This is a genomic window from Lunatibacter salilacus (assembly GCF_009797935.1).
In the GTDB taxonomy this organism is placed as follows: Bacteria; Bacteroidota; Bacteroidia; order Cytophagales; family Cyclobacteriaceae; genus Lunatibacter; species Lunatibacter salilacus.
On record NZ_VOLC01000011.1, the window covers coordinates 1,678 to 59,348 of the forward strand.

Annotated in this window: 50 protein-coding genes (1 of these 50 running past the window's edge); 34 read left to right on the top strand and 16 right to left on the bottom strand. The window is 41.5% G+C overall.

Features of this window, described 5'->3' with window-relative positions:
- Positions 1–264 precede the first annotated feature (264 nt).
- From FQ608_RS15250 to FQ608_RS15280, 7 genes are all read left to right on the top strand, one after another.
- Positions 265–480 carry a hypothetical protein gene (locus FQ608_RS15250; RefSeq protein WP_158859105.1) on the top strand — a complete coding sequence of 72 codons (216 nt, stop codon included), beginning with the start codon at positions 265–267 and terminating at the stop codon, positions 478–480.
- 521 nt (positions 481–1,001) lie between these two features.
- Positions 1,002–2,870 carry a hypothetical protein gene (locus FQ608_RS15255; RefSeq protein WP_158859106.1) on the top strand — a complete coding sequence of 623 codons (1,869 nt, stop codon included), beginning with the start codon at positions 1,002–1,004 and terminating at the stop codon, positions 2,868–2,870.
- Between the two features lie 173 nt (positions 2,871–3,043).
- Positions 3,044–3,736 carry a hypothetical protein gene (locus FQ608_RS15260; protein WP_158859107.1) on the top strand — a complete coding sequence of 231 codons (693 nt, stop codon included), beginning with the start codon at positions 3,044–3,046 and terminating at the stop codon, positions 3,734–3,736.
- Between the two features lie 1,201 nt (positions 3,737–4,937).
- Entirely contained in the window at positions 4,938–5,549 is a 612-nt protein-coding gene (locus FQ608_RS15265) for a Uma2 family endonuclease (RefSeq protein WP_158859108.1), read from the top strand.
- 613 nt (positions 5,550–6,162) lie between these two features.
- Positions 6,163–7,656: a PAS domain-containing sensor histidine kinase gene (locus FQ608_RS15270; protein WP_158859109.1), complete on the top strand. Its 1,494-nt coding sequence runs from the start codon at positions 6,163–6,165 to the stop codon at positions 7,654–7,656.
- A complete protein-coding gene (locus FQ608_RS15275; protein WP_158859110.1) occupies positions 7,644–8,042 on the top strand; it encodes a response regulator in 399 nt (132 codons plus the stop codon). The genes FQ608_RS15270 and FQ608_RS15275 overlap by 13 nt, the downstream gene beginning before the upstream one ends.
- A 32-nt stretch (positions 8,043–8,074) precedes the next feature.
- Positions 8,075–9,151 carry a nucleoside hydrolase gene (locus FQ608_RS15280; RefSeq protein WP_199856392.1) on the top strand — a complete coding sequence of 359 codons (1,077 nt, stop codon included), beginning with the start codon at positions 8,075–8,077 and terminating at the stop codon, positions 9,149–9,151.
- 35 nt (positions 9,152–9,186) lie between these two features.
- Here FQ608_RS15280 and FQ608_RS15285 read toward each other — a convergent pair whose 3' ends face one another.
- On the bottom strand, positions 9,187–9,453 hold the full coding sequence (locus FQ608_RS15285; RefSeq protein WP_158859111.1) for a DUF4235 domain-containing protein: 267 nt from the start codon (positions 9,451–9,453) through the stop codon (positions 9,187–9,189).
- Between the two features lie 342 nt (positions 9,454–9,795).
- Positions 9,796–10,695 (bottom strand): KPN_02809 family neutral zinc metallopeptidase, encoded by a 900-nt coding sequence (gene ypfJ, locus FQ608_RS15290; protein WP_158859112.1) that lies wholly within the window; start codon positions 10,693–10,695, stop codon positions 9,796–9,798.
- A gap of 749 nt (positions 10,696–11,444) precedes the next feature.
- Here ypfJ and FQ608_RS15295 point away from each other — a divergent pair.
- Positions 11,445–11,588: a hypothetical protein gene (locus FQ608_RS15295; protein ID WP_158859113.1), complete on the top strand. Its 144-nt coding sequence runs from the start codon at positions 11,445–11,447 to the stop codon at positions 11,586–11,588.
- Positions 11,589–11,592: 4 nt separating this feature from the next.
- Positions 11,593–12,492: a hypothetical protein gene (locus FQ608_RS15300; protein ID WP_158859114.1), complete on the top strand. Its 900-nt coding sequence runs from the start codon at positions 11,593–11,595 to the stop codon at positions 12,490–12,492.
- An 11-nt stretch (positions 12,493–12,503) separates the two neighbouring features.
- Here the strand turns inward: FQ608_RS15300 and FQ608_RS15305 are convergent, their stop codons facing one another.
- On the bottom strand, positions 12,504–12,953 hold the full coding sequence (locus FQ608_RS15305; RefSeq protein ID WP_158859115.1) for a VOC family protein: 450 nt from the start codon (positions 12,951–12,953) through the stop codon (positions 12,504–12,506).
- 117 nt (positions 12,954–13,070) lie between these two features.
- On the bottom strand, positions 13,071–14,699 hold the full coding sequence (locus FQ608_RS15310) for a S41 family peptidase (RefSeq protein WP_158859116.1): 1,629 nt from the start codon (positions 14,697–14,699) through the stop codon (positions 13,071–13,073).
- Between the two features lie 179 nt (positions 14,700–14,878).
- On the opposite strand from FQ608_RS15310, the gene FQ608_RS15315 reads away from it, so the two are divergent.
- The 4 genes from FQ608_RS15315 (at position 14,879) to FQ608_RS15330 (ending at position 17,595) form a co-directional block, all read left to right on the top strand.
- A complete protein-coding gene (locus tag FQ608_RS15315) occupies positions 14,879–15,637 on the top strand; it encodes a hemerythrin domain-containing protein (RefSeq protein WP_158859117.1) in 759 nt (252 codons plus the stop codon).
- Positions 15,637–16,050, top strand: coding sequence for a Holliday junction resolvase RuvX (gene ruvX / locus FQ608_RS15320; RefSeq protein WP_158859118.1), 414 nt, complete (start codon positions 15,637–15,639; stop codon positions 16,048–16,050). Before FQ608_RS15315 ends, ruvX begins: the two co-directional genes overlap by 1 nt.
- Entirely contained in the window at positions 16,047–16,595 is a 549-nt protein-coding gene (def, locus tag FQ608_RS15325) for a peptide deformylase (protein WP_158859119.1), read from the top strand. Before ruvX ends, def begins: the two co-directional genes overlap by 4 nt.
- 208 nt (positions 16,596–16,803) lie before the next feature.
- The gene (locus tag FQ608_RS15330) at positions 16,804–17,595 is read left to right on the top strand and encodes an amidohydrolase (RefSeq protein ID WP_158859120.1); all 792 of its coding nucleotides are present in this window, start codon (positions 16,804–16,806) and stop codon (positions 17,593–17,595) included.
- A 3-nt stretch (positions 17,596–17,598) separates the two neighbouring features.
- Here the strand turns inward: FQ608_RS15330 and FQ608_RS15335 are convergent, their stop codons facing one another.
- On the bottom strand, positions 17,599–19,725 hold the full coding sequence (locus FQ608_RS15335) for a T9SS type A sorting domain-containing protein (RefSeq protein WP_158859121.1): 2,127 nt from the start codon (positions 19,723–19,725) through the stop codon (positions 17,599–17,601).
- 126 nt (positions 19,726–19,851) lie between these two features.
- On the opposite strand from FQ608_RS15335, the gene FQ608_RS15340 reads away from it, so the two are divergent.
- From FQ608_RS15340 to FQ608_RS15355, 4 genes are all read left to right on the top strand, one after another.
- Complete coding sequence (locus FQ608_RS15340) at positions 19,852–21,147, top strand: UDP-N-acetylmuramoyl-tripeptide--D-alanyl-D-alanine ligase (protein WP_158859122.1); 1,296 nt, start codon at positions 19,852–19,854, stop codon at positions 21,145–21,147.
- 61 nt (positions 21,148–21,208) lie between these two features.
- Positions 21,209–21,358, top strand: coding sequence for a hypothetical protein (locus tag FQ608_RS15345; protein WP_199856393.1), 150 nt, complete (start codon positions 21,209–21,211; stop codon positions 21,356–21,358).
- A 227-nt stretch (positions 21,359–21,585) separates the two neighbouring features.
- Positions 21,586–21,840: a DUF6364 family protein gene (locus FQ608_RS15350; protein WP_158859123.1), complete on the top strand. Its 255-nt coding sequence runs from the start codon at positions 21,586–21,588 to the stop codon at positions 21,838–21,840.
- On the top strand, positions 21,830–22,261 hold the full coding sequence (locus FQ608_RS15355; protein WP_158859124.1) for a type II toxin-antitoxin system VapC family toxin: 432 nt from the start codon (positions 21,830–21,832) through the stop codon (positions 22,259–22,261). The genes FQ608_RS15350 and FQ608_RS15355 overlap by 11 nt, the downstream gene beginning before the upstream one ends.
- A 256-nt stretch (positions 22,262–22,517) precedes the next feature.
- Here FQ608_RS15355 and FQ608_RS15360 read toward each other — a convergent pair whose 3' ends face one another.
- The 3 genes from FQ608_RS15360 to FQ608_RS15370 form a co-directional block, all read right to left on the bottom strand.
- Positions 22,518–22,856, bottom strand: coding sequence for a hypothetical protein (locus tag FQ608_RS15360; RefSeq protein WP_158859125.1), 339 nt, complete (start codon positions 22,854–22,856; stop codon positions 22,518–22,520).
- A gap of 9 nt (positions 22,857–22,865) precedes the next feature.
- Positions 22,866–23,438 carry a hypothetical protein gene (locus FQ608_RS15365; RefSeq protein ID WP_158859126.1) on the bottom strand — a complete coding sequence of 191 codons (573 nt, stop codon included), beginning with the start codon at positions 23,436–23,438 and terminating at the stop codon, positions 22,866–22,868.
- Between the two features lie 440 nt (positions 23,439–23,878).
- A complete protein-coding gene (locus FQ608_RS15370) occupies positions 23,879–24,052 on the bottom strand; it encodes a hypothetical protein (RefSeq protein WP_158859127.1) in 174 nt (57 codons plus the stop codon).
- A gap of 49 nt (positions 24,053–24,101) precedes the next feature.
- Here FQ608_RS15370 and FQ608_RS15375 point away from each other — a divergent pair, with 49 nt between their 5' ends.
- The 4 genes from FQ608_RS15375 (at position 24,102) to FQ608_RS15390 (ending at position 33,788) form a co-directional block, all read left to right on the top strand.
- Positions 24,102–24,392 (top strand): hypothetical protein, encoded by a 291-nt coding sequence (locus FQ608_RS15375; protein WP_158859128.1) that lies wholly within the window; start codon positions 24,102–24,104, stop codon positions 24,390–24,392.
- A 180-nt stretch (positions 24,393–24,572) separates the two neighbouring features.
- The gene (locus tag FQ608_RS15380) at positions 24,573–30,953 is read left to right on the top strand and encodes an NACHT domain-containing protein (RefSeq protein ID WP_158859129.1); all 6,381 of its coding nucleotides are present in this window, start codon (positions 24,573–24,575) and stop codon (positions 30,951–30,953) included.
- A gap of 3 nt (positions 30,954–30,956) precedes the next feature.
- Positions 30,957–31,580, top strand: coding sequence for a DUF2610 domain-containing protein (locus FQ608_RS15385; protein ID WP_158859130.1), 624 nt, complete (start codon positions 30,957–30,959; stop codon positions 31,578–31,580).
- Positions 31,581–31,607: 27 nt separating this feature from the next.
- A complete protein-coding gene (locus FQ608_RS15390) occupies positions 31,608–33,788 on the top strand; it encodes a hypothetical protein (RefSeq protein ID WP_158859131.1) in 2,181 nt (726 codons plus the stop codon).
- Positions 33,789–33,901: 113 nt separating this feature from the next.
- On the opposite strand, the gene FQ608_RS15395 is transcribed toward FQ608_RS15390, so the two are convergent.
- Entirely contained in the window at positions 33,902–34,858 is a 957-nt protein-coding gene (locus tag FQ608_RS15395; protein ID WP_158859132.1) for a sugar phosphate isomerase/epimerase family protein, read from the bottom strand.
- Positions 34,859–34,900: 42 nt separating this feature from the next.
- Here FQ608_RS15395 and FQ608_RS15400 point away from each other — a divergent pair, with 42 nt between their 5' ends.
- Positions 34,901–35,143 (top strand): DUF2147 domain-containing protein, encoded by a 243-nt coding sequence (locus tag FQ608_RS15400; RefSeq protein WP_262885511.1) that lies wholly within the window; start codon positions 34,901–34,903, stop codon positions 35,141–35,143.
- Between the two features lies 1 nt (position 35,144).
- Here FQ608_RS15400 and FQ608_RS15405 read toward each other — a convergent pair whose 3' ends face one another.
- Positions 35,145–35,426 (bottom strand): hypothetical protein, encoded by a 282-nt coding sequence (locus FQ608_RS15405; protein ID WP_199856394.1) that lies wholly within the window; start codon positions 35,424–35,426, stop codon positions 35,145–35,147.
- Between the two features lie 193 nt (positions 35,427–35,619).
- Positions 35,620–37,323, bottom strand: a complete 1,704-nt coding sequence (locus FQ608_RS15410) for a helix-hairpin-helix domain-containing protein (RefSeq protein ID WP_158859133.1) — start codon at positions 37,321–37,323, stop codon at positions 35,620–35,622.
- 183 nt (positions 37,324–37,506) lie between these two features.
- On the opposite strand from FQ608_RS15410, the gene FQ608_RS15415 reads away from it, so the two are divergent.
- The 5 genes from FQ608_RS15415 to FQ608_RS15435 all read left to right on the top strand — a co-directional run bounded on the left by FQ608_RS15415 (position 37,507) and on the right by FQ608_RS15435 (position 42,537).
- Positions 37,507–37,914, top strand: a complete 408-nt coding sequence (locus FQ608_RS15415) for an EVE domain-containing protein (protein WP_158859134.1) — start codon at positions 37,507–37,509, stop codon at positions 37,912–37,914.
- Positions 37,911–39,509, top strand: a complete 1,599-nt coding sequence (locus FQ608_RS15420; protein WP_234364225.1) for a transcriptional regulator — start codon at positions 37,911–37,913, stop codon at positions 39,507–39,509. The genes FQ608_RS15415 and FQ608_RS15420 overlap by 4 nt, the downstream gene beginning before the upstream one ends.
- Positions 39,510–39,559: 50 nt before the next feature.
- Complete coding sequence (pyrR, locus tag FQ608_RS15425; protein ID WP_158859135.1) at positions 39,560–40,111, top strand: bifunctional pyr operon transcriptional regulator/uracil phosphoribosyltransferase PyrR; 552 nt, start codon at positions 39,560–39,562, stop codon at positions 40,109–40,111.
- A 2-nt stretch (positions 40,112–40,113) separates the two neighbouring features.
- Positions 40,114–41,037, top strand: a complete 924-nt coding sequence (locus FQ608_RS15430; RefSeq protein ID WP_158859136.1) for an aspartate carbamoyltransferase catalytic subunit — start codon at positions 40,114–40,116, stop codon at positions 41,035–41,037.
- A 132-nt stretch (positions 41,038–41,169) separates the two neighbouring features.
- Positions 41,170–42,537, top strand: a complete 1,368-nt coding sequence (locus tag FQ608_RS15435; protein WP_158859137.1) for a cystathionine beta-synthase — start codon at positions 41,170–41,172, stop codon at positions 42,535–42,537.
- Between the two features lie 283 nt (positions 42,538–42,820).
- Here the strand turns inward: FQ608_RS15435 and FQ608_RS15440 are convergent, their stop codons facing one another.
- Both FQ608_RS15440 and sppA read right to left on the bottom strand, forming a co-directional pair.
- A complete protein-coding gene (locus tag FQ608_RS15440; protein WP_234364226.1) occupies positions 42,821–43,492 on the bottom strand; it encodes an exonuclease/endonuclease/phosphatase family protein in 672 nt (223 codons plus the stop codon).
- Between the two features lie 115 nt (positions 43,493–43,607).
- Positions 43,608–45,365, bottom strand: a complete 1,758-nt coding sequence (gene sppA, locus FQ608_RS15445) for a signal peptide peptidase SppA (protein WP_158859139.1) — start codon at positions 45,363–45,365, stop codon at positions 43,608–43,610.
- A 70-nt stretch (positions 45,366–45,435) separates the two neighbouring features.
- Between sppA and folK the strand changes: the two genes are divergently transcribed.
- Positions 45,436–45,936, top strand: coding sequence for a 2-amino-4-hydroxy-6-hydroxymethyldihydropteridine diphosphokinase (gene folK / locus FQ608_RS15450; protein ID WP_158859140.1), 501 nt, complete (start codon positions 45,436–45,438; stop codon positions 45,934–45,936).
- 10 nt (positions 45,937–45,946) lie between these two features.
- Here the strand turns inward: folK and fabD are convergent, their stop codons facing one another.
- From fabD to FQ608_RS15465, 3 genes are all read right to left on the bottom strand, one after another.
- Entirely contained in the window at positions 45,947–46,822 is an 876-nt protein-coding gene (fabD, locus tag FQ608_RS15455) for an ACP S-malonyltransferase (RefSeq protein ID WP_158859141.1), read from the bottom strand.
- A 99-nt stretch (positions 46,823–46,921) separates the two neighbouring features.
- A complete protein-coding gene (locus tag FQ608_RS15460) occupies positions 46,922–47,548 on the bottom strand; it encodes a carbonic anhydrase family protein (protein WP_158859142.1) in 627 nt (208 codons plus the stop codon).
- Positions 47,549–47,827: 279 nt separating this feature from the next.
- Positions 47,828–50,605 carry a T9SS type B sorting domain-containing protein gene (locus tag FQ608_RS15465; protein WP_158859143.1) on the bottom strand — a complete coding sequence of 926 codons (2,778 nt, stop codon included), beginning with the start codon at positions 50,603–50,605 and terminating at the stop codon, positions 47,828–47,830.
- Between the two features lie 529 nt (positions 50,606–51,134).
- Between FQ608_RS15465 and FQ608_RS15470 the strand changes: the two genes are divergently transcribed.
- The 6 genes from FQ608_RS15470 to FQ608_RS15495 form a co-directional block, all read left to right on the top strand.
- Positions 51,135–51,818, top strand: coding sequence for a succinate dehydrogenase cytochrome b subunit (locus FQ608_RS15470; protein ID WP_158859144.1), 684 nt, complete (start codon positions 51,135–51,137; stop codon positions 51,816–51,818).
- Positions 51,819–51,863: 45 nt separating this feature from the next.
- Positions 51,864–53,798, top strand: a complete 1,935-nt coding sequence (locus FQ608_RS15475) for a fumarate reductase/succinate dehydrogenase flavoprotein subunit (protein ID WP_158859145.1) — start codon at positions 51,864–51,866, stop codon at positions 53,796–53,798.
- Positions 53,799–53,823: 25 nt separating this feature from the next.
- Entirely contained in the window at positions 53,824–54,573 is a 750-nt protein-coding gene (locus FQ608_RS15480) for a succinate dehydrogenase/fumarate reductase iron-sulfur subunit (RefSeq protein ID WP_158859146.1), read from the top strand.
- A gap of 204 nt (positions 54,574–54,777) precedes the next feature.
- A complete protein-coding gene (locus tag FQ608_RS15485) occupies positions 54,778–56,205 on the top strand; it encodes a sodium:solute symporter family protein (protein ID WP_158859147.1) in 1,428 nt (475 codons plus the stop codon).
- A gap of 16 nt (positions 56,206–56,221) precedes the next feature.
- Positions 56,222–56,662, top strand: coding sequence for a GNAT family N-acetyltransferase (locus tag FQ608_RS15490; protein ID WP_158859148.1), 441 nt, complete (start codon positions 56,222–56,224; stop codon positions 56,660–56,662).
- Between the two features lies 1 nt (position 56,663).
- A protein-coding gene (locus FQ608_RS15495; protein ID WP_158859149.1) for an alanine racemase crosses the window boundary here: on the top strand, positions 56,664–57,671 show its 5' portion. The gene runs 63 nt beyond the window's last position; 1,008 of the gene's 1,071 nt are visible here — the first part of the coding sequence; its start codon is at positions 56,664–56,666; its stop codon lies off the right edge, out of view.

Genomic DNA, 57,671 nt, shown 5'->3' on the forward strand with positions numbered 1-57,671 from the left:
AAGGAAAACTCGAAGGAAAAGCAGAAGTTGTTCTCAACCTTTTTGACGAGGGATTTGATACCGAAAGTATTGCCAGATTGGTGAAACTGCCGGAGGAAGAGGTAATCAAGATTCTGAAAGATAACGGCAGGCTGGAGTGAGGTTTGGTTGATTAAGTCAAAGTTTTTTGATTACCCCCAAAGAGACCGTTACCGCGAAAATCCGGGGGCGTAGCCCTGTAATCTTAGTAGTATTTGGGTAATCAAGGATCAAAATCCCGTAGGGATGGCCGAAATAGTAGCCCCGGGTTTCAACCCGGGGGTTAAGAAACAACGTCCCATCGCCCCGTTTTGGCCGCAATCAGGCCAATTTCTGATCACACTCTCCCGCCAAAACCCCGTGGACGGTTGGTCTGCCATCATGTTGTCGGAACCAACCCTTTTTTCCTCCAGACAATATGCACACAAATCCGGTATCGATCAGATATCTATCAATCGATAGGTAGGAAGAACCAACCATATCTGGGTTTTGGCGTGAGAGGCTGGCTTCTTCAACCATATCCGCTGCCAAAACACAATCGAGATGTATATTCTTAACCTGGGGCTTCGCTACGCTACACCCCAGACTATGATATTTTGCCCCTTCAGGGCTGGAAATAGTTGTCCACCAAAATCCGAAAATCGGGACATATACTCAAAACCTGCTAGCAATTTTTTAGGCCCGGTCACAGCAGTATGATGGGCTAAAGGTACCAATAAACGGTCAACGTTTTTTAGGCATGGTCAACCCAAAACCCATAACCCATAACCCATAACTAATCAACCGTAATTCGTAATTCTCAACCTATCAACTCCGCCTTTGGATCTGTAAAAATAAAATCCCAACCATAAGTAAATTAATCCCAATTTAAACCTATTTTCGTACCGTTGACACAGGGTGAATTTGATGGCTTTTTTTTGCTGCATCTACCTGAGAAAAAACAGTTACGGACATAGGTTTTTTTTAAATTGTCTTGAGTTATTATGAATGCTAAGCAGCTATTTTTCCTGGCCGTTATAATAGGGTTGTACGGGTGTGCCTTTCAGCCACATGAAGAGTTTGTCGCAACTATAACTCCTCCAGAGGCAATTACAGTCACCTTTGAATTAAACGATCCGGCCTTTAATTACCCCTATTATTTAGTAGAACCAACCAACTTCCATATAAAACTTCAAGATGCCACATACCCACTTGTTGCTTCTGAAGTAAAGGTGGCTGGTTCGGAAATTTACTCATGGGTACAACATAACCGGGATTTGTTTTTTACGTTAGACCCCAGCCAAATCAGGGTAGGCAACCATACGGTCTCGGTAAGGTGTTTTCTAAACACTAAGTCCGGCAGTCTGGCGAATATTGTGGGGGCGGAGAATTATGTGGTGGACCAGGCGTTTGAAGTCCGCATAGATCCAACCCCACCTGTGTTTGATTCATTTACGGCTGAAATTGAAAACGGCTTTCTTACTTTTAAATGGAAGAATCAGACAAACCAGCAAAACTTCAGCTATAAAATTCAGAGAAACAGCGGCCCCTTTTTACCCAGTTCTGACACGGTTGTGACCAATCCCCTGGTAAATCAATTTATAGACTATGACTATATTGGAGGGGATATAAACTATAAGATAACGGCCAAAGGTTTTGGTTTTGAAACGGTGCTGGGTGAAGGCTCCTTTTATCATAAAGCCGCTGATTTTGTCATCACCAGAAGCCCCAGTGGGCAAGCGACACTTTCATGGACGGATAGAAAATTCCCCGGGGAAAACCATGAGATCTACATTAGGCCTCAGTCTTACTTTAGTGAGGAAAGAAGGACACCCTTTACCCCATCCGGAGAAATTGACCTGGGGTTACTGCATATTGCACAGTCCTTATACATCACGTTGGAATTTTACGACCGCAACAAAAGAAGCCGGATATGTAGTGAAGTCGTCGAGTATATTCCCAAACCAAATCTTAAACCATTCTCTTTTTTTAGAATGCTTGGCAAATCCAAAAAACTGTTGATAGGAAACTCGGAAATGCTATATAGGTATACGTTAGAGGGTTCCATACAGGTGGAAGATAGTCTTCGGTATACGGATCTGGGATTAACATGGGCCCATGATGTAGTGGTAGTAAGTCCGGACGAATCTAGGATTTATATTTCTGGACATGTGAATGATATCGACGAGAGCAAAATAATTAGTGTGGACCCGCATAATTTTGACAACCTCCAACACCACGTAATGAATAGCGTTTTACGTGAAATTAATTTTTCCGTTGGATATTACAATAGGATTTTGCTGGGAAGTGTATCCAACAAAGGGTTGATTACCATGGGAGTGGCAGGAAAATCTTTATTATATGATATTACCAGTGAAAAGGTAATTTGGCATACCTCACAACCCTTCTATCAACTTCCGGCTATTTCTGAGGATGGGAGGTTTTTGATAGTAAATACATTTGAAGCCTGGGTATATGAACTGAAAGAAGGCAATGCAGAGCAGTATGGAAGGATAGACCCCGGATTTCCGATTTTTCTTAATAATGGAAGTGAAGTCATGACAGCTATAAATCCAGCATATAGATGGGGATCTGACCCCACCCACATAACGGTATTTGATCTTTCCAACCCGCCTGAAAATCCGGATTCCTACCTGACCCGTCTCAGAAGTGACGAAATGCCCTCCCTTTTTGACTTGTTTGCGGCATTTTACGACCCTGTAAGTGGTTACCTTGTATTTTCCTATAATGATCGACTCCAACTATACAATGTAACTTCCATGGGTTTTGAAAAGACGTATCAAGGAGGATATAAACATTACGCAGACTCCTACCTGCTGTATGAACAAGGTTATATTGAATCTGCTCCATGAAATCGAGCATGACGCAAGCGACGCACGGAGGGATGATTATAATTGCGAGATTCCATGTGGCAACTGGAAAACAATTATAAACACATGAAATCGAGCATGACGTACCCGTCACACAGTGGGATGATTATTATTGCGAGATTCCATCTGACCGTTAAAAATCAAAATATAAACAGATGAAAGTACTTATATTGATTATCCTCCAATTTGGTCTTTTTCTCAGCGCATACGCGCAGGAGAAGTCGACCTTGGTTTTTCGTGTCGGATTGGGCAACTATTCCATGAAATCGCAGAAGCTTTTTCAGCAGGATTTTCTGCGGGAATCAGGGATACCATACCGTAAGGTGCATCAATTCCCAAATTTTCCGACATTTGGTGCTGCCGCTGGTTTCAAAATAGCGCCAAAAGCGTCAATGGGACTATGGTTTGAATTTGCCTCCACGGGGGGCAGATTGCATTACAAAGATTACTCCGGACATGCAATGATGGATCAGGTATTGACATCGTTTCAGGGAGGACCCTTTGCGCAGTACCGTGTAAATAAATCGGAAGAGTGGCCTTTATATGTTACGGCCCACGGGTCTGTCGCAACGGTTACTGAGAGAATTAAATCTGAATTTCAAATAGGGGGACAGCCCGAGATCGAGCAGTTTAAATTAAACGCGACAAATGTTGGAATTCGTCCCGGCCTCATGCTTGGCCATGCTGTTGGCGTGTTTAACTTTCAATTTGGACTTGGTGTCGAATTCCGGTCCGATGGAAAGTTGAAAGACAATGAGGAGCAGTTCTTCAGGACCTCCGATGGAAAGGATCTTACTGCGGAATGGAATGGATGGAGAGTGACCCTGGGAGTGGGGATTGTACTTTAGTCATCTGAAGCTTAGCTGGAAAAAAGTTTCCCGCAGATTATTTATATCGATGTCGATCTAATCCAACACAAAAAAATCCGTTTTATCCGGGTCATCCGAGTCATCGGTGTTCTATTCTACTTTGGAGCGAATGGAACACGGATTTGGCGGATTGTACGGATTTGTACGGATTGTTTTTTTTGACATCGAGGGTTTAATTCAACCCGAAAAAATCCGTTTTATCCGTTTCATCCGCATGATCCGTGTTCTATTTTACTTCAATAGTTCACATAGCCCACATAGTATTTTACCTCAAACTTTGCGGACTCTGCGCCTCCTTAGCGTACTTTGCGGTTACTTTTTTACTCCAGTAGTTCCCCTTTAAAACATATTTCCTAGCAGATGTTTTTCTGCGTTCATCTGCGCAATCCCGAAAAGCCGGGACAAGTTCCGCGGGAAAAAAATCTCCCGGAGATCTTCGCTAATGTTTCCCGCAGATCCCGAAGATCCCGCTGATTTTCGCAGAGGATCCCGCAGATCTTTGCTTCTAGGATTTTCCGATATCGCTTAGGCCTTTAGATAAAAATTTTTCTTATACTAATCTGCGTTCATCTGCGCAACCCCGAAAAGCCGGGACAAGTTCCGCGGGAAAAAAATCCCCCGCAGATCTTCGCTAATGTTTCCCGCAGATCCCGCTGATCTTCGCAGAGGATCCCGCAGATCTTTGCTTCTAGGATATCCGATATCGCTTAGTCCTTTAGATAAAAATTTTTCTTATACTAATCTGCGCAACCCCGAAAAGCCGGGACAAGTTCTGCGGGAAAAAAATCTCCCGGAGATCTTCGCTGATGTTTCCCGCAGATCCCGCTGATCTTCGCAGAGGATCCCGCAGATCTTTGCTTCTAGGATATCCGATATCGCTTAGTCCTTTAGATAAAAATTTTTCTTATACTAATCTGCGCAACCCCGAAAAGCCGGGACAAGTTCTGCGGGAAAAAAATCTCCCGGAGATCTTCGCTGATGTTTCCCGCAGATCCCGCTGATCTTCGCAGAGGATCCCGCAGATCTTTGCTTCTAGGATTTTCCGATATCGCTTAGGCCTTTAGATAAAAATTTTTCTTATACTAATCTGCGTTCATTTGCGCAATCCCCGGAAAAAACACCACGGGCTTCTTTCATTGATGTCTTTTCTTTTATCACTGATTTTTTTTACATTCAAGCTATGGAAGAGCAAGATACTCCGAACAAAGTCGAAGAGCCATTTTCCGAATATGGAACCTATACCTATGCCGATTATCTGACTTGGCAGATAGACGAAATGGTAGAGCTGATACGGGGAAAGGTATTTAGGCAAGCCGCTGCACCGAGAGTAATCCACCAACAGGTTGCCGGTAATGTGTTTGTGGCTCTTTCTATTTATCTAAAAAGGAAAAAGTGTAGTGTTTTTATTGCTCCCTTTGATGTTCGGCTTCCGGTAAAATCAAAGAGAAATGAAGATATCGACACGGTTGTTCAACCGGACATCTGCGTTATTTGTGATCCGGACAAGCTGGATGAGGCAGGATGCATAGGCGCCCCAGACCTAGTAGTAGAAGTCCTTTCTCCGGGCAACAACAAAAAGGAACTGCAAAACAAATATGAAGTATATGAAGAATCCGGTGTCCGGGAATACTGGGTGATCCATCCGAATGAATGCACCTTGCTTGTCTATACATTGATAGATGGTCGGTATGAAGCTTCGAAGATTTTCACCTATGGGGACCGGGTTGTCTCGCAGGCTGTTGAGGGATTTGTATTGGATTTGGACGAGGTGTTTGAGGATATGATTTTGTAAATGGGTTTGAAGCAAAACTGCCCCACCCCTCCCTCGCCCTTTAGGGGAGGGCGATCGATGCCGTCCATTTAGATGATTTTTCTTCCGAAAATACAATCCCGTCCTGAACACATCAAAAAATCCCATAGGGATGGCCGAAATAGTAGCCCCGGGTTTCAACCCGGTGGTTAAGAAATAAGGTATTTAGTGTATTTTGGCCGCATAAACCGACAATTACAGACATCCCGGTACCGCCAAAACCAGTGAATGCTTGGTTTGGCGTCTTGCCGCGGAGCGAATCATTTTTTCCCTGCCGAAATCTGAAATCATAAATCTGAAATCATAAATCTGAAATCATAAATCCCAAATCTACAATCTACAATCTAAAATCTACAATCTGAAATCTGAAATCCAAAATCCAAAATCTAAAATCTCAAATCAATCCCGTTCATACACACAATCCGGCATAATGGCTAGCTTATTCCCCTCCTCATATATATTGTGATTTAGTTCTAATGCTTTTTTTGCCTATCTTTACTAGTAGATTATAATTGAACTATTCCGATCAAATTCGGGAATTGTTTTTCCTTTAGCCGCATTCCAATAAAGACAGTGAGGTTTTTTTAGATAAAATATGGAAGAATTATCAGATTTTAAATATGCACTTGACGAATCAGCCATTGTAGCTATTACGGATCAAAAGGGCATTATCAAACATGTAAATGAGAATTTCCGCAAGATTTCCAAGTATTCCGCAGGGGAGCTCATTGGCCAAGATCACCGGATTATCAATTCCGGCTACCACTCAAAAGAATTTATCAAAGATTTATGGACAACCATAGCCCGAGGAAAGATTTGGAAGGGGGAGATGAGGAACCGGGCTAAAGACGGCACTATTTACTGGGTAGATACCACGATAGTTCCTTTTTTGAATGGTGAAGGAAAGCCCTATCAGTATGTTGCAATTCGTTCCGATATTACAGAGCGGAAGAAGGGTGAGGAAATGCTTACCAGTACATTGAAGGAAATTTCGGACTACAAGTACGCCTTGGATGAATCGGCCATTGTAGCAATCACGGATCAAAATGGAATCATCACGCATGTGAACGATAACTTCTGCAAAATCTCCAAGTTTTCTATGGAGGAACTTCTCGGACAGGATCATCGAATAATCAATTCTGGGTACCATTCCGCCGAATTTATCAAAGAACTTTGGACTACCATTGCGGAAGGAAGGGTTTGGAAAGGAGAAATGAGAAACCGGGCAAAAGACGGCACCATCTATTGGGTGGATACTACCATAGTGCCCTTCTTGAGTCCCGACGGAAAACCCTATCAGTATGTAGCCATCCGCTCGGACGTAACCGAAAGGAAGCTGGCCGAAGAAGAACTTAAAAATAGCAATGAGCGGGCTGTAGGCTATATCAAAGCGATGGAAAACAAAAACAAACAGCTTATTGATTTTTGCAATATTGTATCCCACAACCTCCGTGCACCCCTGGTGAATATTTCCATGTTGGTCGATTATCTGGACTATGCTGAAGATGAAGAGGAGCGACTTGAAATGCAGCGAAAAATAAAGCCCGTCATCAACCATTTGATGGATGTCTTCAACGAATTGGTAGAATCCATTCAAGTACAGCAGGATACGGAAATTGCCTCCGATGACATAGCTCTTAAAGAAGCGGTAGATAAGATTCTAGTGGGTTTTTCCCCTCAGATTGAGGAATCAGGAGCAAGAATTCACCTGGACTTTGACGAAGTTCCTTATGTCAATTTCCCCCAAAAATATCTGGAAAGTGCACTGACAAACCTGATCAGCAATTCCCTGAAGTACAAATCCCCGGACCGAAAACCGATGATTCGGATTGCATCTAAGGATATCAACGGAAAAGTGCGCTTGTCAGTAGCGGATAACGGATTGGGGATAGATGTGGATATGCATAAAAATAATTTATTTAAGATCCGTAAAACTTTTCACAAGCACAAAGATGCCAATGGTTTTGGACTGTTTATGACGAAAACTCAAGTAGAAGCTATGGGTGGAAAAATTTGGGTTGAAAGCCAACCTGAAAAAGGAAGTACTTTTTTTATAGAAATAGAGGGTCAAACAGCATGGAAAGAATAAAACAGCTTACTCTGGTAGACGATGATGACGTTTTTGTTTACCTGACGAAGAAAACCATCAAAAAAACCAACCGTGTAGATTTGATAAATGATTTTGGCAATGGACTGGATGCCATCAATTTTCTTAAAGAAAATTGGGATGACGTGGATGAATTGCCTGATATCCTCTTTCTTGACTTGAGCATGCCGATTATGGACGGGTGGCAATTTCTAAATGAATTTGTAAAAATCAATCCGTTTATGGCAAAAAAAATACATATTTACATATGTTCTTCCTCTATTTCTCCTGAAGATATGGCCATGGCGAAGACCATAAAGGAGGTGTCGGACTTTATTATCAAACCGATTCATAAAGAAAAACTATTAGATTTAATCACCTCTGTGTAATTTTCTTGTTTCACGCCCAAAAAAACAGTCAAATGATAGAACCTTTCAGTAATCATCAAAACAAAACTTCTCATAGGGGAAATCATCAATTTATCAGGAGGGGTGAGAAAGTAAATTTAGGTTTTCGCTTCCTCACAATGCTGTCGGTGACCATGCTCCTTGCAGGTACAGCATTTTCCCAACAATACGCCAAGTTAACCGATGATTTCCGCCTTCAGCGGTTAAAGCCTGTTGAGGGGAAAATCAGAGCGGTGATAGATACTGACACTTACAATGAGATCGATGATCAGTTTGCCGTGGTATATGCCTTGCTTTCCCCAGAGAATATGGACGTGGAGGCTATTTATGCAGCTCCCTACCTGAACAACCGCTCCACCAGTCCCAGCGATGGTATGGAAAAAAGCTATGAGGAAATTATCCGGCTGTTGGAAAAAATGGGAAGAGAAATACCTGAAAATTTTGTATTTCGGGGATCGGACCGGTTCATGGCTGATAAAGGAAACCCTGTAGACAGTCCAGCCGCCCGTGACTTAATCCGGAGGGCTAAAAGTTCTGACGAACCCCTTTATGTATTGACCCTGGGAGCTCCTACAAATGTGGCTTCCGCCATCTTATTGGCACCGGAAATTGCCGAAAAGATCATCGTCGTTTGGCTCGGAGGCAAGGGACTCAACTGGCGCACTGCTTCCGAATTTAATCTAATGCAGGACCCCCATTCGTCCCAAGTATTGTTTGATTCTGGTGTGCCACTAATACAGATTCCCACCGAACCGGTGACCTCTCATTTGCTGACTACACGGTCTGAGGTAGAGTTCTACTTAAAAGGTCAAGGAGAAATCGGGGATTATTTGGTGGAAATTTTCAACGACTACAATAAAGGGAATACGTTTGCATGGTCAAAAATCATATGGGATATTTCCGCCGTGGCTTATGTGATTAATCCCGGCTGGTTTTCTACGGAAATCAGATCCAGTCCCATACTTACCGATCAGCTCACCTACAGTGTAGACCACAGCCGACACCTGTACAGAACAACCACCTATTTGAGACGTGACGGGATTTTTGGAGATATGTTTAAAAAGATTCAACAACACGCCCAAGGGAAGTAAAAAAAGCAGGGGATAAATTCCCCTGCTTTTCTTTTTTATACCTCATCTTCCAATTTCTCAATTCCTTCGGTGACCCCCCAGGTAAGCATCACCCTTGCGGCATTAGCCGCAATTCCGGTGACTGCTGCCCAAGCAAAGATTTCCAACCATGAGTTCGAATCGTCGGTTGGATCTACAGGTGGATCTTTTTTGGTCGTTTTTTTCCATGATTTTTCAAGTATCTTTCTGGTTGCATAAGCTCCCAGTACGGCAAGGCCTGCTACTAACGCGGTTTGAAACTGTTCTTTTATTTCACTGTTCATGGTATTTCAAGTTTTATCTTAAAGTTAGTTGATTATATGCCCTTGTAAAAGTATAAGAATGGTGCCAAATTTCTCTTCCGTTAACATATAAATAACTTATGGGTTGATAACAGAATATTAACCCATGCTTCTTTTACTCTTGAATCTTTGCAACCCCCGGTTGCGACTAATCTGCGGTCAATTATCCGTTATTAGCCTTTTAATAGGTAATAGGGTAAATGTTAGTAATCCCAATATATTATTCTGTTTGTTGCTATCCCTTTGTGCAATTTTGGCAAAATTCGAAATCGGTTGGGGTCAACTTTGTTCAACGTGGGAATTATTTTTCCTGACCGTAAGGGCTTATAAAGTTTCCACATCAAAGGTATTCCCCTGATTGATATCTCCGGTGTCAAAGCCTTTCTTGAGCCATCGGGCCCGTTGGGCAGAAGTGCCGTGTGTGAACGAATCCGGAACGACCCGCCCCCCCGCCTGTTTTTGGAGACGGTCATCGCCTATTGCGCTTGCAGCGTTTAGGGCTTCATCTATGTCCCCATCCTCCATATATCCCAATGCCTTATTTGAATGGTGAAGGTAGACTCCTGCATAGAAGTCTGCCTGCAATTCCAGTCGGACATTAAGTTTGTTGTATTCCACCTCGGAGAGCTGGCCCCGCATTGCATGGACTTTGTCTAGAATACCGGTCAGGTGCTGTATGTGATGCCCTACCTCGTGGCCGATAACATAAGCCTGAGCAAAATCTCCCGGAGCCCCGAGTTTCGTGGCCATATCTTCAAAAAAACTCAGGTCCAGGTAGAGTTTTTCGTCTCCGGGACAATAAAAGGGTCCAGTGGCCGCAGAGGCAAATCCGCAAGCAGATCCGGACTGAAGATTACCGGTAAATAGAACGAGGGTAGGTTCCCGATACCCATCCAGGAGTTTGTTCCAAACATCCTCTGTATCCGCCAGCATGACTTTAGACATGTCCGCCAATTCCTCTTCAGCGTCTGTTGCTTGGTAGGGGCTAAGTTGGGAGCTGGGAGAGCCTCCGGTAAACTGCTGCAAAAGCATAAGCGGGTTAGTACCGGATAGCCACATCACCCCGACGACGACGGCTACAAGGATAAGCCCTGTCTTGGAAAAAAGCATCCGCAACAGCGGGATTAGCATCATGGGGTTAATCCCTCTTCCTCCGCCGAATCCGCCCGAGGAACCCCGTCGGTCATCTACATTGCTGCTTTTTCTTCTACCTTGCCATTTCATGGATGAATGTTGATTTTAGGTGTGGTTGCATTTGAAAGGTAATTTATTTGTGACTGTAAATCTCGGTGATTGGTTAGGTAATTCAATTTTTCGGTATAATAATTATGCCAATCTTTTTGGAGACCGTTTGGGGCGCATCACCTCAATTATCCCGGGAGCCAAAACTGCCCCAGCTCTTCCCTCGCTATGTAGGGGAAGGAGGAGATTGAAAGATTGGGGTTTTGGCGGGATCCGACCACTAACGTGGCCAACTTCGAATAGAATTACCTCATTTGGTAAAAAAAATTCCGTTCAAATCCGTTCAAATCCGCTTAATCCGCCTGATCCGCGTTCCGTTCGATATCATCAAATCAGAGTTTTATAGATTCGGGTTTTGGCGGGAGAGTAATGACACCACAACCATCGTCTCGGCCAAAACTGGATAAAAATAAATCGATTTATTCTACTAAGATCCGACCACTAACGTGGCCGACTTCGAATAGAATTACCTCATTTGGTAAAAAAATTCCGTTCAAATCCGCCCGATCCGATATTATCAAGGCACAGATCAACAGATTCGGGTTTTAGTGGGAGAGGTAGCGTGATCAACCATCTTGGCTGCCAGTACTGTATAACAATGTCGCAATCCATTATTATTAATGTTAGCTTGGAATTTTTTTTCCCATTTATTTTGTTTATTTTTCACTATGGATGCAGTAAAATCAAAAAATTCGAATTTATTTTCCTCAAGTCAAGAGAGGGAAAAATTAATGGATAAATTGATGGAGAATATTGAGAAAGGTGAATCCATTAATGGAATACAGGTGACCATTTCAGGAAAAAAATACGAAGTATCCGACGGAAGTATTGAAAGCCTAATGAATCAATTTGGAAGGGATAAAGCGATAGGATAATTCGATGAGTATTGCCCTAGGTAGTATAATTATTATTTTGTTGATTCTACCTGGGATGTTTTTTAGATCATTTGTTATCAAATCTGAGTCTTTTGAGAATCCCTTAGATACTTCATTTAAAGCGGAAGTATCCATCGTCTTTATTTATTCTATTCTAGCTCATTTTGTAGCATTAGGGGTAATATCTCAAAGTGATTATTATACATTTAATTTTAAAGATTTTTATCTGTTTTTTCTTGGAAAAGGAGAGGAATTAGATGCTTTCATTTTCGATAAATCTATTTTTATTTTTTTAACCTATTTGATAGGTCAGTCTTTTCTTGGTGGAATCGTTGGAGTTCTTTTTAGAAGCTTTATAGTATGCTTAAATTGGGATATACGATTTATAAAATTTCCGATCACTAATGAATGGGACAATATTCTATCGGGGAGGTTTCATAAACTAAACCGAATTGAAGAAATAAATCAGAAAATTACCAATCTTAAAAAAAATGGTGGGGAAGGTTCTATAGAGAAAATTAGAGATTTTAAAAAAGCAAGGAAGATAGATCCTAACCAAATAATAGTAACTGTTCTGGTCGATATAGGAGGAAAATCAATTATTTATAGAGGATTTCTTCATAAATATTACCTTGCTTCAAATAATTCTTTAAGTAAAATTATCTTGACTTCTACAAGAAAAATAACCGAAAGTGCAGCAATTCCGCTTGAAAACACAAGCGGAAACATGTTTATTATTCCTTATAAAAATATTATCAATTTGGATGTTCGTGAAGTTTTTCTTAATGAAATAAAGGAAAGCGGAAACGATTCATTGCAACGGGAAGAATCGATTCCTTTTCTTTTTAAGTTCTTCGGATTGATTAAAACTGGTATATGGATATTTCGAAAATATTTCAAATAAGAAATTTTCTTCTATAAATACTCATCATTAATCTCCAACCAATATCCGCTAGGGTCACGTATGTAGATTTGCCGTATACCGTCAGGACGGACATTGATTTTCCCGGCATTTCCCGGAGCATCTTCAAATGCTATATTGTTCTTCTTGATATTTTCGATAAAACCATCCAAATCCTCCACACTAAAACACAGGTGATTGTCCTTGTTGATGGTCGGATTAGCCCAGGGTGTTTCTCGGGCGATGACATGAAGGGAGGTCCCCATACCCATGTCATACCAGATATGGAGGCCATCTTTAAAAGGCTCCTCAATTTCCTGAAGTCCGACAATGTTTTCATAAAACTCGCCACTGGCTTTGATGTCTTTGGCATAGATAGCCACGTGGTTGATCTTAGTTTGGCTGTGTGCGTTCATGCTGATGGAGGCAATTACTAGGGTGATACAAAAGGTTAGGTATTGCATGGGTTATAAATTTAGATGGAAGTGAGACTACGAAGTAACAAAAATTTGACCGAATATGGCAGAAAAAAAGGCCAAGAAGTTTTTTCTTGGCCTTTTTTAAGTTTTAAAAACAAACGGTTATTCTATTGATGCCAACCTCGCAGCCTCATCGAAGAGCAAAAGGGCCTGCTGATAGACTTCGTTGATATCATTAATTACCTGGTAGAAAGCACTGTCATCATACAGATTTCTCGCCATATGGGCTTTGATTAGGGTTTTAAGGTACCCTTTGGACTTGCTAAAATCCTTTTCATTAAATTTCACATCGTTCTTTTCTCCAACTTTGATCAATTCATTGAGCATGGCGTCAGAAACGTCATAGTTTGCGTGGTAATCAGCAAAGGAGAGGCCATCATAGGTTTTCTTGTTCTTATCCAAGTAGTCAAGGATAAATTCTCTCCAAGCCTCTGAACCAAATAAACGGTTGACATAGGGACTGCTCATTGTCGTGTCCAAGGGTACAAAATAGTCTGGCATGATACCACCACCACCGTATACAGTTCGTCCACTTACCGTTTCATATTTCAGACTGTCGTCAAAGACGATGGAGTCAGCACTGAATAATTCCCCATGTTCCAAGCGATTGTAATAATCCATTCCGTAATCATCCTCACCTGAACCGTAGGGTTTCTGGATAGACCTGCCGGAAGGCGTGTAATATCTGGCGATTGTAAGCCTAAGCTCTGCACCGTCAGACAAATCTATTGGCATTTGTACCAGTCCTTTTCCAAAAGACCTTCTTCCCACGATTAAACCTCTGTCGTTGTCCTGAAGCGCTCCGGCTACAATTTCGGAAGCTGATGCACTCCCTTCATTAATTAACACAATGACGGAACCATCCTCAAATGCTCCCGGCCTCATTGCTGTGGCTGTTTGGTTAAAACGGCTCAGTTTACCCTCTTGGGAAACGATAACCGCATTATCTGCCAGAATCTCGTCTGCTATATTAATAGCCGCACCCATATATCCACCTGGATTTCCCTGAAGATCAAGCATTAGTTTTCTCATGCCTTTCCCTTTCAAGTCCTGTAGCGATTTTCTAAACTCTTCATGCGTATTGGCGGCAAATCGGGTTATTTTGATATATCCGATTTCATCGTTTATCATGTAGGAAGCATTGACGCTATACTGGGGGATTTTATCTCTCGTTATGGCATAATCGATAAGATCTTTCTGGTTTTTGCGCTTAATGCCAATGTCAACTACACTGCCTTTGGGACCTCTGAGCAAATCAAATACGTCTCTGTTGGTTATGCCGGTTCCTGCTACTGTCTTTCCGTCCACGGTAACAATTTGATCACCGGGTAGTAAGCCAAGTTTTTCAGAAGGGCCTCCGGTAAGGGGGGACACCACATAAATAGTATCCCGCAGGATGCCAAATTCAATTCCAATACCGTCAAATTCGCCTTCCAGTTGGGATTTGGCTAGTGTAGCATCCTTTGCAGTAATGTAACTGGAATGTGGATCCAACTTTCCCAGCATTTTTTCAATGCCAAATTCCACCAATTCATTGGTGTTTACGCTATCCACATAATCCCTGTTGATATAGGTTATTATTTCCTGAAGTTTGTAAATGGCTGATTTTAGATCGTTTCGGTCGCTTTTGGGTTCAGCAAAAGTAGCACCTATCCATATACCCGCAGAAATACCGAGGGCTAATATGATTGGAAGCCGAATCTGTGTCTTTGTGTTTTTTTCTTGGCTCACGTTTATTGCTTAGTTAAATACGAAATCTTATGAACTTGCATCCTTAAATTAAATGGAAAAAATCCATTTAAACAATTAAACAGTTTTTAAAGGCGTTTCGTTTAGATAAACGTAACAAATAAAAATTCGATGTTTCTTTTTGCTCTTTTTTCAGTAAAAAAATTTCTACTTTTGTAGTTATGGGCTTTTCTGGAGACATGTATAAAAGATCCATCGCTGATCTGGTGAATGAAAACCAGGGGTTAGCGGCTGTGCTTCATTATTTTGGAATCAGTTTTTTCCAATGTGAGCAGCAGTCGCTGGAAGAAGTTTGCCGGAAATTTAAAGTAAGCCCCAAACAGGTGGTGGCAGAATTGGAACGTTGGGCCAAAAGTAAAGACCCCAGCACGGAAGAATTGTACCTACACTCCATAGAAGTTCTCGTCGGATATCTTAAGAAAAAGCACCGTTTTTTTATCAGGCAGGAACTTCCATTTCTTTCCAGCATGGTGGAAGGTATACACCATTTAAGACCGTACGAATCCCTGTTGGCTGATTTGCGGCTGATGTTTCCTTTGTTTGTGGATGATTTTATCCACCATATCCATGAAGAAGAAGACACCCTCTTCAATAGGATTTTTTCATTACAGGAGATAGAAAAAAACATTACACCGATGGAAACGGCGGTGAAAATTTTTGAAAAATCATCCATCCTTGATCTGGCAGAGGAACACGAAGCCCATGATGATGAAATGGAAGGTATTCGCAAACTCACTACCGATTATCAATTGCCAGCAGATGCCCCCATTGCTATCAAAATTCTTTATATGGAACTGCAAAAGCTTGAGCAGGAGTTGATTGTACATGCCAAAATTGAGAATGACCTGCTATTTCCCAAAGCTGTTGAATTGGAGAAGGATGTCAAAAGGAAATTGTTACTAAAGATTAAATCCAATTAATGGGTAGAATTATTGCCATAGATTTGGGAACCAAACGGACAGGTTTGGCAGTTACAGACCCGTTGAAGCTGTTGGCAAACCCCTTGGAGACCATTCCCACCCACACACTATTCACGTATTTGACTGCTTATTTTGAAAAAGAGCCCGTCGATACCATTGTGTTGGGATACCCTAAATCACTGGACGGAACGGCTACACAGATGACCCCCCATGTATTGCAGCTGCAGAAAAAACTAGTAAAGACATACCCCGAAAAAACAGTCGAATTGGTAGATGAACGGTTTACCTCCAAGATGGCGATGCAATCTATGATCACCATGGGAAGCAAAAAAAAGGATCGGAAAGAAAAGGCCGGAAACCTGGACAAAATCAGTGCGGCTATTATTTTACAAACTTATTTGGAAAAAATATGATATATCCCATCATAGCGTACGGGAACCCAATTTTAAAAAAGGAAGCTGAAGAGATTACCGAAGGTGAAGACATTTCGGCCTTGATAAAAGATATGTTTTCCACCATGGAAAATGCCAATGGTGTAGGCCTTGCGGCTCCGCAAATAAATAAAGGTGTCCGGCTCTTTGTAATAGACAGCAACTTGATGTTGGATGAGGACATGGAGGAAAAGGGCATTCGTAGGGCTTTCATTAATCCTATAATTCTTGATGAATATGGGGATGCGTATAGTTTTGAAGAGGGCTGCCTTAGTATCCCGGAGGTGCGTGCGGAAATTATCCGCCCCGAAAAGCTTACCTTGGAATATTACGATGAAAACTGGAACCTAAAGGAGGAAGAGTTTTCCGGTCTTACTGCCCGAGTCATACAGCATGAATATGACCATTTGGAGGGAATACTGTTTGTCGATTATCTAAAAGGGCTGAAAAAGCGGATGGTGAAAAGTAAACTAATAGATATCAGCAAGGGTAAAGTCTCGACAGATTATCGGATGGTTTATCCTTGATTTTCTTCACCAATTGGAGTGGGTACATGAGCCCAGAAACCCACTTATTGCAAGAATATTGAGAGAAAACAAGCTGATGAGGTAATTGGAGGGGATAAAGCGGATTTTTGATCTATTGAATGAGAGCGAATTGAAGAGACCTGTCCTTTTTTCAAACGGACTATGGATCAGCGTTACACTTAACAACAAGACAGTTTATTCAAGGTAAATGGAAAATCTCAAAGTAGCAGGAATCCAATCCTCCGTCTATTGGCACGACAGAGGTTCAAACCTTGCCATGTTTGAAGAAAAAATCTGGGAATTGGAGTCGGCGGTTGACTTGATTGTATTGCCGGAGATGTTTACTACCGGATTCACCATGGAGGCAGAGAGGGTGGCGGAACATATGAACATGGACACCACCAAGTGGATGAAGCAAATGGCTTCCCAGACCAAAGCCGTTATTACAGGTAGTGTCGTAATACGGGAAGGGGAGAAATATTTTAACCGCCTTTTATGGGCCACACCTGATGGAGAGGTCCTGCATTACGATAAGCGTCACCTCTTCCGCATGGCCAAGGAGGATGCGCACTATAACATGGGTACTACCCAACCCATCTTTGACCTAAAAGGATGGAAGATTTTACCCCAGGTATGTTTCGATCTTCGTTTTCCGGTTTGGTCCAGAAACCGGGCAACTAAAGAAGGAGGTTTTGACTATGACTTTTCGTTTTATGTAGCTTCCTGGCCGGCAGCTAGATCAACCGCTTGGGATGTGCTTCTTCCCGCAAGAGCCGTGGAGAATTGGTGTTATACACTTGGCCTAAACCGTGTAGGTACCGATGGAAATGAGGTTGCGTATAACGGTCATTCCGGATTGTATGATTTTAAAGGGAATAGGATATGTTTTGGGGGAGAAACCGAAATGACCTTACTGTTTACCCTAAATGCAGACCAACTTCACGAATACAGAGAAAAATTTCCCGCTTGGAAAGATGCGGATGCGTTTCGCTTGGGGTGATTTTTAAGGACGCACAATTAATTTCCTGTGGACAATTTCCCTGCTTTCTCCTGTGAGTCTTAATATATATACCCCGGGGGCCATTCCATAAAGCCCGATTTCTGTCTCCCGGTTCGCTGAAAGCGCAATGCCTTGCTGCACTACCTTCCCGGATAGATCAATAATATCCATGGCTGCGGCCTTGCTGGCTAGAATCCAGGTACCATTTTGTGCTGGATTGGGATAAAGCTTCACCTGTAGAGTTTCGTCACCACCATTTCCCGATTGCGCTATTCCGCTGAAATAAAGCAATCCACCAGCTCGAGTACCTAGAATCAGATCATGACTAATACCAAAGGGGTTGGAGACAGCTGTCATCCAGGTATTTCTTCCCAACCGGGTTTCCATCCACTGGTTTTCGCCGACCGACACCTGCGCAATCTCTGTACTGGGATTTTTCATAAAATCAGTCACTGAGCGAAGGACTCCCCGCTGATCGACAGCCAACAGGGTAGGCGTAGTTCCAGAAACCACAGCAACCGTTAATCCACGGTTAACCGGATTGTCGGAAAAACCCAAAAAATTCCTTTCAACCAATTCTATATCCAGACTGTTTTCACCGAAATCCACGGTAAATAAAACCAGCTCCCCCGTCTGCCTACCCAAAAGCAGGTAATCTATTCCATCGTGAGCAAAGAAAGTTAGGTCATCCACCCCACGAAGTGAAAATCCGGGAACTTGACTTTCCTTCCAGTCCCCAGGTTGATCAGGGGCAGTCCAGTATATTTTTTTCTCAGGTATTCCGTTTAAGATTTGGTCCCCGGTCACAAGGTGTAGGTTGGTTCCGCCGGCAGTTCTGTAAGATTGATAGCTCATTTCTCTAAGCTGAAGTTGCGAAAGGTTCAAATAATCTTCATCGGTTATCCGGAGATTTCCTTCCTCCAAAGCTAATTGGTATGCCTTGCTTGTCGCTTGTCCGGCTTGGATTTGATTGGCAGTGACAACCAAGTTGCCATTAATCGGGTTTCCTTCAAAAAAGGGCCTTGCATTTTCCCCAAAATCAAACATGTCCTCCTGCAAAAATCGGTTTGTTGCCAGACTGTTTTCCACCTTCAAGGAGTATTCATATAGACTGGAACTATAATCCACCAGGAAATTGGCGGAAGGTTCGGAGGAATTGGTGGTTATAATCAATTTTTCTTTAACCATATAGGCGGCATGGAAGATTGGAAATTGAGGCAAGGCTCCGGTTTGGGGCAGTTCCAGCAGGAACTCATCAAAAACTGGCGCAGCATCGGTGCCCTTATTTGGTAGAAAATACAGGGTATTGCATAAATCCTGCCCCATTAGCAAATCCCGGACACCGTCGCCGTTTAGGTCCTCATAGAGAATGGAGTGACCGCCTGCATGTTCAATGCGTGCTGTTTCCAATGGTGGAAGTTCAGATGTAATCGGCATGCCCCCGCAGGTAAACCCAAAGGCAAAGGTGCCGCAACTGCAGAATTCAAATCCTCCCCATCTTATTTGGGCCGAGGCATATCCGTCGATATCCGCGACACCTTTTCGATCCATACTTGTATTGCGGTAAAGCTCCAAGTAGTCTCCGGTGGCAAAATTGAACGTTAGAATATCCAAGTCCCCATCCCCGTCAATATCAGTTATCAGTGGAATATCCAAGCTGTTGGCCGTGACGTTGGAACCGTTGTCCAGCCGGAGGAAAGCCTGGGCTTCCTCCCATTGGGGGGTTGAGGAAGTGCCGGGTGTGACATTTCTGTATGCCTTGATCCCAAAGGGACTTCCGGTAAATAAATCTTTGCGTCCATCCCCGTCATAATCAGCCAATACCAAAAAACCACTGATATCGGATGGGAAAAAATAGCTTGCTTGAGGGAAATGTTCAAATCCGCCATTTTGGGTTTCCCGAAATACGCTTAGCATGCGGGAGTTAATGTCCCACACAATATATTCCTCCGATCCATCACCGTTGACGTCGAGGGTCTGTATCTGTGCGGCATTGATGCCTCCTGCAAATGGCATGGATAGACTTTTGCCCTGGTAATCGGCCTGAATATCTGTAGTTAGCGCATATCGCTGCTGGGCGGAGGCCCAACTTAAGTTAAGGAATAAGACCAAGAGGCAAGGGAGACGCATGCGGTTTTATTTTTAAAGTTAAACGATACTTTTTGATACCGGATATATTACTTTTGTTTTTATTCAAAATAGGGTCAAAAATACTTTCGTTTGACCTATTGTTTCTTCGGTTTTTCAATCCAATCCATGGACATTCAACAACTATACAGACGATTTCTTTCATCGACCGGCGTTTCCACCGATACCCGGCAGATTGGGCAAGGAAACCTTTTTTTTGCGCTCAAAGGTCCGAACTTTAATGCCAATACATTTGCCGCAACAGCTCTGGAACAAGGTGCATCCGCCGTCGTAGTGGATGAAGCACCCTATGCAGTGGACAATGATTCACGCTATATACTGGTTACCGATGGGTTGCGGGCCTTGCAGGAGTTAGCGGCTTTTCACCGGGAGCAATTGAATATTCCCATTGTTGCATTGACTGGCAGTAACGGAAAGACTACTACCAAGGAGCTTCTCCATGCGGTTCTAAGCTGCAAGTATAACACGCTGGCGACAATCGGCAACCTAAATAACCAAATCGGTGTTCCGCTGACGCTTTTGCGCATCACGGATAACGTGGAAATAGCCATTATCGAAATGGGTGCCAACAAGCAGGGGGATATTCAGGAGCTCTGCGAAATAGCCAACCCCACTCATGGACTGATCACCAACATCGGAAAGGCCCATCTGGAGGGGATGGGAGGACCTGAGGGCGTGTTGAAAACGAAGACAGAACTGTTCCAGCATTTACGGAAAAATTCAGGTAAGGTGTTTATCAATTCCCGGCAGCCTATATTTTCGAATATGATCCGGAGGTTTGAGGAACCGGTACTTTTTCCGGAAAAGGGCAGTTTCTGCGAAGTGGAGCTGGTTGCTGCGGATCCTTTTGTCAGCTTCAGGGTAGGGGATAGCGACGAAGTTTTTCAGTCCCAACTTATAGGGAGCTATAATTTCGACAATATAGCGGCAGCCCTTACGGTAGGAAAGTTTTTTGACGTACCACTTGTTGATGCCGCAAAATCCGTTTCCAACTACCGGCCATCCAATATGCGTTCCCAACTGCTGGAAAAACGCAGCAACCTGATCATTCTTGATGCCTACAATGCTAACCCATCCAGTATGGGGGAAGCCTTAAAAGCCTTTGATAAAATGGAAGGCAAGTCCCACAAGATGGTTATCCTCGGAGACATGTTGGAGCTCGGGGAGCATGCTGAAGATGAACATCGCCGACTGGGAGAGATCCTTGCTGGGATGAATATAGACAAAATCTGCCTTAGCGGCAAACTAATCCAATCGGCTCTGGCAACGGCACCGAAAGCACTTTATTTCCCAGACCCTTTTTCGTTCAGAATTTGGCTATCGGATTCGAAACTGGAAGATTATTTGATTTTGATCAAGGGGAGTAGGGGGATGAAGTTGGAGGGGTTGGTGGAGTATATATAGTGGTTGCACACAATACTAGAAATTGGTCTTAGCTACTTTAATTTGAATTTGTTTACCAATTATGAAAAATGTAACGGATTTTGAGGACCTCCTTATAGGAAAATACGGAAAAAAAGGAACTGAAAAAAGGGACAAATATGATGCTCAATCGCTTGCGTTCAGACTTGACGTCATGCTTAAAGAGGCCCGAAAAGAAGCTAATCTAACATAAGAGGAACTTGCCGAAAAAGTACTAAGGGCAACGGCACCCAAAGCACCCCCTCTTATTTAGAATTTGGCTTTCCGACTCCAAACCAGAAGATTTTTGATTTTGATTAAGGGGAGTAGGGGGATGAAATTGGAGGGGTTGGTGGAGGATTAGTTGTTGCCTCTCATTTAGAAGACACGTGTTGTAAATTTAAACCTCAACACGTATCTTTGTTTTAAATACAAATTAAGATGAATACAAAATTGACATTGACAATTGAGAAGGAGGTCATAGAGATTGCAAAAAAATACGCAAAAGAAAAAGGGCAAAGCCTATCAGAACTGGTTGAAAACTATTTCAAATTTGTAACCGCAGAGAGAGTAAAAGTTAGCGAAAAGCAACTTTCTCCTAAAGTTCGAAAATTAAGGGGGATAATTAAAGCGAACGATAATCTTGACTACAAGCAAATTTTAACGGAAGAACTTTCAAAAAAATATGGCGTATAAACTTTTTGTTGACTCTGATGTGGTCATAGACTTTTTTACAGACAGAGACCCTCATGCAAATCCTGCAAGTGAACTTTTTGAACTTAACGAACAAAAAAAGGTGACGATTTTTATATCAGCAGTAAGCGTTAATAACATTTACTATATTGTAAGAAGGTTTTTAGGTCATAAGAAGACAATTGAAGTTGTTGAAACGCTAACAGAAATGACCGAAATCGTTGGAACCACCAAAAAAGAAATTATTGAAGCCCTAAAAAGCAATTTCTCGGATTATGAGGATTCTGTTCAATATTCATCCGCTTTAACCATTAACGGTTTAGATGCTATTATTACTCGAAATATTAAAGATTACAAAAATTCATCAATTGCGATAATGACTCCTTTGAATTTCCTGACTATGAAAGCAAAAAGCGAAAAGTAACTGAGTGGAATATTTTGAAAGCAAGAAAAACTGATATGGCTAAAAGCAGAAATTAACTTTCATGTAAAAATGGAAGACAACTTTGTAAAACTGGCCTAAAAAAGGAATTGTCGTACACCAGCGACTGCTAATTATGGGACTCAGAGACTAAATTTCTAGATTTAAAAACATATATATCGCCAAACTTCATAGTTGGGAGTTCAGAGTAAATAGTAAAAGGCAGATATTTTCCGCCTTTTACACTTACGATAGACCTTTATTGGAAGCTCGAACAGGTGGTTCCGAAATTTTTTCCTGTGTCAATTAAGTATCTAAAGCCATCAAATTCCTCTTCCGACATACACAACTCCAAAGAGGTGATTCTATCAATAAATTTGTTGTAGGCGTTTGAAACTGCTAAACATTTTGGTCGGTTAGAATCCATTGCGAATGCAATTTGTGCATAGCCGATATCCTTGACCAGATCGGAGAGTTCCTGACCAATTTCATGGCTCACGGGACAAACTATCGGCTCTTCTTCATCATTCCCGCAAGATGAGAACATGACCATACAGATTACAACCAATAGTAGCTTGACTTGGGCGAAATTTTCCATTTTATTTAATTATCGGCCTAAAGTTATTCCTACATTAATCGATGAGCCTCTTCCGGTGTTTCCCACTGTACTGTATTCAGCCAATAGTCCGAAGCCTCTTCTGTTTCCCGGATACCACCTTGTACCTAGGTTAAAACCTAATTTATTATAGCTAAAGGTTACTGGGTCTCCGTTTTGGACAGAAGATATTGTATAAAATTGTCCGAATGTGACGGCAGCAAAGGGTTCCAATCCATACGAATTCACTGGATTGCCGGAGATTTTCTCCATGATTTGAAATGCATATCCGGCGAATCGGGCATTGATTCCAATCCCAGTTCTTACATAGTCAGACTCACTTTTTTGAAGATCTGCACCGATTCCAAGACCTAAACTCGTAATACCTGCTATCCCTTTTTCCAAGTATATTGCTGATGGGGGAAAAACTGAGGAGACTCCAAGATAATCACCGAAGCTAGGATCAATAGCAAATGAGAATGAGAATTTCTTCACGGGACTTTCAGCAGTTTGTGCCTTAATTGAATGAATTGATCCCGAAACCAGGAGAATTAAGATGAGTGAAATTTTTACTGACTTTTCCATTTTTTCTTGATTTTTGAGTGAAAATTAATTTGCGTTAGTTTTTGCTTTATCTGATATGGTGATAGGTATGTAGAATTTTCGGGAAGTTCAGTCTGGTAGTTCGGCACTCGAAACTTGTTTTATAGACTCTCTTTACTTCCCTCCAGTCATTCAACCTGTTTTTCACGAACAGACTTTTTGTAGAATGGCTCCAAGGTGATTTTTGTCAATTGAGCCGAAATAAATCTTTATTATTTTGCGTTTTTCTGGTTGTCTTTCATAGGGCTTGATAGTTTTAAATTGTTGAATTTCATTCTAGTTGGAAAATTTGCGTCTTATTCGAAAATTTTCTTCGTCAAGCTAGAATCCGAGTACGTGAATGTGGTTTTTTGTATCGTGAGTGGTTGGGAACACGATCGGAAATACTTCAATATGAGGTGAATCCGATCGTCTTGAATTTTTTAAGGAGTGTCTCTATCCGTGGTATCATCGCCGATTTTACTTAGAATAGGAGCAGTGATGACCACTTCATCGATGATTTCCTTTGGTTTTAGATCCTCGTTACTGCCGATTAATCCACAAGCACTTGTTGCAAATACAAGCCATATCCATACTGTTTTAACTAAAGTTTTCATTTTTTTAACGGTTAAAATTGAACAAAACCGTCCGAGTAAAGGGCTGTGGATGCGCTCGAACACCCACATGCACAGCCCCGTGGAGGTGGTACACTACCTCCGAAGTGTCATGGGAAGTGTCTATAAGAGTAGTTATGCGGAAAGCCCGCTTTGCCTGGCCTTTAACATGGGCCCTCTTTTACTTCTCTCTAGGAGCTTTTCCCTAGAAGTATCCTGCGCAGGATATGATAAAAGTGATGCTGTTTTTTCCCTGGAAAAAGTGCGTAACCAGTTTTTGTTGAATTACAGAAATCCACATTGGGTTACAAAAAAGTTACGCAGTTTGAACTTCTTTCTGTAACTTTTTTTGCCGGGTTCTTAACTTTAGGCAAATACAATTCAATCTTCTACGGAAATTTCATTATTTTTATGAGGTATCCTCCTGACCTTATGGGTATAAAATGAAAATCTAAATTCCGATCTAAAATTTCACCCACATTGCTCAGGTTACAGCGGAACTGTATTTACAATATCAAAATCTATGGAATTAAGCCACCCCTCCCCACAGTACAAACCTGTAGTTATTGCTGCTTTTTCCAATGATCAAGATGATCATTTACTTCATTTGGCGAGGGAGCAAAAGGCCATAGACATTAGTCTGAGATCAAGACCAGATGTTGACTTTTGCCATATTCCGGTTGCTAGTCTTGATAATATTTTTGATGAATTCAACAGATATCGGAATCGGATTGGAATCTTTCATTTTTCCGGTCATGCGGGAACCGATTTTATGAATTTGGAGGGAAACGAAGTAGGCATAAAAGGCTTTACTGATTTTGTTAATCAAAACACCTGCATTCCATTAGTTTTTTTAAATGGATGTGCAACAAATGCCCTTGTTGACTATTTTATGTACGCAGGCGCCAAGGCAGTTATAGCTACCCAGGTTGAAATCTACGATAGCTACGCATCTTATTTTTCACAGAGATTTTATAAATCCCTGGCGCAAAATTCAAATAATACGATAAAGGAGGCTTTTGAGGAAGCTTATCATTTTTTGAACTCAAAGGTACCTGAGTTTTACATCGGGGAAGATGTTAGTAATGCCATCCAGCTGTGGGATCCTATTAATATACGGAAAAGGGAAATAAGTATAAATGAAGAATTTCTCTGGTGTTTGTTTTACTCCGATGTTAATGTCCTTAATATAGAGTTGAAGGGTTTAAAGGCCTATATCAAAAGGCAATTCAACCGGCAAAGAATTCTGTTGCCCTATTTGAACTGGGTAGTAAGCCAGCATAGCAAAATTGCGACGGCAGGCTTGGTGGGAGTTTCTGAAATTGAACTCGAAAAGATTTTTATCTCCTTAGAGGGGGAATTTGCTAAAAGTTATGAGATATATCAGTCCCACAAGCAAATTCAGGAGGAAATGGAGGAATTGGAACAAAGTTGGGCAGGAAAGGAGCTTTCTGACGGAGAAAAACTTAAAGCAAAAGCGATCCTTCTCGGTAGGTCAATGCGTATGCCTGTATTGGAAGAAAGGGATCGAAAGAGAAAGCTCGAACCAAAACATGCTGACTTTAAGCTATTAAATATTGCGGAAATTATTATGGGCCATAACAACCTGGTGATTCTGGGAGATCCGGGGACTGGGAAAACGACTTTGGCGCGGTGGCTTGTGCTAAAAAATGCGCAAGCCATGATTTTGGAAGAGGAAAACTTACTTATACCTCAATCTACTGTAGACTTTAACTATGCGAATTTTTTAGGAAGGCATTTGGATTTAGGAAGGCCTCTTTTGCCTATTTTAATAAGGATAAGTGAATTTTCTGAATGGAAACAGTCCAACCCCAATCAAAAACTAGAACAGTTTTTAGGAAAAAATTCTTGGCAGGGCAACTTTTTTTCTGTTCAAGGGAAAGCTGGTGGGTCTAAGAGGGCAGGATTTCATTTTTCCAGCCTTAATCAGTTGATGTTGGAATACCTACAAAATGGACAGGCAATTTTAGTTTTGGACGGATTGGACGAAATTTCCAACAATCAGGAAAGAATTGAGGTGGTTAGTGAAATTGAGGCCTTTGTGAAAGAGATTTCCAGCATGTTGATAGGGGACGGTAGAAAAAACAAAATAATCGTGACAAGCCGTATTGCAGGATATCAGATTCAACCCATAAATATTGAAGATCTCTGTCATGTGACCATCCAACCGATGGAACAGAACGCCATTAGGGCATTTAGCCATAACTGGATTCGCTCTGCCCATCTACAATCCAGCAACAATAAAAAGTGGCATCAGCTGGAATTGGAGGCACATGAATTGGCGGAGGATTTTCTTAAGCAGATTTTTAAGCGTGACGGGTTGTCAGAATTGGCAGGCAATCCTTTATTACTTACTGAACTGGCCAAACTGTATTATTTGGAAGAAAGCGAACTCCCTACCACACGGATAAAGCTCTACGATGTTTTGGCAGACAACCTTATCGGGATTTGGGAAAAAAAATTCCAAAATAAGCGCCGTGTCAATTCCGGATATTTGACTAAATCCAAAATTTACTATATTCTGGAAGATATCGCGGAATATTTACATGAGAACTATCCAGCAGGTTTAATTTATAAGGAAGAACTACAGTCTGTAGCTGAGAATAGTTTAAATAACTACCATGAAGAAAACCCGGGTTTGGAGTACCCATCTGAGATAAAAAACGAGGCAAAACAATTTGTTGGAATTTTGAATAAGCAGGTAGGTATTTTGGCTGAAAGGGCGGAGAAAGTGTATGGCTTTCTACATCTTTCCTTTGAAGAATATTTTGCGGCCCGTAAATTAATACGTAACAAAAGTCAAATTGCCGAGGCTATAATTCGAAATGCCTATAAACCGCGTTGGCGTGAACCGTTGTTGATGGCTATTGCCAGTTTACATAATAGAATGAGGCAAAAGGAGCAAAAAATTGTTTTACGGGCACTGTTGGATATTGAGGACCCCATGAATGAAATTATTCCTAGAAGTGCCACCCTGATTGCCACTGCTTTGCCGGAAATGGTAGAATTTCCGGAGACAGACGTGATTTTTGAGGTATTAGGGAAACTTATTTCGGCTTATGCCGGAACAGAGGCCTTTGAAGATGGGGAAATTTTAAGGCAGCATATTATGGAGACTTTTATAGAACTGTCTGAAAAGAAAATCTGGAATTCAGTGGTTCAATTTTTTGTGGAAACTTTAAATGATGAAAAGGAACCTTTACCCAATAAACTTGCTTTGGCCCAATTATTATCAAATGCCAATTGGTTCACTCTCTCCATCTCCAACGCTTTATTGCAAAATATCCAATCTGATTCCAAGCATTGGAATTGGCCCATTCACCGCTGTCTTCAAAGTATAGCAACACATTTTCCAGAATTTTTAGACCATCCTCAACTTGAGCTGAAGCAGTATTTTAGGCAATTTCCAGAGTCTTTTGAATTTGTAAAAACAAATCAAAATTGGTGTAAAATAATATATCTGGTTTATTCTTCTGTTATTTTTGAAAAAGAGGGAACAAAAACCAACGTAAAATTTTCCATTGAAGGGGCTTTCCGGGAATCATTCTTGACCGGGAAAATCATCGATTTGTTGGAAGACCGAAAATCACCGGAAGAACTTGCGGAATTTTGTGCCAATAAATGGTCTAATATACAAACAGGAAATGAATTAAAAATTGATTGCTTGCTGGTTTTGGCAGCCCTGGGAAGACCCATTGTTCAAGATTTAAAAAATTTATCTTTTGATGAAGCTTCTGAATTAAGAGAAGCAATTTTAGACAGAATTGATTTGTTGGATTCATTGTTTTCAAGAGCAGTAGGAATCTCTGGAGCAAGAATAGGGTCCAGCCCCGTAATGTTAGGAAGAATAATCGAAGGAAAGGACAAAAATGAAATACAAAATTTAATTGCCATTTTGTTTCAACTTACTAAATCCTTTGGGAATAATATAGCAAATCCAATATTGCTTTTAGATGCTGTTCCGTCCGATATTAAATCCTTAATCCTTGCTGAATTTTGGGCATATTGTTTACGGGAAGATAGCGAGGATATATCATACAATCTGGCGGTGGTTTTTGATACCTTGGGTAAGGATTTTGAAAAATTGGATCCGGAAATTATTGCGAAGGGATTTGCAGATGTAAGCATGGTCATCAACTTGCCACCGAATGAACATTGGCAAATTGAGAGGAATCCATTTTCTCCCATTCAAAAGTCAGATATTTTAATTCAAGCATTATGGAATCTTTTTAATATTCATTCTGATTTTGAAGTTCTTAAATTTTGGGGTACGCTCCAACTCCTTCCTTTAATGAAGGATAATCCCAAATCGGAAAAATATTATTTTTTTATTATTCAATCCTTTAAGGATCGAACTTATACAGAAGAGCTGTTGAGTTTGAATCCATTTATTCAGGATAGGGAAATAAAACTGGTGTTTATTTCGGATTTCATTGAATACCTATGGCATCAACTTAATTTAGTTCAGAAGCCTGAAAGAAGGTTGAATATAATATTTAAAATATTAGCCAAAACAAGGGAGGTTATTTTCTTGGACAATGACTCGATTTCTGGCGAAAATTTCTACAACTATGATAACCTTTTTACGCTTACAAAAGAAACAATTTCTCAGATTTCTGATGTCAATCGGCAAATTAAAGCACACCTAAAATGGATGACCTATCTGGAGAAAAAAAATAGAGTGGTTGTAGCAAAGACCATTTTAGATCTAATGGAAAAAGTGCAAGATCAGTTTGTTATTGCCGAATATTTAAAGGAAATCAAACCATGGCTGTTGAATTTGTCCTTACCAATGGACGATTATGTCAAACAAGAAGGAAGGTTAAATCACTCAGGGGCTTTGTCTGTTTACGAAAACAGGTTTTACCCTATTTTGAACAAAATTAAAGACTTGCCGGACAATAACCCATCTCTATCCATACTCTCTTTGGGTGCTTTAATTCACGATGGCTTCTCGCTATTGTCCATACCTAATTCCACCAAACAATTATGGGAACATTTGTTGGCCGGGACTTCACAAAATGAAGAGTTGGTAAATAAAATTTGCGAAAAGGGCAGAAGCAAACGGCATAGAATTTCTTTTTTAGTTGCCTTGGTGATCGACAAACTTATTCTGGAACAGAAGCTTGAATGGGTCTTTAGATTGATGGAGTGTGTGGAAAAACCCGAGCCCGAGGCAATTCCAATTGTCAAAGAATGGTTGGATAGTTCCTCCGTTAGGGTTAAATGCTTTGCATCTCTAGCGATGTTAGAAGCTGGCATTATCAACAAATATACTTTTTCAGGGTTAGAATCAATTCTGTTTGATGAGCCGTTTGGATTTCAAGATCTTTTTAGAAATCGGGCAAATTTTGCTATGTATAATCAATATTTCAATGCATCGTCCATTGGAATTGAAGGAATGCTGCTAATAGCTGGGGCGTTGAATAGATATACCCGGAATTACCCCTACTTAGTAAGGGGATTAGGTTGGATTTTTAAAACGATCTATTTTGATAGTCCAAATTTAATTCGGCAACTTTCCTCTATGGCAGGAAAGGATTCGAAGAAAGCGATTAATGCAAGTTTAATAATAAAGGAAATAAAATTGATCAGTGGGGAGGAAACGTTTCAAGCCTATTTGGAAGGATTTCACCATAATGACCCGGATATTGTCAAACGTTATCTAATCAGTGCTGTTTTTGTGTTAAATGCTTGGGCACAGCAAATGGTTTCACGTGATGAATTATTGAAGGATTTAAAAAGAGTTCTTCATGAGTGTATTTCATCATCAGACAAAGAGATTTCCTGTTTTGCGATTGATGCCATGGGCTACCTACCCCAAATGGATACTACCGATATCGAATTATTGAAAGCCCATATTCACGGGGATTTCCCAATAAATGCAAATCTTGCTATGCAGAGTTTAGGTAGAGTAGCTTACGGTTTTGAATATGAATTTATCACCTCATTTATTAATCATTCAAAGAAAAATTTACACAGTGCGGCAGCAGTTACAATTTCTAGAAGCATTATAGTCAAAAATGGTGGTAGTCCTGAAACAGTGGATGAGATTGAAAATAGTATAGGTAAAAATATCGACCATTTAAGTGTGATATTAGAAGCCTCCAAATGTCATTGGTGGAACACCTATTCGAAAAATTGTATAATTGTTTTGGGCTTGTATTTTGAAAAAAACCAGAAAAGTGGGGTTTTTGAGAGATTTATTGAAAATAATCAGAACTTTCTTCAATCAACTAATACCCTAAAACAAGAGTTGACTTTTGCCAATCAATATAGATGGATGAATCAGATGGTTTTCTTGGATGCGTTAGATGCTGGTGCAGAAAAAATGCCTTCTACTTTTGAAAGAAAATGCAGACAATTACATGATTTTAATGAAAATATACAGGCAGTTGTATCTAAAAGCCCCATTTTTACTGATAGGATGCACGCGATTAGCTGTATGAGTTTTATGAGAAAAATGAATTCTCAAGCTATTGATGCTTTTTGCATCGCATTAAGGGATATCTATGAAGTGCAAGAGACGACTATTAAGGCAACGGAAAGATTTCAATCAACAGATTCTTTCTTTTTGAGAAAGCTGATAGAGAAGATAGATAAAGAAAGCATAAGTGCGCGGTATGCTATGATCAAAATCCTAACCTCCATTGGTAAATTTCCCAATACGGCTACGGAATTACGGCAAGAGATTCTAGTCTTCCTAAGAAACAAGTTAAATGACGAATCTTATAAACAGTATGTTTATATATATGTCAGTAATGATAGTCGGGATAGTAATAGTGAAGGGGCTATTCAAAATAGGGGAAGATTGGATCATGAAATATATAAAAGTATTCTTGAAATAACAGGGCTGAAAATACCTAAGATTTTAAACGTATAAATCATGAAAAAATTCACAATCCCATGCCACTTTGGCAATAAACGGGCGCCATTTGATGTGTACATAGGGAATTCAAAAGGTGGAACTCACCCCCTGCATTATCAAAGTTCATGGCTTCGGAAAATACGTGGAGGAGAAATCCCTAAAGAGGTAATGGAAAGTTTTGAGAAATTATTGGCTCTTTCTGAAAAGAACGGGGTATCGTTTGAGGAGCTGTGTGTATATGCTTTAGAAGCGGCCAATGCGGAAAAATTAAAAATGAGTGAGGATTTAAAAAAGCAGGGTGAAATATTGTCTGAATTCGAAGTATTTAAAAGCAAAATCCGGATATTGGCAAGACCTACGGACCTTGAAATACTATTTGACGATAAGTTCTATTTAATACATTTCCCTTTTACCAATAATTCTGAAATATTTCAAACCGTTTTTCTAATTCGAGCAGCTCAGGTGGAAAGTTTTAAATCTAAATTTCCGAGTAATTTTACTTCTATCGACCAATTCACTGAATTCGGTAAAATCGAACTTATAAAGGTGGGTAAAGATACAGATAGTCTGTATAATATGGTATCCGAAAAATATGGGATAAGTGTAGCTGAGATAATAGAAAATTCAAAAACTGAATTGTAACTAAATAGGCATATAAAGCATAATTAAATGGATGAGAAGATCAATATGAAAGAGCCTTTGAACTTGGCTCTCTTTTATGTTTTATTTAATTGTTTGGCGGAATTATTAGATCTGGGAAAAGATAAGCCGGATAAATGGGTACCGGATCATTTTGTAAAGAAGATCAATGGGGATAGTAAAAATAAGATTAAGGGATACATTAAAGAAAGTGACGTGGGTAGGTTGAGGGTTGATAACAATTTGATGAAAAATGTTTTTCCAAGGCTACAACGAAACCCTTTAAAAGATAATTCTAGCTACACATATAAATTTAAAAAAAGTAGCTTAAATAGGTTTTGTAAAATTATAAAATATAGTGAAAATATTGATTATACTTGGGATAATTTCAAATTAGATTATACAGATGTTGCTGAAACGTTATTATTAAAACACCCTAGAAAGTTTGTTAGTACCGGTTTAGTGGGTAAGGCAAAAGTATGCCTGGGGTTCAACTATTTTGGATTTTCTCAAATGGAGCAACTGAAAAAAGAAATATCCGAAGCCATTGAGATCAGAATGTATAGCGTTTTCGATAGTAAAGAAATCGAAATTGTTTTTTGGAAAGAAAATGAGAAAATTAAAGCGTTGGATCAAGCTAGTGAGATAGGAACCCAAATGGGGGTGGATTTAATGATATATGCCAACACATTTTATAATGATCCCAGCGGTATTCAAATCGAATTTAACTATGTTATCACCAATTCTATCTATTTGGAGCGATTCAGTTCCGATAATCTTCTAATTAGTGCTGAAGGAAAGTCAGATTTTTTAAACACAGATCTTCAACTCTTATTTAGCGGGCATTTACAGGGTAATATTGATTTAGTATTAAATCTACTTATGGCCTTAAAATTCTATTTGGAAAATCATAGCGAAAAGGCCCTAAACTACCTAATCAAAATAACGGATGAGGCCAGATGCGAGGAAATCTGGTTTTTAATTGGAGTATGTAAATATGATTTAGAAGATTATGATGGAGCGAAACTGTCTTGGGAAAAAGCACGTGAAATAAACTCCAAGCACCTGAAAGCCCGAAAGAATTTGGCAATTCTTTTGTTAGAAGAATATAGAAGTCCAGAAAACAGTCATAAATCAGACCATATAAAGGAGAATATTTTAGAACTTGTCAAAGTGGATATGTTTATACAAGGGCCCAAGGAATATTACCTTTCTTTGGCCATTATATTCGATGAACTGGAAGAGCCTTTTCTTGCAGAAGAGTTTTTTACTGCTTTTATTAAAGGGCCAGCGTTACCGGGCAAGGATTATTCGTATCTCCGTTTAAGTGATCTGCCAAATGGAAAGATAAGCCACGTAGAACAAGCGGCCAAAATCTCAAGAAATATTGATATTCAGATTGAGTGTGCCCAAAAGATTGTAGAGGCGACAATGGATCCGAAGGATAAGTTGAAAACGTTAAAATCTATTCTAAAATCCATTTCCGAAAGGAAAGAAATAAGTTCGGAAAAACGCGCTATTTTACATCTTTATAATACCCAAATTGAGTATTTTGAATCAAATCTCGGTAAAATAAATTTTAAAGGAGGCAAGGAAACCAAACTAAAAGGAGACATCCCTTTGTCTGATAACTTATCAAATACGGAAATATTATTAGAACAATCTACCGGGGAAAATCCTGTTCCTTTAGAATCAGATTTAAAGGAAGGTAGTATTTTTGATAAATATAAGTCAAATTACCTGAGGATCTCAAGACGAAAATCATCTGCCAATTCTGCCTACCTTTTTCTGGACTCCTTAATTCTAAAACATAGTGATTTAGTTGATTCACCGTTCCTAAGAATTAATTTTGAGAAAAAAGATAGATGTCTTGAGATACCATCTATTTCAGAGGGCTGCTTTGAAATAACTAGCGTACAACTTATTCCATTATTGGAAGGCGAGGATAAAGATTTTTATTTAGACATTCAAAACTCTATATACCATCAAAATAAAATTCATTTTTTCAAGTGGAAAATAATTAAGGTTTACATGCCAGATATAGGTGAGTTCAGACAGGAGATTCATGAATTTGCGGCTAAATTGGAAAACCTACATAATGAAGAAAAATTGGAAGCTATTTATTCCCATATTAGAAACTCCTTTGGAATTATTGACTTCCAACTTTTACAACAATGGCTTGTAAAAGAACGAATAATCAAAATCAGTTGACCAGCGAATATTGCTGCCTGTCGCAGGTACTCCTAATGTTCTTTCTTCCCCAATTTCTCTTAGCGTTATCTAATTCAGCTAAATCGAACCCATCACCCATCACCCATAACTAATTAACCCATCAATCTCCCATATGCCAACACATCTTTGCTAATCGTAGTAAGTATCTCATGTGGCTCCATCGTCGGATCCTTCCGGCCATGTTCGGCACCTCCCAGATTATACTCCGCATGGATAATCTTGGGCATGCTGCTGTCTGTAAACTTCGGATGCTTGAGCAGCAGGTCAAATTTAACATTTCCCTCTCCCAAAGGCACATTGACGGGAACATTTCCCTTTCCATTCGGGTTTTTGCCCCATACAAAGTCTTTAAGGTCAAAACTTCGGATTTTGTCGGAAATCATATAGAAGACATTTTCATAAGACTGATACCCTTCCACAGCTGCATGCCTCAGGTCAAATTGCACCCCAATATGATCCGGATCTATTCCATCCAGCAGATGGTATATTTCCCACACTGATCCGCCAATCCGGCTGCCGGCATGGTTTTGATAATGGCCGCAGACACCGTACTTGGCATGCATGTCAGCTACCCGTTTCATTTGCTCATTAAGTGACTTTAGTTCGGAGACAATGCTTTTTGAGGGAAAGGGCATCCATCCCATGCGGTAGTGCTTGATGCCTTCGCCTGACAAAACTTCGAGAAAACCCTCCCATTCGGGCAGCTTGGCCAGCGTCAATTCCGTTGTAAGTACAGGCGTTTCCAAACCCAACTTTTCACATTCCCGGATCACGGGCGGCAGTTTGGAGGCCATCTCGTCGATATCGAAGAATCCGTTTGACCTGACTGGTAAATCTACTCCCGTAAATCCCATATCCATGGTTGCCCGTGGAACGTCCTTCAAAGGAAGCCATTGCAAGGCCTTGGTGAACAAATACAGGGGCATGGGTCCTTTCGGTTGTGGAGGTAGGGTAAATCTCTTTTGCGTCTGTACAGCGTGGATTTCTCCACCCACCAATCCAAGGGCGGTGACGGCGGCTAGTTTTTTGAGGGACGATCTTCGGTTCATAATTGGGCGTTTCAATATTCTCTTTCCAAAGCTATAAATAAAATTGAGAAATCTAAAAATAACCCGGACAAAGCAAAAATAGACAGGACTATCTTGGGCATGCGCCTATTAAGTGATTTCGTCCATGACGGAGATACTTGGGAAGAAGGTACAATCTGTGATCCAAGAAACGGGAAATCCTATTCTAGTATAATTAAACTGGTGGATAATGATACCATGGAAGTTCGGGGATATGTAGGCATTGCCGCATTTGGCCAAACTGTAGAATGGACCAGAGTCAATTAACCTAAATTAGAAAAAAGAATAAAAGAGAAACCGCCAGTACCATGGTCATCTGTTTGGCCTTTTGCTGGGTTTCTTTTGATATTTTTCGTTTACGGATTACTAATACCGCTAAGCTCATTGCTACCAATTGGCAGGCAATGCCTAATCCGTTAATCCAGCCTGTATACAAAGTTATATTCAGATTTATCGCCACAAGTGGGATTACGCATAAACTAATGCCTATTACCCCCAGCAAAAATGCCCGATCCAGTAATTTCTTTTCGCTCAGGGTATTCAATTTCATCTGTTTATAATTTGATTTTTAACGGTCAGATGGAATCTCGCGACTATATCATCCCACTGTGTGAGGATCTCGTCATGCTCGATTTCATGTGTTTATAATTGTTTTTCAATTGTCACCCCGATTAATCGGGGCAGGCTATGGAATCTCGCAACGAAAATCATCCCATTGTGTGTTGCCTGCGTGATGCTCGATTTCATTGTATTTTATTTCTTTTTTGGGCAAAATAAGTTTCCAGATCTGCCAAATTCATTGCATTGAGGGTCATCTCCTTAGTTAGTCCACCCTTGCGGCCCGCATATACGCCGTATTTCATATCCGCAAACCCGGCCGTCTCATGGGCATCGGGGTTGATGGACAATTTGACATCCTTTTCCAACGCATAATGCACCCACCTCCAGTCCAGATCCAATCGCCAAGGGTTTGCATTTATTTCTATAGCCACCCCTAGTTTGGCGCAAGCGTCAATGATAACCTTATGATCTATCGGATAGCCGTCCCTACGAAGCAATAGACGTCCTGTCGGGTGTCCGAGAATGGTTGTGTAAGGGTTTTGAATGGCTTTAAGTAAGCGTGCCGTGGCCTTTTTGCGGTCCATACTCAGACTGGAATGGACAGATGCCACTACATAGTCAAAACTCGCCAGCACCTCCTCTGGATAATCCAGGCTTCCATCCATCAGAATATCGCTTTCTATTCCTTTAAATATTTTAAAAGGGGCAAGTTCTTTGTTCAGCGAGTCGATCTCCTCCTGTTGTTTCGCAATGCGTTCGGCGTTTAGTCCATTGGCATAAAAGGCAGATTGACTGTGGTCGGCCATGCCGAGGTATTCATACCCGAGAGATTTGCAGTATTCCGCCATTTCACGCAGTGTATGTTTGCCATCACTGTACGTAGAGTGATTATGAAGGGGGCCTTTGAGATCTTCAAAATTTAGCAGTTCAGGCAGTTTACCCTCCTTGGCCAATTCGATTTCAAATTGGCCCTCACGCAGTTCTTCGGGAATGAAGGACAATCCTGCTTCGGCATAAGCAGCCTCTTCGCTTTCGAATTTTTTACTTAAAAAAACACTGGCAAGGGTTTGATTTTCATTGACAACAGACAGCAAATGAGGTCGGCTTGCTTTTCGAAGGAGTTTTTCACGGACGAAAATATCCTTGGAAACGAGCAGGATATCACAACGCAGGTCTGCTCCTTCCACATATCCTCCCCAGCGGTATGGGCTGGAAAGGGTAATGTCTTTCCTAAGCAAAGGAATATCCGCCAGCTGAGAGAGGGTAGTTTTGGGGCTATCGGTAGCAATCAAAATTTCTAGATTGGAAATAATCTCAATCTTCCTTGCATACTCCCCCACAATGGATACATTTCCAACTCCCGCAGCCGACTCCAACGGTTCCGACAGTTGATCCACAATGGGCTCGATATCAGCATATAGCCATTTGCCTTTGTTGCTGTCGATGTATTCGAGTGCTTCGATAATTCCTTGCTGGGTCTTTTCCCCAAATCCTTTCAACTTCGCCACCTGACCGGATTGACAGGCTTCCATAAGCTCATGGGTGGAAGTAATGTTGAGTTCCTGCCAGAGTACCTTAATCTTTTTTGGACCCAGCCCCTTGATGGTTAGGACTTCGAGGATTCCCTCAGGGGTTTTTTCCAAAAGTTCAATTAGCAGCTTGTGCGTTCCGGAAGCAACCACTTCCAAAATCACCTCAGCAATACTTTTTCCAATACCGTTTATTTCCTGAAGTTGGCTGGAGTTCAATCCTGCCAGAGGAGGGGCATCCCGTTCTAGGGTTATAAGTGCGGACTGGAAGCTCCTTATTTTAAAAATGTTCTCCTCATGCAGCTCCATGAGTTGAATGGTAAGCTTGAGTGTTCTGGTGATTTGCTTGTTATCCAAGATTTCCTGCGTTTCTTAAAACTTAAAGACAAATGTCCGTAATATTTGTTTTAAAATAAAATCATTCCCCTTATCTTATGCAGGTCAATGAAGGAGGGGGCATTAATAGAGACATCAGTGGAGTTTGTCTGATGTGACATGAGAAAGAATCTAATCAGTCGAAAGGCAATAAAATAATAAAGCATGAATTATTGGTTAGTAAAAACAGAGCCTGAAAGTTATTCCTTGGACGATCTAAAAGCAAAGGGTGAAGAGATTTGGGACGGTGTCCGAAATTACCAAGCGAGGAATTTCATCGAAAAAATGAATCCTGGGGACTTGGTTTTTGTTTACCATAGTGGCAAGCAAAAGTCCCTGGTGGGATTGGCGGAAGTTTCTTCCGCACCCTTTGCCGATCCTAAAGCAAAGGAAGATGAAAAATGGCTGGCTGTTCACCTTACCTATAAACAACACTTAGGTACCCCATTATCACTCGCCGACATAAAATCATCCCCCGAACTTCAAGGGCTTCTTCTAATAAAACAATCCAGGCTGTCCGTGATGTCAGTAGAACCCGCTGACGCAGCTTTGCTTCTAAAAATGACCCAATGATGAAAAACTATATCCTCCTGTGTACTTTCTTGCTATTTTCTGGAATGGTGGGCTACTCAGCAGCCCAAGTTCAATTCACCGAGCGAATGGAGGTAGAGACTAATTGGTATGACGATGACTTTATTGTTATGCCCAGGAACGAAGGGTTTGTAGCCTTTCGGGTCATTGCGGACAAGTTTCAAGGGAGGAAAAATACATTTCAATACGTTTTGGGAGATTTTCAGCTCGGGAGTGGAGAAACATTCCGATTTTCTTTAAAGGAGAATTCTGAGCTGTTGGGTTTTGATTTGGATAGGAATTTTCTTTATGTGTTGTTTCAAAAGGGGCCTTCCTTTAATAACGAGCGCTTTATTTATGAGATTAACCTAGACACAAAGCAGGTGGCAGAGGTGTCTATGAACAGTTTGTTGAACGCAGAATTACAGGATTTTTTGGTTTTCAACAGAAAGTCGGTCTTTATGGGCACCTACGAATACCGACCGGTGATTCAGATTTTCGATTTGGCTACCATGGACGTAATTACAGTACCGGGTGTATTCGAAAAGGACGCCAATATACTTCAGTTGAGGAAGGATCCGGAGTTGAACGTATTCGACGTGCTGATGAGCAGGAGGGACTTTTGGAAAAAGAAAATTGTGACCATTCTAACCTATGACACCAACGGCAATAAGTTGAGGGAAGTAAAAATTGACGATCTGGCTGATCCTTCCATGGAGATCGTGGAGGGGGTATTGACCTCTTCGGAAGACTACAAACAAGCCTTAATAGGCCCATATGGGCTCCGCCGAAAGGAGGCCTATCAGGGAATTTATTTTACTAAAATCAACGAATTTGGCGAGTATACCAACAAGTACTATACGATAGCCGATTTCCCGAATTTCTACAATTACCTACCGGAAAAAACAAGGGAACGGCGGATTAAATCTCTGGAAAGGGATATAGAAAGAGGGAAAAATACCCCCATCAGAAATGTAGTGGTTACCCGGGAAGTTTCAGATTTGGGCGGGTCTTTTTTGGTGTACAATGACCTGTTTGTTTCCTCCTCAACCCGCTATATGCCCAGGGATGGGATGTATGCAAATAGTTTTTATCGTATGAACCCCATGATGGGCGGAGGTTATAGCGGTTTGTATAACCCGATGTTTATGGATCCCAGGTTCAGGACGGCGCAGGTCACCCAGCAATACAAATTTTTGTCCGCCCATTTTTTGATAATCGATGCGGAGGGAGACGTCCTTTGGGACAATGCGCTTTCTTTGAATAATTTCAGCAAATCCGATCCCAATAAGTTTGGGGAAATCAGTTTTGACGGAACAAATTTGTTCTTTATGTATTTGGATGGACTTCAATTGATGCTTAGCCAGTTTAGGTCTGGAGAGTTGGTTCGGGAACATGAACCCTTTGAATTGGAACTGGTCAATGAGAACGAGCGAATTCGAGATACGAAAGAATCCAGCCTGCAATTGATGTGGTGGTATGACAATTACTACATGGTCACTGGCAAACAAAAAGTAAGGTATCAGGATAATGAGGGAAAGGAACAAACGAGGGATGTAAGCTTCTTTACCAAAATTAAAGTGGAGGATTTGATCTAGTCTGCCCTGCGGCGTGGATAATTTTTTATATTTGTAATCAAATTTTGGTTATGCAGAAAAGATTAGTCCTCGATCAAACCCAAATCGACATCACTATCAGCAGGTTTTGTTACCAGCTGATTGAAAATCACGATGATTTTGACAATACGGTTCTTTTGGGATTGCAGCCAAGGGGTTCCTTGGTTTTGGACAGGATTGTCCGGCGCCTTAAGGAAATTTCGGGTATTTCCGTTCCTTTTGGGTATTTGGATGCGACATTTCACCGGGATGATTTTAGGAGGAGGGAGCTTCCTCTCAGGGCCAATGAAACCAAGATAGATTTTTTGATTGAGAACAAAAAAGTGATTCTGGTCGATGACGTAATCTACAAGGGGAGATCTATCCGCGCTGCTATGGATGCCATGATCGCCTTTGGTAGGCCACAAAAAGTAGAACTAATGGTCCTTATAGACCGCAAATATACTAGGGATTTCCCCATTAAGCCGGATTACTACGGTAGGCAGGTCAATACCTTGGAGAGTCAATATGTAAGTGTAGAATGGCAAGATCAAGGCTTTGAAGAAGACGCAATTTGGATCACAGAAAAGTCCCCCAACAAATAAACATGCAACAGCTCAGTACCAAACACCTTTTAGGAATCAAAGACATTTCTGTCTCAGACATAGAACTGATTTTTGAGACAGCGGACAACTTCAAAGATGTATTGAATAGACCCATCAAAAAGGTACCCTCTCTGAGAGACATCACCATTGCCAATGTTTTTTTTGAAAATTCCACCCGAACCAAGCTTTCTTTTGAACTGGCGGAAAAGCGACTTTCTGCCGATGTGATTAATTTTGCCTCGGGTAACAGCTCCGTGAAAAAGGGCGAAACGCTTATTGACACAGTAAATAACATACTTGCCATGAAAGTGGATATGGTGGTGATGCGGCACAGTAGCCCGGGTGCTCCACACTTTTTATCCAAAAACATCAAAGCAAATATTGTCAACGCCGGAGATGGTACCCACGAGCACCCTACTCAGGCACTTTTGGACGCTTTTTCCATCCGTGAAAAACTTGGCGATGTGGCAGGGAAAAAAGTAGCCATCATCGGAGATATCCTTCATTCCAGGGTGGCGTTGTCCAATATTTTCTGCCTCCAAAAACTGGGTGCGGAAGTGATGGTCTGCGGCCCCATCACACTGCTTCCCAAACACATTGCCAGCTTGGGAGTCAAAGTAGAACTGGATGTCAAAAAAGCCCTAGCTTGGTGCGATGTGGCAAATGTCCTCCGCATTCAGCTCGAGCGGCAGCAAATTAAGTATTTCCCCTCGCTTCGGGAATATTCGCTGTATTATGGGGTAAATAAAAAAATGCTTGATCAATTGGACAAACCCATCGTGATTATGCATCCCGGACCTATCAACCGCGGCGTGGAATTGAACTCCGATGTGGCTGATTCGGAGCATTCCATTATCCTGCAACAGGTAGAAAACGGAGTAGCTATTCGAATGGCGGTGTTGTACCTTCTGGCAGGAGTGAAATAGACCGAATAAAAAAGCTACCTGCTGGAAGTCTGTAATAACCGATTTTGGACTCGATTTTGAGCGTATCAAATTAACTATCCGTAAGTGTGCGGGTAATTTTTTGTAAATTGCCATTTCTTTCATCATAGCGACATGATATACAACAGCATAATAGATACCATAGGAAACACCCCACTTGTACGATTGAACAAACTTAATGCGGGCATTAAGGGAGAAATTTTGGTAAAAGTGGAATACTTCAACCCAGGCAACTCCATGAAAGACCGCATGGCTATCAAAATGGTGGAGGATGCCGAAAAGGAAGGCTTGTTAAAGCCGGGAGGGACCATCATAGAAGGAACAAGCGGGAATACAGGAATGGGATTGGCCCTTGCGGGAATTGCCAAAGGGTACAAATGCATCTTTACAATGGCCGATAAACAATCCAAGGAAAAGATAGATATTCTGCGAGCCGTAGGTGCGGAAGTAATCGTTTGCCCAACCAACGTTTCTCCGGATGACCCGCGTTCCTATTATTCTGTTGCGAAAAAACTTAACCAAGATATCCCTAACTCTTTCTATCCAAACCAATATGACAACTTGTCTAACTGGAAAGCCCACTATGAGACCACCGGTCCGGAGATCTGGCGGGACACAGAAGGGAAAGTTACGCATTTTGCCGCCGGTGTGGGTACTGGAGGCTCCATGTCCGGTACAGCGAAATACTTGAAAGAGCAAAATGAAAACGTTGTCTCTGTGGGCATAGATACTTACGGATCGGTTTTCAAGAAATATAAGGAAACGGGGATTTTTGACGAAAATGAGGTATATCCCTACCTTACTGAAGGAATTGGGGAAGATATTTTGCCCAAAAATGTGGACTTTGACATGATAGATCACTTTATCAAAGTGACGGACAAGGATGCGGCGGTGATGACACGGAAGCTTTCCCGGGAGGAAGGACTTTTCGTAGGCTGGTCCTGCGGTTCGGCAGTGCATGGTGCCTTGGAGTATGCCCGGGACCATTTAAAGGAAGGCGACCAAATGGTCATTTTGCTTCCTGACCATGGTACCCGCTATTTGGGCAAGATTTACAACGACGACTGGATGCGTAACCATGGATTTTTGGAAGACAAAAATTATACGACAGCCAGAAATATTATTAACGCCCGTTCAGGGGGCTACAGTTTAGTGGTCGTGCATAAAGATACCCTTGTCAAGGATGCCATTTCAGTGATGAATGCAAGCAGCGTATCTCAGATTCCGGTGATGGAAGACGGGAATGTCGTAGGCAGTATTACCGACAGTAAATTGTTGAACAAAATTATTCAAAATCCCAACCTCAAAGATGCTCAGGTAGCAGACGTTATGGAAGATTCCATGAAGTTCGTTGCTCTAGATAGTACATTGGATGTGCTTTCCAGCATGGTGGATAAAGAAAAGGCCGTCTTGGTCCGGGATGAGTCTCATCAGATTCATATTATCACCAAGCATGATATCTTGGCTGCCATTACAGGGTGAAAAAGGATTGAAATTTAGTAATTCACTAAATGAACAATAAAAAATTAGACGCTTCAGTGAAAAGGGGTACGATTTCGATATCCGGGCGGGGTGGGAAAATGGCTGGTTGATGTATAAAAAATACCCGGCTTATGCTTCAGGATATACCTTCTTCTTCATTTCGCTTCAAATGCTCTTTGTGTTGTATTAACCAGACTATGCCCTCCTATTTGGGGTGTTTCAGGCCGGACCGCTTTCATCAGGATTCTTTCTTCGCGGCTAATAAAATCGCGGCTTATATATTTTAGGATTTTTTCGCAGGACTTTTATCCAATATAATGTTATGGTTAAGTTCTAAGTTGTCCATCATTTCAGGGGTGTTTTCGGACAAATTAAAATCTCCGGTCAAAATACAGGGTAAATGTTCTTTGTTTATAGCATTTATTTTTTCCAAAATTTCTCTTTTTGAAGAAACTCTTTCCTCGGATTCATTCGTGTCAAAATAAACATTGAATACATAAAATTCCTTCCCGTCTTTCCCTTTAAATTTACCCCAAGAACATATTTTATCATCTTCGGAATTTTTTGATGGGGAAGTGGAAAGACTAAATGAGCTGTGTTCCAAAAGTTCAAACTTTTCGGGATTATAGAAAACAGGGCTGCAAACATGTTTGCTGTCTGTCTGATCACTATCGGTCCCTAGCCGCGGAAAAGAGAATTCTGAGCTGCTGTATTCCGTTTGGTTATATATCCCTTCCTCGGGTCCTAATATATCCATTTCATAAAACCGGATTAAGTTGATTGCATGGGGGGCACGATCGCTCCGTGATTTCGATTCTACCGGTGGATTTTCATATTGAATATTGTAGGTAGCTATTTGATCAGAAGTTTGTGCAGATGTGGAAACTGATAGGTTAAAAAAGGAGTTTGCCAAAAAAAGAAGCAAAAGTGAAGATTTTATTGAGATGCGAACCATGACTACAATAATTTAGTAAATCCGAAACGAAGGTAAGCATTTTAACGTTAATTTTCAATAAATGTGTCTAAAAAGTGTAATGGCCTTATTATTTAAGGCCATTACACGTCTTCTTTTATCGGATCTCCGCATCGAAAGGCATACGGGCCATCACACCTTCCATTCGTTTTATTTTTTCCACTTGTTGATAAATTTCATAAGTCATTCCCCATTTAAGCCTTGAGTAAGCGAGTTGAACATCACGGCTGAATTCGCTCAGAAGCTTTTCGAAAAAGCTTTTTTGTTCCGGATAGTAAACCACCCGGTAATCATCTGCTACCTCAGCTTTGGCTGCTGCAATTTCTATGGCCTCTTCCAAACCTCCGAGTAAATCTACGAGTCCGTTTTGTTGCGCTTGAACTCCACTCCATACCCTTCCGGAAGCAAGTGGCAAAAGTTCTTCTTTTGACATTTGTCTTCCTTCGGTGACGCGACTAAGAAATGTCTCATACCCTTCTTCGACCATACGTTGAAAGATAGCTTCTTCTTCAGGCCGCATATCACGGGTTGCACTCGGGAAGTCAGAAAATTCACCAGTCTTAACGACGTCTGTGGTAATTCCCAGTTTGTTGTTTAGTAGTCCTTTGGCATTGAACCACATCCCAAATATTCCGATGGAGCCCGTGATCGTATTTGGTTGGGCCAATATAGTATCAGCGGGTGCGGCAATGTAATAACCACCAGAAGCCGCCACGTTTGACATCGAAGCGATCAGCGGCTTTTCTTTTTTTAGTTCACTAAGCTCTCTCCATATTACTTCTGAGGCCATAGCCGATCCTCCAGGTGAGTTTATGCGTAGTACTACTGCCTTGATGTCTTTGTTTTTTTTGAGTTTTCGGATTTCTTGCAGAAAAGTTTCCGACGCAATGCTTTCTTCTCCAGTTCCGCTAACTATATCTCCGTCAGCCAAAACTACGGCGATACGGTTTTTGGAAAGACGGTTTGTTGAGCCCCCAGTTTTATTGATTTGGGTGACATTAATGGTTTCGATTTTATCATCTTCAGACAGCTCTAGCTTTTCTCTTAAAAGGGCCATGATCTCGTCGTCATAACTCAAGCCATCAACCAGTTTCAAATTGAGCACATCTTTCGTGCTTTGACCCAGCATATGCTGACTGATATTCCTTAATTCTGCAATTGGAATCGAACGGCTCTCTGATATGGCGGCAAGCATTACTTCATTTAAGTCGTTCAAGTAGGCAGTTGTTTGAAGGCGACTTTCTTCGCTCATCTTCTCCATGATAAAGGGCTCCACCGCACTCTTGAAGTCCCCAACTCTGAAAACTACTGGTTCAACCTCAATTTTCTCAAAAAAGCCTTTCAGAAAAACCATTTCAGCCCCAAGACCGTTCAGCTCCAACATCCCCTGCGGGTTGAGGTAAATTTCATCCGCAACAGAACTTAGATAGTAACCTGGCTCGGTGTAGATTTCCCCATACGATACCACAAATTTGTCACTTTCCTTGAATTCGGCTAACGCTTCACGTAATTCTTTGAGCATGGCCTGTCCCCCGTTTACTAATCCGGCTTTTAAATAAATGCCGGAAATGTTATCGTTCTCCTTAGCCGTAGCAATTGCGCGTTTGAGTTGAATTAACCCCACGGTAGACGTCCCTCCAAATCCACCAAGCATGGAGAAATCAAATTCATCGTCAGATGTCCTTTCCACAATGCTTTTTCCGTCCAAATTGAGAATAAGAACAGTATTTTTGTCTATACTGACTTTTTCATCTGCTGCCGAAATAGCGACAATCCCGGCAATGATGAAAAACGCCATCACCCAGAATACCAACAATCCGACTATTACAGCCAATACATTACTTAAAAATTTCATAGTTTTACTTGATAGTTAGCGGACAAATTTAATCTTTTTCTGTTGAATTTATGATAATCAAATCCATAACATGGAAAATCATCAGGTAGTTTTATTGATAGGAGGAAATATGGGAAATCGACTCAACTATTTGACTCAGGCGGTTATGCAGTTAGAAGAGCATTTTAAGTTAATAAAAAAGTCAGGAATTTATGAGACAGAGGCTTGGGGGGGTAATTCTTTTGGCAATTATTTAAATCAAGCCTTACTTATGCAAACCGAAGCCAATGCTGTCCAGGTATTGGAATTGATCCAAGAAATAGAGCACAATTTGGATAGAAAACGGGAAAAGCGATGGGGAAACAGAACGATGGACATCGATATCCTTTATTTTGATAATGTGGTGATGGATACAACATATTTAAACATCCCACACCCCTATCTTCAGGAAAGGAAGTTTGTCCTAGTTCCGTTAGTTGAGATAATTCCCGAGTATGTGCATCCCATTTACAAGGTAAGCCAACTGGAATTACTCGCCCGGGTTAAGGATGCGTCAGTGGTCAAGAAGTGGCCAGAAAGTACCACCTCTTGATTCATCTGAATTATATACTTCGAACTTCAGCCTCTTTGTGAATTTTTTTCACTAACCCTTGTAAAACTTTTCCCGGACCACATTCGATGAAAGTAGTCGCTCCATCGCTTACCATTTGTTGCACAGACTGAGTCCATTTTACGGGAGCTGTAAGTTGACCAATTAGATTTTTCTTAATCGTTTCTAAATTGGTCACTCCAGTTGTGCTCACATTTTGGTAAATGGGACAGATTGGATGATAAAAGGGAGTTTCCAAAATCGCTTCTTGAAGTTTGATACGGGCAGGCTCCATGAGAGGAGAATGGAAGGCACCTCCTACGGGAAGCGGTATTGCACGTTTTGCTCCGGCAGCCAGCATTTTTTCGCAGGCTATTGTTACCCCTTTCACGCTTCCCGAAATGACCAGTTGACCAGGGCAGTTATAATTGGCCGGAACCACCGTCTCATCAGTGATGGATGCACATATTTGCTCAACTTGCTCATCGGGTAAACCCAATATTGCAGCCATCGTTGAGGGCTGACTTTCGCATGCCTCCTGCATCGCCAGTGCGCGTTGATAGACTAACTTCAACCCATCTTCGAACGAAAGAACTCCATTGGCTACCAATGCAGAAAACTCGCCCAAAGAGTGACCGGCGACCATGTCGGGATCGAAACTTTCAATTGTCTTAGATAAAATAACTGAATGCAGGAAAATGGCCGGCTGGGTCACTTTGGTTTGTCTGAGATCCTCATCAGTACCTGTAAACATGATGTCCGTGATAACAAACCCCAAGGTCTCGTTCGCCTGGTCAAACATGTCTTTCGCCATGGGGTTGTTCTCATAGAGATCTTTGCCCATACCCGAAAATTGCGCCCCTTGTCCGGGAAAAACATATGCATTCATAGATTCGCTTGAAAATGAAAATTAATAGTTCTGCTGAAATAAACCAAAGCTGAATTTAGAGGGATTGTACAAACCATCTACCAAGTTCAAAATCCGTTTTTAGCCTTCAAAAAACTCCACCTTGCCTGATTCAACGTCATAGTTTGCTCCCACGACGATCACTTTGCCGTCTTTCTCCATATCGGAAATTATTTGACTTCTGTCCCGGATTTCCTCAATTGCATTGTGAACATTTAGTTTGGCCACTTTTTCTACAAATTCCGAATTACTGCCACCGCGATCTTCTTTCACAGTTTTTTCCAATTCAATTGCAGGTTTTATCTTATGCAAAAGGGCAGTAATGTTCCCATCTTTTACCTTATTACATGCACTGGTTACCGCTCCACATTTTGTATGGCCGAGGACCAACACCAGTTTGGAGCCCGCATATTTTACAGCATACTCCATACTTCCCAAAACATCCTCATTGACCACATTCCCTGCCACCCGGACACTAAATATATCTCCCAGGCCTTGATCAAAAACTAACTCCGCCGAAGTCCGGGAATCAATGCAGCTTAAAATAACAGCAAAGGGCCATTGTCCTTCAGAAGTTTCATTGACCATCTGAAGTAAATTTCGGTTTGCCCGCAAATTATTGAGAAACCGGTGATTTCCTTCTTTCAAATATTCCAATGCATCTTGGGGGGTTAAACTGGCTTGGCTTTTCTTGTCGTGTGCTTTCATATCTTAATTAATGTTATTTATTTCTAGGTCTTTTATCTTTCCTAAGCTGATAATTACGGTTAAGTTAGGTAAAAAGTTCCTAATTCGATACCTACTCTTGAGCCTAAGGTAGAAATATTCCAATATTATATGAAATAACTTATTGTTAAGATGCAGACGGGATAATCTGAAAACCAGACTAAAGGAGTATGTCCAACTCCCTCCATTTCTTGTTTTTCACCCATTAAAAAAGGGGTGGAATTTATTTTCCACCCCTTTTGATTGCTTTTCACCGCTTGGTTACTTCATCAATTGGATCGTTCCTTTCAATTTCCGTTCCCGTTGACTTGCATCGAGTACATTGAACAGTACTGTGCCCGAGTAGAAGTAGGTGCCTGCCGGAAGGTCTCTTCCGTCCAAATCCCTACCGTTCCAGTTGATGTAAATATTGTTTTCGGTTGAAGACAAACTGTTGTATGAGTGTACAAGTACTCCCCATCGGTTGTAAATATTAATTTCTACCGCTTCGACAAAGCGTGGACAGCTTGGAAATGGATTGTCAAAGGCCTGAAACGTATCGTTGACATTGTCGCCGTTCGGCGTAAATACATTGGGCAGTTCGTAATTGGGACAGTTGTCAATACAGACGATATTGGATGGATCACTTTCATTTCCGGATCGGTCCACCGCAGTGAGATAATAACACCCCTTTAGATCCAGCAATCCGGTGATGCGTGTATTATTCTGAATGACTGCTAAAGTTGAAATAAGCTCAAAGGTCCCTTCATCTCCTGTAGGAGAGAAGTACAGCCGGTATCCATTGAGCTCCGTGTCACAATTGCCGGAGAAATCAGGCTCCCAGCTCAAGTCATGATAGAAATCACTGAAATTACAGGGTTTGTCGGAAAGGAAATCCACACATTCCGGGCCATCGTAGGCAAGAACTGGCGGACAGGGAAGGCGATCATCGTCAGGTCTTGCACACACTATCTGCGACTTATTTGCCAAAGGATATTCTAGAATATCGATATTATACACACCATTTGTGATGATGTAATAACAATATTCTTTTTCAGTATCCAGTGTAACCCCGTTGTGGCTGCCATCGTCAAGAAAAACAAATCCTGCGGTGGTTACATCCAATTCTCCGATCAGCGTGAAGGTTTCGTCATCATTGGCATCAGGGTCCGTACGATTTCGGTAGACCTGATGCGGATAAGTGGCTGTGGAGTTATTCCAGGGAACGTTGAAATCCCAGGTGAGCTCTATGGCTTCATTTATTATAGTCGGCTCCACCCGTACGGAAGAAGCCATACTCGATGTGTCAATTTTCTCCCCTTGAGAAATTAATCCAACTCGGTAATTATAAACAAGGTTTTCCGTATTTAACCCGGTGTCTGTAAACACCGTATCACCGGTAATAATCACCGAACTAAGATTTTGCATACCCATAAAACCTTGGGCTCGGATCAGTTCATATTGATAGGGTCCAGGATACAGTTCCTGGTCAATGTCGTACGGAGGAGTCCATCTGACGAGGATTTCACCATCATCCACATCGGTATCTTCGATACTTACATTGGTGATTAGTGGCACGTCCACATCTACTGTGATACAAATTTCCTCAGAAACTACGCTAAGTCCACTTCTTGGAGAAGGATAGGTGGCCACAAGCCTATAGCAATAGGTGTTGCCGGGGCTGAGTCCCATTCCCTGATTAGTATCTTTAAAATTAAACGTGTCGATATCAGTCGTGCCCACCAACTCATAACCAGCCCTTATACCTGTTTCACAGGAGTCGGGTTCATAGGGGTCGCTGTTAATTCTTCTCCAAATTTGTATGTCCTGCGCCGAACTACTGCATGAATAAGGATCCCACGAAATATTAGCGGATCTGCCTTGATCTTGAAAGATATCGTCGGTTACAGGGGGAGGGCCAATTACTGTAACGTTCCAAGTCTTGATATCCACTAGAGACGGCCCTGACGAAGGTTGGTCTGAGATCCGCACCCTTACCTGATATTGTCTGGACCGCACATGGGCACATACCGTCTGCCATTGGAAGTTAACGATACCAGGCGATGGTTGAAAAACAGAAAGAGGGCTATATGAACCGGGTGAGGTAGTAATCTCTATTGGGTCACCAAATACTTCGATCTTTATTGGATCTCCATCGGGGTCAAAACCCTGAAAAATTTCCTCTATGCGTGTACCTGCAACCACACAAATATCATCTGGCATGATCAATTCAGGCCGTTGGTTATCCGTGTTTTCAATGATGATCTGCATGTCACGCAATACATACCCAATACGTACCCATTCCCCATTTACCTGGCGCCACTCTTCTATCCGGAAAGCGACGTTATACTGACCTGCAATCCCGGGAGCATCCCAAATAAGGTCTCCCGTGACTGGATCCAACTCCAAGACAGGGGGAGTTGTACCGTTTTGTCTGGAAAAGCTAAATTCACCGGAGGCTGGACTTCTGTAATTGTTGACGGGTCGTTGGAAAGCTTGCTTTGGGATATCCATCACATATACCAACGAGTCCCCGTCAGGATCATACGCCCCTGGGTTGTGAATATAGGTTTGGTTCACTGCCCCGTTATCCACAGGGGGGATGGTCAATACGGGAGAGTTGTTTACACCCAAAAAGGGATCTATTCGGATAAGGGTTTCCAGATAAAACGGGGTGTCCACCGATTGATCCATATTCAAAGTGGCGGCATTTCGGTTAAACTCCAAAAACCGGATCGTATAGTTGCCTGGACCTTGATAGGTATGCAATATAACAAAAACGTTTTTTTGAATATTGTTGCCTAGAGTCTCAGTCTGAACAAACTCACTTTCAGTGTTTAAACGTTCTTCCCTTCCGTCCCCAAAATAAACGATTCCTGGACCAAATTCAACAGTTGAACGGGTGTCCGTGTACCCCACAACGGTAATACGGTAGGTTAATGTTTGCACTGAAACCCGCTCTGCAATGATCTCACCAGCACGAATGTGGGTGGCCATGGTTTGGGACACAATGAGGCTGAGAAAAAGGGTAAGCCCCAAAAGTAACTGTTTACGCTTCATTTGATATTTTTTTAGCTCCTACTTAGGGTTTTGTAAACCATAGGAATTGGAAGTCCCTAAAGCTACAACAGCAATTAATATTGACAATATCCATCTTCCAAACGGTTTTGGACAATTATGGTTTCTCTAAATTAGGGTATTGAACCCGACATTTTCAAATTAATATCAATTATAGCGAAAATATTTGATCTCCTAATCAGGAGAAGCGAAAGTCTTACCTAACTAGCAGATATGGTGTCCTTTCTGAAAAGCTAAATTTATTGTATTAACTGGCTGATTTAAAATTTATTGTAAAATATGGTGACATTTCTTAAGCCGTTCCCTGCTTAATCATTCAAGATATTAAACAATAAAAATGGTATTTCGGTTAGATTTAAAATCAATTCTTCCAAATAGGGGAAGGTTCCAGGTGTTATTTAGAACCTTTTAAAATAAGATTGATGGATTACTGATTGATTGTTTGCTATTGAATCCAAACGTAAATTTGGCATTTGAGTAAAATAATCCATTTAGACAAAGAAAATCATATATGAGTTGGGTAACAAAAACCTTAAACAGTACATTGGGCAGAAAATTGTTAATGGCCCTTACCGGTTTGTTTCTTATTCTATTTTTGGTGGTCCACCTGGCTGGTAACCTACAATTATTGGCAGGTGATGGCGGGGAAGCTTTCAATATCTATGCACAGGGCATGGCAGTCAATCCACTGATTAGAGGAGTTTCCATTATTAATTTTATTTTAATTCTCGTACATATTGTGTACGCAATTCTCCTGACCCAACATAATAAAAAAGCGAGACCAATTGAATATGCTGTCACCAACCCGTCAGCGAACAGTTCATGGGCATCCAGAAACATGGGTATCTTAGGTACGGTTATTTTAATCTTTTTACTGGTGCATCTTCGAGGGTTTTGGTACCGTTTGAAATTTGGCTCTCCGGATAAAGTCAACATCGATGGTGTAGAATACGACAATGCGTTTATTATCGTGGAGGAAGCGTTTAAAAACCCCTTTTATGCAGGTTTTTATGTGCTGAGTATGGTTTTTCTTGCTTTTCACCTGTACCATGGGTTTGGCAGTGCATTCCAGACGATTGGACTAAATCATAAAAAGTATTCTCCCCTCATTAAAAAGGTAGGGATTGGGTTTGCCATATTGGTCCCTGCTCTATTCGCTCTGATACCAATTGTTTTGTATATACAGAGTCTCTGAAACAATTCTTATGAAAATTGATTATGACAATAAATAGAAAAATCAATGATACTGGACGCTAAAATACCTTCCGGCCCTTTGGCCGAAAAATGGACCAAACATAAATTCAACGTCAAGCTGGTAAATCCGGCAAACAAAAGAAAATACGAAATTATTGTAGTGGGTACCGGATTGGCGGGAGCTTCTGCCGCAGCCTCCCTGGCGGAACTGGGATATAATGTAAAGGCATTCTGTTTTCAGGATAGTCCCCGGAGGGCGCACTCCATAGCTGCCCAAGGTGGAATCAACGCAGCGAAAAACTATCAAAATGATGGTGATTCCATCTTCAGGTTGTTTTATGATACTATCAAAGGAGGCGATTACCGGTCTAGAGAAGCCAATGTCTATCGTTTAGCCGAGGTTTCGGTAAACATTATCGATCAGTGCGTAGCTCAAGGCGTCCCTTTTGCAAGGGAGTACGGAGGCCTTTTGGCCAACCGATCCTTTGGAGGCGCACAGGTTTCTAGGACATTTTATGCTAGGGGTCAGACCGGACAGCAGTTGCTTTTAGGAGCTTATTCGGCATTAAGCCGTCAGGTTGCCAACGGGAAGGTGAAGCTTTTTCCCCGTACCGAAATGATGGATGTGGTGATCGTGGATGGCAAGGCCAGGGGCATTGTGACAAGAAACCTGATTACCGGAGCTATTGAGTCACACAGTGGCCATGCGGTTTTATTATGTACAGGTGGATATGGCAATGTTTTCTTTTTGTCTACCAACGCCATGGGTTCCAATGTAACTGCCGCATGGAGAGCACATAAGAAGGGTGCTTATTTTAGCAACCCGTGCTACACGCAGATTCACCCCACCTGTATCCCGGTATCAGGCGATCATCAGTCAAAATTGACTCTTATGTCTGAATCACTGCGTAACGATGGCAGGGTTTGGGTGCCAAAGACGATTGAAATGGCTGAGAAATTGCGCAAAAAGCAAATCAAACCTAAGGATATTAAGGACGAAGAGAGAGACTACTACTTAGAAACCAAGTATCCGTCCTTTGGTAACTTGGTTCCCCGTGATGTTGCCTCACGAAATGCGAAATATGTTTGTGATGAAGGTCGGGGAGTGAATGAAACCGGAGAAGCGGTATTCTTGGATTTCCGGGATGCCATCCTTCGGGATGGGGAGGATTTGGTAAGAAGTAAATACGGAAATCTGTTTGATATGTACCAGCAGATTACCGGGGAAAATCCGTACCAGACCCCAATGATGATTTATCCTGCAGTTCACTATACCATGGGGGGATTATGGGTAGATTATAACTTAATGACAAATATACCGGGTCTATATGCCTTGGGTGAAGCCAATTTCTCCGACCACGGAGCCAACCGCCTTGGCGCGTCGGCTCTCATGCAAGGATTGGCCGATGGGTATTTTGTAGTTCCTTATACTGTCGGGGATTATTTGGCAAACCTTCCAATCCAAAAAATCAATGTTGATCATCCGGAATTCAAGAAATCTGAGTCAGACGTGAAAGAGCGTATTCAAAAGCTCCTAACAATAAACGGTACTAAGACAGTTGATTATTACCACAAGAAATTGGGGAAAATAATGTGGAATTATTGTGGCATGGCAAGATCAGCGGATGGACTGATAAAAGCTAAGGCCATGATAAAGGAGTTAAAGTCTGAATTTTGGTCAAACGTTAAGGTGCTCGGAACAGGTGAGGAACTGAACCAGTCACTAGAGAAAGCACATCGGGTAGCCGATTTTATAGAGCTAGGTGAATTGATGATGGATGATGCATTGAATAGAAATGAAAGTTGCGGTGGTCACTTTCGGGAAGAATATCAGACTCCTGAAGGCGAAGCGCTTCGGGATGACGAAAACTTTGCCTACGTAGCTTCATGGGAATATAAGGGTGAAGGTATCGAAGAAGAACTCCACAAAGAAGAGTTGGTTTTTGAAAATGTGAAATTGACTCAAAGAAGCTACAAGTAATTAAACTACGAAAAGTAATTTAGGTATGAATCTTACATTAAAAATTTGGAGACAAAAAAACCAGTCTGACAAAGGTGGTTTTAAAGAATATAAAGTAACTGGAATTTCCGAGGATATGTCATTCTTGGAGATGTTGGATGTATTGAATGAAGAAATGTCCGAAAAAGGCGAAGACCCGGTTCATTTTGATCATGACTGTAGAGAAGGAATCTGTGGTACCTGTTCGCTGTTCATTAACGGCAGACCTCACGGGCCTCAGCAAACTACAACTTGCCAGTTGCACATGCGATCTTTTAAAGACGGGGATTCCATTACCATAGAACCTTGGAGAGCTAAGCCCTTTCCTGTTGTCAAGGATCTGGTGGTGGATAGAGGAGCCTTTGACCGAATTATTCAGGCAGGTGGGTATGTTTCTGTTAATACCGGTGGCGTACCTGATGCGAATGAAATTGCGATTCCCAAGATAATTGCAGATGAAGCATTTGATTCGGCTACCTGTATAGGATGTGGAGCCTGTGTGGCAGCCTGTAAGAATGGCTCAGCCATGCTTTTTGTTTCAGCAAAGATTTCGCAATTAGCCTTATTGCCGCAAGGGCAGGTGGAACGAAGAGAACGGGCAGAAAAAATGATTGCCCAAATGGATGCTGAGGGATTTGGCGCATGCTCCAACACGGGAGCCTGCTCGGCGGAATGTCCAAAAGAAATAAGACAAAGCAATATCGCACGGATGAACAGGGAGTATTATGCTGCTTCCGTGGTGACCGAGAATGTGTAAGCTGAAAATTAGATATCCTAATTCTGAAAAAGAGGGGCGGCAAATGTCGCCCCTCTTTTTTTGTACTATATGATTAATAAATGATATTGTAAGCCTCTTATCTCAGACTTGTTCGCTAAACTGGAATCTAATTGCCAATAACCCAATAACCCATAACCCATAATTCATAACTCATCAACCCATAAACCTATCAACCTATCAACCATGGCATATATCGACCTTCTCATTTTCATCATATACATGATTCTCATGCTTGGTGTGGGGTTTTACTTTATGAAAAGGAATACTGGACAGGATGATTATTTTGTAGGGGGTAGAAATGTAGGGAGTTGGCATATTGGATTGTCTGTGGTGGCCACAGATGTGGGTGGTGGATTTTCTGTAGGTCTTGGGGGTCTTGGGTTTGTGATGGGCCTTTCTGGGAGTTGGATGTTGTTTACCGGGCTTTTGGGAGCATGGCTCGCGGCCGTTTTTCTGATACCCGTAGTAAAGTCCTCTCCTGCATTTGAAAAATTCTATACGCTTCCCCAGATTTTTGATCATCTCTTTGATAAGCGGGTGGGCATAGTGGCCGCTGTGATATGTTTTGTGGGGTACTTGGGATTTACCTCCTCCCAGTTGTTGGCTGGTGCCAAACTTGCTTCAGGCACGTTTGATGGACTTCAGTTAAGTACGGCCTTGTGGGTTATGGGAGCAATTGCGGTAGTATATACCGTATTGGGAGGGCTTAAAGCCGTGATTTACACCGATACCATACAGTGGATCATCTTGTTGATGGGGTTTATTTTTATAGGCTTGCCCGTTTCCTACTACCATGTGGGGGGGTGGGAAGTGATTCAACGCACACTCCCTGCCGAATACTTTTCACTGACCAATTTGACTTGGCAGGATTTAGCCAATTGGGGCATTACTATTATGCCTATTTGGTTTGTTGGGATGACTCTCTACCAGCGCATATTTGCGAGCAGGGACGTGAAGTCTGCTAAAAAGGCTTGGTACATAGCAGGTGTTTTTGAATGGCCTATCATGGCTTTTATGGGGGTGTCGCTGGGTGTCCTGGCTAAGGTTGCATTTGAACTTGACATGATAGCAGTTGCAGAGGACACGCTCGATCCGGAAATGGGATTGCCCATCTTGTTGAGCACCGTATTACCTGTGGGCATTATGGGGTTGATGATGTCGGCGTATTTCTCAGCGGTCCTGTCTACGGCAGATTCCTGCCTGATGGCTGCCTCAGGCAATTTGACGACAGATATTTTTGGGAAGTACTTAAAAAATAAGTCCGATGCTACCGTTATGAGATTAAGTCAACTTTTTACCTTATTGATTGGTATTGTTGCCTTGTTTATTGCTTTGCAGATGACCAATGTGCTGGAACTCATGTTGTATTCATATGCTTTTATGGTTTCTGGACTGTTTATCCCCATTTTGGCAGGGCTTTTTTGGAATATGCGTTCACCGACTGCCGCATTAGTTTCCATGATTCTAGGGGGAGGAGTTACTGCAGGTCTATCCTTTCTGACTATTTCTCTACCATTTGGGCTGGATCCGAATTTCTTTGGCGTTTCAGCTTCTTTAGCAGCATTTTTGCTTGTATATAAGATTGAAAAGACAAAAAAACAGAATTTATAAATATAGTAACTAAAGCATGACACATATTGAAACACTATCAGCCATCGATAATGCCACCTATTTGCAAAAACTGGAGATAGCGGACTTTCTATTTCAACACTTGGATGAGTACGGTGATCCCCACGAGCATATTATGAATTGTCTCGACTATGCACTGGATCAAGCGGTGGATAAGGGAGGATTTGCAGTGTTGGCTCGGGAGGAAGGTAAAATTGTCGGTGCTGTGATAATAAATAAAACAGGGATGTCAGGGTATATACCCGATAACATCCTCGTCTACATTGCAGTGGACGCTTCTCAACGGGGCAAAGGACTAGGGAAAAAAATCATGACTACGGCGATAACCATGGCTAGCGGCGACATAGCATTGCATGTGGAGCCGGATAATCCGGCTAGAAAACTGTATGAGAAGTTGGGTTTTACCAACAAGTATCTTGAAATGAGACTTAAAAAATAATATGGCATTTCTGAATCTTTACCGTGAAAAACTTTTTGATAATTATCAGTTCCTAAAGGACCAGTTCGACCAAAATGGAGTGGAATGGGGCGTGGTGTCCAAAATTCTGTGCGGCAACAGGAAGTATATTAAGGAACTAATTAACTTGGGTGTGGTGGAAATTCACGACTCCCGAATAAGCAACCTAGCAAAGGTTAAGGAAATTAATCCCGACGTTCAGACAGTCTACATCAAGCCGCCGTCCAAAAGAAATTTGGCCGATATGGTCAAATATGCCGACGTGAGTCTAAACAGTGAATTGAATACCATCCGTTGGATTAGCGAGGAGGCGGTGCGGCAGGATAAGCAACACAAGATTATAATCATGGTCGAAACAGGTGATCTCCGTGAAGGAGTAATGGGAGACCATTTGTTGGATTTCTATTCCCAGGTTTTTGAACTGCCCAATTTGGAGATTATAGGTTTGGGGACCAATTTGAATTGCCTCAATGGGGTTATGCCATCGGCGGATAAATTGATCCAACTTTCCCTTTACAAACAGATTATCGAACTGAAATTTTCAAAGAAGATACCATGGGTTTCGGCCGGTACTTCGGTGACAATACCGTTGATGCTCCATAAACAGTTGCCCAAAGGGATTAACCATTTTAGAGTAGGGGAGACCCTCTATTTTGGTATAGATCTTTTTGAAGAGAAGTTAATTGAGGGTATGCATGGCGATGTCTTTGAGCTTTTCGCTGAAATCATAGAGATGCAGGAAAAACCATTACTACCTACAGGCACATTAGCCTCCAATCCTCAAGGCAAAATAGCCAAGCTGGATGAAAATTTGTATGGAAAAACTAGCTATAGGGCAATTTTGGACATTGGGCTGTTGGATATAGATCCCAAATACCTAATTCCAGAGGATGATGAATTTGAGATTTTAGGTGTAAGTTCCGATATGCTTATTTTGAACCTGGGAGAAAACCCAAAAAGCTATAAGGTCGGAGATTTGATTTCTTTCCGA

Excerpts from the sequence above, each read along its gene's own strand:
- FQ608_RS15285 (WP_158859111.1), bottom strand. The coding sequence starts at position 9,453 with ATGAACAGTGAAATAAAAGAACAGTTTCAAACCGCGTTAGTAGCAGGC.
- FQ608_RS15380 (WP_158859129.1), top strand. The coding sequence starts at position 24,573 with ATGGAATTAAGCCACCCCTCCCCACAGTACAAACCTGTAGTTATTGCT.
- FQ608_RS15350 (WP_158859123.1), top strand. The coding sequence starts at position 21,586 with ATGAATACAAAATTGACATTGACAATTGAGAAGGAGGTCATAGAGATT.
- FQ608_RS15375 (WP_158859128.1), top strand. The coding sequence starts at position 24,102 with ATGCGCTCGAACACCCACATGCACAGCCCCGTGGAGGTGGTACACTAC.
- FQ608_RS15435 (WP_158859137.1), top strand. The coding sequence starts at position 41,170 with ATGATATACAACAGCATAATAGATACCATAGGAAACACCCCACTTGTA.
- FQ608_RS15300 (WP_158859114.1), top strand. The coding sequence starts at position 11,593 with ATGAGTATTGCCCTAGGTAGTATAATTATTATTTTGTTGATTCTACCT.
- ypfJ (WP_158859112.1), bottom strand. The coding sequence starts at position 10,695 with ATGAAATGGCAAGGTAGAAGAAAAAGCAGCAATGTAGATGACCGACGG.
- FQ608_RS15395 (WP_158859132.1), bottom strand. The coding sequence starts at position 34,858 with ATGAACCGAAGATCGTCCCTCAAAAAACTAGCCGCCGTCACCGCCCTT.
- FQ608_RS15280 (WP_199856392.1), top strand. The coding sequence starts at position 8,075 with ATGATAGAACCTTTCAGTAATCATCAAAACAAAACTTCTCATAGGGGA.
- sppA (WP_158859139.1), bottom strand. The coding sequence starts at position 45,365 with ATGAAATTTTTAAGTAATGTATTGGCTGTAATAGTCGGATTGTTGGTA.
- ruvX (WP_158859118.1), top strand. The coding sequence starts at position 15,637 with ATGGGTAGAATTATTGCCATAGATTTGGGAACCAAACGGACAGGTTTG.
- folK (WP_158859140.1), top strand. The coding sequence starts at position 45,436 with ATGGAAAATCATCAGGTAGTTTTATTGATAGGAGGAAATATGGGAAAT.
- FQ608_RS15480 (WP_158859146.1), top strand. The coding sequence starts at position 53,824 with ATGAATCTTACATTAAAAATTTGGAGACAAAAAAACCAGTCTGACAAA.
- FQ608_RS15460 (WP_158859142.1), bottom strand. The coding sequence starts at position 47,548 with ATGAAAGCACACGACAAGAAAAGCCAAGCCAGTTTAACCCCCCAAGAT.
- FQ608_RS15365 (WP_158859126.1), bottom strand. The coding sequence starts at position 23,438 with ATGGAAAAGTCAGTAAAAATTTCACTCATCTTAATTCTCCTGGTTTCG.
- FQ608_RS15415 (WP_158859134.1), top strand. The coding sequence starts at position 37,507 with ATGAATTATTGGTTAGTAAAAACAGAGCCTGAAAGTTATTCCTTGGAC.
- FQ608_RS15275 (WP_158859110.1), top strand. The coding sequence starts at position 7,644 with ATGGAAAGAATAAAACAGCTTACTCTGGTAGACGATGATGACGTTTTT.
- FQ608_RS15315 (WP_158859117.1), top strand. The coding sequence starts at position 14,879 with ATGGGCTTTTCTGGAGACATGTATAAAAGATCCATCGCTGATCTGGTG.
- FQ608_RS15440 (WP_234364226.1), bottom strand. The coding sequence starts at position 43,492 with ATGGTTCGCATCTCAATAAAATCTTCACTTTTGCTTCTTTTTTTGGCA.
- FQ608_RS15270 (WP_158859109.1), top strand. The coding sequence starts at position 6,163 with ATGGAAGAATTATCAGATTTTAAATATGCACTTGACGAATCAGCCATT.
- FQ608_RS15295 (WP_158859113.1), top strand. The coding sequence starts at position 11,445 with ATGGATAAATTGATGGAGAATATTGAGAAAGGTGAATCCATTAATGGA.
- FQ608_RS15405 (WP_199856394.1), bottom strand. The coding sequence starts at position 35,426 with ATGAAATTGAATACCCTGAGCGAAAAGAAATTACTGGATCGGGCATTT.
- FQ608_RS15490 (WP_158859148.1), top strand. The coding sequence starts at position 56,222 with ATGACACATATTGAAACACTATCAGCCATCGATAATGCCACCTATTTG.
- FQ608_RS15305 (WP_158859115.1), bottom strand. The coding sequence starts at position 12,953 with ATGCAATACCTAACCTTTTGTATCACCCTAGTAATTGCCTCCATCAGC.
- FQ608_RS15260 (WP_158859107.1), top strand. The coding sequence starts at position 3,044 with ATGAAAGTACTTATATTGATTATCCTCCAATTTGGTCTTTTTCTCAGC.
- FQ608_RS15385 (WP_158859130.1), top strand. The coding sequence starts at position 30,957 with ATGAAAAAATTCACAATCCCATGCCACTTTGGCAATAAACGGGCGCCA.
- FQ608_RS15485 (WP_158859147.1), top strand. The coding sequence starts at position 54,778 with ATGGCATATATCGACCTTCTCATTTTCATCATATACATGATTCTCATG.
- FQ608_RS15430 (WP_158859136.1), top strand. The coding sequence starts at position 40,114 with ATGCAACAGCTCAGTACCAAACACCTTTTAGGAATCAAAGACATTTCT.
- FQ608_RS15390 (WP_158859131.1), top strand. The coding sequence starts at position 31,608 with ATGGATGAGAAGATCAATATGAAAGAGCCTTTGAACTTGGCTCTCTTT.
- FQ608_RS15370 (WP_158859127.1), bottom strand. The coding sequence starts at position 24,052 with ATGAAAACTTTAGTTAAAACAGTATGGATATGGCTTGTATTTGCAACA.
- def (WP_158859119.1), top strand. The coding sequence starts at position 16,047 with ATGATATATCCCATCATAGCGTACGGGAACCCAATTTTAAAAAAGGAA.
- FQ608_RS15265 (WP_158859108.1), top strand. The coding sequence starts at position 4,938 with ATGGAAGAGCAAGATACTCCGAACAAAGTCGAAGAGCCATTTTCCGAA.
- FQ608_RS15465 (WP_158859143.1), bottom strand. The coding sequence starts at position 50,605 with ATGAAGCGTAAACAGTTACTTTTGGGGCTTACCCTTTTTCTCAGCCTC.
- FQ608_RS15255 (WP_158859106.1), top strand. The coding sequence starts at position 1,002 with ATGAATGCTAAGCAGCTATTTTTCCTGGCCGTTATAATAGGGTTGTAC.
- FQ608_RS15330 (WP_158859120.1), top strand. The coding sequence starts at position 16,804 with ATGGAAAATCTCAAAGTAGCAGGAATCCAATCCTCCGTCTATTGGCAC.
- FQ608_RS15250 (WP_158859105.1), top strand. The coding sequence starts at position 265 with ATGGCCGAAATAGTAGCCCCGGGTTTCAACCCGGGGGTTAAGAAACAA.
- FQ608_RS15360 (WP_158859125.1), bottom strand. The coding sequence starts at position 22,856 with ATGGAAAATTTCGCCCAAGTCAAGCTACTATTGGTTGTAATCTGTATG.
- pyrR (WP_158859135.1), top strand. The coding sequence starts at position 39,560 with ATGCAGAAAAGATTAGTCCTCGATCAAACCCAAATCGACATCACTATC.
- FQ608_RS15470 (WP_158859144.1), top strand. The coding sequence starts at position 51,135 with ATGAGTTGGGTAACAAAAACCTTAAACAGTACATTGGGCAGAAAATTG.
- fabD (WP_158859141.1), bottom strand. The coding sequence starts at position 46,822 with ATGAATGCATATGTTTTTCCCGGACAAGGGGCGCAATTTTCGGGTATG.
- FQ608_RS15355 (WP_158859124.1), top strand. The coding sequence starts at position 21,830 with ATGGCGTATAAACTTTTTGTTGACTCTGATGTGGTCATAGACTTTTTT.
- FQ608_RS15420 (WP_234364225.1), top strand. The coding sequence starts at position 37,911 with ATGATGAAAAACTATATCCTCCTGTGTACTTTCTTGCTATTTTCTGGA.
- FQ608_RS15340 (WP_158859122.1), top strand. The coding sequence starts at position 19,852 with ATGGACATTCAACAACTATACAGACGATTTCTTTCATCGACCGGCGTT.
- FQ608_RS15345 (WP_199856393.1), top strand. The coding sequence starts at position 21,209 with ATGAAAAATGTAACGGATTTTGAGGACCTCCTTATAGGAAAATACGGA.
- FQ608_RS15475 (WP_158859145.1), top strand. The coding sequence starts at position 51,864 with ATGATACTGGACGCTAAAATACCTTCCGGCCCTTTGGCCGAAAAATGG.
- FQ608_RS15335 (WP_158859121.1), bottom strand. The coding sequence starts at position 19,725 with ATGCGTCTCCCTTGCCTCTTGGTCTTATTCCTTAACTTAAGTTGGGCC.